Origin of the sequence: Paenibacillus daejeonensis DSM 15491 (assembly GCF_000378385.1) — a bacterium.
Classification (GTDB): Bacteria; Bacillota; Bacilli; order Paenibacillales; family Paenibacillaceae; genus Paenibacillus_D; species Paenibacillus_D daejeonensis.
The window spans coordinates 288,356-346,026 of the sequence record NZ_KB899664.1; the positions used below are offsets into that span (position 1 = coordinate 288,356).

Sequence of the window (57,671 nt, forward strand, 5' to 3'; positions counted from 1 at the left end):
ACAGTTACTGGTATGATTCAGGATAATGAGGGCAGCCCTTTGGAAGGTTACGAACTTTCAATTTTTAATGTTGATACTGAGCAGTTTTATCATGCTGAAACTTCCAATGGTCGTTTCGAAGTCTCTCTTCCTACCGGAAACTATAGTATTACAGGTGTATATCTGGTGAAAGATGATGTAGAATTGCTTGACTACAAGTGGATTGACCAGACGTTTGTAATAACAACAAATGGCAATAAAACGTTAAGTTTTACTGCCCATGATGCCAATCTTTTTATTGACATGATTTTTCCTGAAGATCTGGCTGAGCAAGAGTATTATTTATTATATATTAATCATTTGAGTGATCCTGACGTATCGTATTTCATATATACTGAGAAAACCCAAATCGCTAGATATGCAAAGAATGGTGAGTACAGTGTAGATTATTACTCGCCTGCATTGGGAGATATCTTTAATATTGGTACATTCACTGTCAATGGACAGGCTGAAGTTAGTATTCGTTTTCCATCATCCGTTCAGGGGCAGGTTCAGTTGGATGGCGAACCTCTTAGTAGTGGGCGATTTGTGTATAATGACCAACGGGAGGTTGAAAGGACTATCCCTATAGTGAACGGCAAGTTTGAGGCTCGCTTGGGAGATGGCGACTATACGCAAGTTAGAGTTGTGTTCACCAATACCTCTAATACTGAAGTCGTTATGCCTCTGGACGATTTCTCGGTCACTGCTGGTGTTCCTAGTCAAGCGTTGTCCTATAATCTGAACGGCCCTAGATTAATTGGTACGCTGGTAAATGAATTGGGAGAGCCTATCGATGGAGCTTTAATTCTTGCATCCGAGGTGCACCACGAGAGAGTGGATGTGGTTAATGGGAACTTTATTGTATATAATTTGCCCAATGGAGATTACAGAAGCATCCTTTACTCGGATGCTAAAGGAAATAGTTACCCAATAGATGGGGCTATCAATATTTATGGTGACGGGACGATAAATGCATCTCTAACTAAAAAGATAAATAAGCATGGTACAATTGAGATGAATGGATCTATATTGAATGATGCAGTTCTTATTATTCAACGTTACATTCCACCATCTAATTCTCCCGGTGCAGTGTCACCTGCACCAGTTGGAGGGGTAGCACAGGTTTATGTTGAGAACGGATCCTTTTCATTCTATTTGCCTTTTGGTGAATATGTTATTTATGAATACAAAAAAGATGATGAAATGTTTGAACTTAATAGCCCTGTCAAATTTTCGCACAATTCATTCAGTCCTTCGCAGCTAGATATTGAAATCAATGAACCAAACTTCGAGGGTATGCTATATGAGACGGACGGTGTAACCCCAATAAGATTAGGCCAACTTTTAGCCCAGAATGTGAATACGTCTGTAACTTACATTTCAAGAGTGGTAAATGGGAAGTATGTAAGTTATTTGCCAAACGGGTCTTATGAAATCACTTTGAACTTGCTAGATCGTCCATCACTTATTAAGGAAACAATACTAGTGGAGCAGGGGAAACTATTAAACAACCCTTTCGATAATTGGACATTACCTCCAACGATTCAGCTGACTTTATCTCTAACTGGTTACTGGGAATCGGGTGATTTCTTTGTAATTATGTCTCCAGGTAACTTTAGTGCTTCTGAATACTATGTTAGAAATGGAAAATTAGATATCCATATGAAGCCAGGCAGTTATACAATCATTGGTTACCGTGAATTTACATCCTTCCAAAGGCTGCAAACTAACATTACTTTTGAAGTTCCAGATACTACCGCCATTAGAATCCCTAGAGTTCTGGAATAAAATAGAGAAGCGCCCGACGTTACATCCCCGGATGTCTCGCCAGGCGCTTTTTGGTATGATGGAGGGAGCAACTGGGGTGCAGGGCGGGCCTCAGCCTGAACGGAGGGTGCGATATGTACTTGAAGAGTGTCACGCTATTGCGGGAGCAGGGGGCGGATAGCTCGGCTTATCCCTTCTCGATCCCGGCCATCCGAAGTCTCTCCACGCTTAACTTCCAATCCAATGTGACGTTTCTTGTTGGCGAGAATGGCTCGGGCAAGTCCACATTGCTCGAGGGGATAGCCTATCAGTGTGAGTTCAATACGGCGGGTGGCAGCCGCAACAATCTGTACGAGGTGGATGCGGCCCAGTCTGCGTTGGGCGAGGCGCTGCGGTTGTCCTGGTTACCGAAGATTTCGAATGGTTTTTTTCTGCGGGCGGAGACGTTCTACCATTTTGCCAGCCATATTGACCAGCATCCGGAGAGCTGGAGGCATTACGGAGGACGGTCGCTGCATGAACAATCCCATGGCGAGGCGTTTCTCTCTCTGTTCCAACACCGCTTCGGCAAGAAAGCGATCTACCTGCTCGATGAGCCGGAGGCTGCGCTGTCGCCAGCCCGGCAATTGGCATTCATGCGGGTCATTAAGGATCTGGAACGGGACGCGCAGTTCATCATTGCGACGCATTCCCCGATCTTGCTCGGCTATCCGGGGGCGCAGATTTTGGATTTCGATTCGCTGCCGGTTCGGGAGACGGACTATGAGCAGACCCTGCATTATGTGGTTACGCGGCGGTTTCTGGAAAATCGAAAATCGGTCCTGCATGAGCTGTTTAAAGACTGAGGGGGAGCGCGGATGAGTGAGGTTAATACGAACAAGTACTATGCCTTAAACGGAGAAGTGCGTATTCACTTTTATGATAGTGATACGGAATTATCATAAAAAGGCTGTCACCAAGGTCATGACCCTGGCGACAGCCTTTTTGCTTAGCATTGTCCGACCGCCGTATAGCCACCATAGGACTCCGCACGCTTATAACGGCGAGCCAAGCTAGTTATTCGAAGCCCTCGACAACAACCTTACCGATCGTGCTGCCGGACTCCAACAGGCGGTGAGCTTCCCGTAGATTGGTGGCATTGATGGGATGCAGCCGCTCTGTGAGGGTGCTGCGCAACGTACCGGCATCAATGCGTGAACCCATCTCCTCCAGGAGTCGGTGCTGCTCGATCATATCTGGCGTCCCGTAGCGGGAACGGGTGAACATGAGCTCCCAGACAAAGGTGGCGCTTTTGTTCATGAGCGCAGTTAGATTGACCGGCTCCTTCATCTCGACGATGGAGACAATCTTGCCTTGCGGAGCAATCGCCTCGGCCATGCTGTCCCAGTGGGCGGCCGTGGAATTACAGCAGAAGATATAATCTACCTGTGTATAACCCAGTGCCTCCAGCTGAGGTCCAAACTCCTCATGATGGTTAATGGTGTGAGCCGCGCCGTGGTTGAGAGCCCAATCGACAGACGAGCTGCGGGAGGCGGTGCCAATCACCGTCAGTCCAGCCTGCTGCGCCAGTTGGGCAGCGATAGAGCCTACACCACCGGCCGCGCCGATCAGGAGCAAGGTTCGGCCGTTGTTAACCTCGGGATCGGTCGAGACGCCCAGTCGGTCGAACAATCCTTCCCACGCCGTAATCGCGGTGAGTGGCAGTGCCGCTGCTTCCGCAAAATCCAGCGTGCGCGGCTTGGTACCGACGATCCGCTCGTCGACCAGCTGGTATTGACTGTTACTGCCCGGGCGAATAATGCTGCCCGCATAGTACACCTCGTCTCCAGGCTTGAACAAGGTGACACTCTCACCAACAGCAGTAACGACACCAGCAGCATCATAGCCCAGCACGCGGTAGTCGTCCTCTATTTTATCCTTGGGTGAGCGTACCTTGGTATCCACGGGATTGACGGAGACGGCTCTGACCTCGACTAACAGATCGTGACCCTCGGGAGAGGGGACAGGCAGCTCGATATCGACCAGACTCTCGGGATCTTCAATGGGCAGGTAACGCTTCAATCCGACAGCTTTCATCATCGTCATACTTATCCACTCCTTTAATTGGCTTGTTAGGTTATGGAGTAATTATACCAGCCGTGGAGAGCGAGGGCCAAATGCCGGCGCTCACACCCCAGTCAGCGGTCACACGAGAACAGAAAAGAGCATGTAGAAAAATTAAATTTACAACGTTGTTAAAAATAGATATAATTAAGTTCAAGAACAATTAAAATGACTTTACTTATCGTGTGTCTTGTTAAGAAGATAGAATTAACAACCTTGTTATTCCATGAGGAGGAAGTATAATGATAGCGGCTACAAAAGATGCAAAGAACCTAAATATCGCCTACATTGGTGGCGGCTCACGCGGCTGGGCCTGGGGCTTAATGAGCGATCTGGCGACAGAGAGTGAGTTAGGCGGTACGGTGAGGCTGTATGATATCAATAAGCAAGCGGCGGAGAATAATGCGAAGATCGGGGAAAGCCTGAAAGGTCGCGTAGACGTGGTCAGCAGCTGGAATTACGAGGCATCCGATTCACTGCAACAAGCGCTCACTGGTGCGGACTTCATCGTCATTTCCATCCTGCCAGGCACATTCGACGAAATGCACTCCGATGTGCATTTGCCTGAAGAATACGGGATTTATCAGTCAGTAGGGGACACGGCTGGACCGGGCGGTCTGGTGCGCGCGCTTCGCACGATTCCGATCTATGCCGAACTGGCGGAGCAGATTCGCGACTATGCGCCCGATGCATGGGTCATTAATTATACGAATCCAATGACGCTCTGCACGCGCACGCTGTACGAGGTGTTCCCGGGGATCAAGGCGATCGGCTGCTGTCATGAGGTGTTTGGCACGCAGAAGCTACTCACTCACGTCGTGGAAGAACTGCTGGGCGAGCCAGCGCCGGACCGCCGGGAGATCAAGGTAAATGTGCTTGGCATCAATCATTTCACTTGGCTCGATAAGGCTTCGTATAAGCAGCATGACCTTATTCCGTTGTACCGCGAGTTTGTGGATCGCCATTTTCAGGATGGCTTCGAGGCAAAGGGGACGGGCAACTGGCTGAATGACCATTTTGCATCCGCTCAGCGGGTGAAGTTCGATCTGTTTCGCAAATACGGCGTCATCGCCGCTGCTGGGGACCGACATCTGGCGGAGTTCATGCCGCATAGCTGGTACCTGAAGGACAAAGAGACGGTTCATTCATGGAAATTCGGTCTGACAACGGTAGATTGGCGGAAGAGCAACAAGGTGCGGCTGGAGGAACAGGGCAGCAAGCTGGCGAGCGGAGAAGAGGCATTCGAGCTCAAGCCGACCGGTGAGGAAGGCGTGGAGATGATCAAGGCGCTGCTCGGAATGACAGAGCTCGTGACCAATGTGAACATGCCGAATACCGGCCAGATGGACGATCTTCCGCTCGGCGCAGTGGTGGAAACCAATGCGGTGTTTGGCCGTGATGCTGTGCAGCCGATTCACGCCGGCAAGCTGCCGCCTGCTCTGCATGCGCATATCGCGCGCCATGTGTACAATCAGGAAGCGATCCTGCGTGCGGCGCTGGACAAAGACCGCAGCGAAGCGCTTCGCGCTTTCCAGAACGACCCGCTGGTGTCGTTGTCTCCAGATCAAGCAGAAGAGCTGTTTGACCGGATGTTGGCCAACACGAAGGCCTATCTCCCAGGCTGGGAATGATAAGAATCAGCTCAACGAAAAGAAGACTCCAAGTTCCGCTTGTGCGGTGCTTGGAGTCTTTTTCTGTTGTTCCGTCGAAGGCGGCTGCTTAAACCGCACTCTTGCGGATAATGAGCTCCGCATTCAGATAGACGGTCTTGACGAGTGTCCGTCCTTCGACGACCCGCTCCAGCAGCAGCGTCAGGGCCGTCTTGCACAGCTCTTCTACATCAATGTGAAAGGTGGTCAGCGGCGGAGAAACGTATTTGGACACGCTGATGTTATTGATACTGAGCACGCTAACCCGGGCGGGAATGGCGAGGCCTTTCTCGTTGAGCGCCTGCAAGCAGCCGACAGCGATCGGATCCGAAGCAACGAAGAAGGCTGTCGGGAGTTGGTCCCCCAGTTGGTCGATGGCGCGCATCATGAGCGTATAGCCGTCCTCCACGGAGAATTGCGGGCCAGTAAAGAGCGTCTCTTCCCTTAATAGTCCGCGTGGCTCCAGGTAAGCCCGGAACGTCTTCTCCCGCACATCCTGCTTGACCTCGCGGGTGTCAGGATCCAGATCAATGCCACCGACGAAACCAATGCTCGTATGACCCCGGTCCACGAAGAAATCCAGCGCCTTGCGCGTGATCCAGGCCAGGTCGGGCCGCACGGCATCGTAATGATCCGGGTCTGGGACCGTGTCCAGAAAAACCCCATGTGGCGTGAGTTCGCGCAGCCGTGCGAGTTCACCAGAAGAAAAGCGTCCGACGGCCAGAAACCCTTGGGTATCGGAAGGGATCGCTTCAATACCATCTGCAACCGTATAGCAATGGAGCTCGACATGATGCTGTTTGGCCTGGTCTTCCATTTCCAGCCGAATCGCTTGGAAGTACACGTCATGAAGCTCTTCCATCTCGGTTAGCCAGTGCAGGTAGGCAATTTTCTTCACCGGCGGCTGCAGCGTTTTTTTGCGGTATCCCAATTGTCCAGCAATCTCCAGAATCCGGTTCCGTGTCTCGGGAGTGACGGACAGCGTGGCATCCTGATTAAGGACGCGCGAGACGGTGGTCAGCGACACCTGTGCTTGTTCTGCGATTTGTTTGAGTGTTGCCATCTGTAGCCTCCCGTGCCTGTTCCTATCCGCTTATTCTACACCACTACCCCACATGAGGAAAAGAGCGCTCCGCTATCCGAAGCGCCCTTGGTCCTAACGTTCCGTGCGCAAGACAACCGAGCCATAGGGCGGTAGTACAAACGAGGTGTGCTGCTGCTCGCCGGTTGCCATATCGGTCAGCACAGCATCGTTGGCAAACTGCACCGGTTGCTCACGCTCCGTGAAGTTCATTGCGAACACATACTGCGTCTCCTCATCGCTACGGACTTGAATCGATACCCCGGCATCCGCCTCCACAGGAATGGCTGTCGTGATGGACAGCTCCTCGATCAGCTTGCCATAGAACGCATCATGGAAGCGCGCTTCGTGGCGTGCCGCCAGGTAATAGGACCGGCCAGAGCCATAGCTGTAAGCCGTGGCGGCCGCTTGCCCCTGATAGAAATCTGAGGAGAACGAGGCGATAGCCTCTGCGCCTTCCAGATGAATGAGCTCGCAGTAATCACGAGCCGCATAGACGTTCCCGTCGGCATCCACAAGCTCCCGTGTTTCCTCCGGATAGAGGGTGTCGATCTCCTCCGACCAGATGCCCAGCACCTCACGCAGTGGACCCGGGAACCCTCCAAGAAACGCCAGATCATTCTCATCGACCATACCGGAGGCATAGGTGGTAACAAAGCGTCCGCCTTGGCGAACATAATCCTCCACGCGCGTGCCGAAACCTTCGCGCAGCATATACAGCATCGGTGCAATGACGAGCTGGTACCCCTCCAGCGGCTTGTCCGGCGTGATGACGTCGACTGGAATATTCCGTTCCCAGAACACGCGGTAATGCTCCTGGCAGGTGCGGACATACTGCTTGCTGTCCTGGCCGAAGCCTTGTGCGTCTGCCAAGGCCCAGTCCGTTTCCCAGTCATAGAGAATGGCGACTTTGGCATCCACAGAGGTGCCTGTCACCGGCGCAAGCTGCTCCAACAAGCGCCCAACCTCGGCTACCTCGCGGAACACACGTGTGTCGGGATGGCCCGCATGATCAACCACGGCGCCGTGGAATTTCTCCGATGCGCCGCGGCCTTTGCGCCACTGGAAGTACAGGATCGAGTCCGATCCGTGCGCAATCGACTGTACGGAGGAGAGCTTGTGCATGCCTGGGCGCTTAGCCTTGTTGACCTCATGCCAATTCACCAGACTTGGGGTGCATTCCATGATCAGGAACGGGCGGCCGTCCTTCAGCCGACGGTATAGGTCATTGACAAAAGCCACGTCCTTGGCCAGCGATGCGGTCGACTCCCAGTTGTTATGCCACGCCGGGTAGGCATCCCAGCTGATGATATCGACATGCTTGGCGAAGGCCTCGTAATTGAGTCCGGTAAAGGGCCGCATGTCCGGATAGTTGCCCATAAAGTTGGTTGTCACCGGAATATCCGGCGTCAGCTCCCGCAGCGGTACAATCTCGGATTGGTAGAAGTCGATGGTCTGGTCGGTGACAAACCGTCTCCAGTCGAGATTGAGCCCGTGCACCTGATTCTCGCCGTGCGGCGCAGGCGATTCAATCTGGCTCCAGCTGCTGAAGCGATGGCTCCAGAAGCCCGTCCACCAGGCATGATTGAGCTTATCCAGACTATTGTCGTAGCGTACTTGAAGCCACTTGCGAAACGCATCCTGACACAGGTCGCAATGACAATCCCCGCCATACTCGTTGGAGATATGCCACATGATGAGGGCGGGGTGCTTGCCATAACGCTCAGCCAGCAATCGGTTGATCTGCTGGGTCTTCTTCCGGTATACCGGGGAGGTGAAGCAGTGGTTGTGCCGCAGGCCGTGCAGGTTGCGTACCCGGTTGGAGGAGACCCGCAGCACCTCGGGGTACTGTTCGCTCATCCAGGCAGGGCGGGCGCCGCTTGGTGTAGCCAAGATAATATGACCGCCGCGTGCAGCAGCCCGGTCCATCACCTCGTCCAGCCATTCGAATCGGTAGACGCCTTCCTCCGGCTCCAAGGCGCTCCAGCCGAAGATGTTCACGGACATCGTGTTGGTGTGCGCCAGCTTCATCAGCTCGTCATCCTCATCCAGAATGTGTGGATAGCCGAGCCACTGGTCAGGGTTATAGTCACCGCCATGCAGCATGCCAGTCATCGCAGGATGCACCGGCTCCCATCGTTTGGTCATGTTCCATCACCACTCCTCATTTATTGTGTTATTAGTCTCTTATTCCTTGCTCTCACGGTCCGGAGAGAATGCAGCCAGTGAAGGCAGGGCATTGCCCTTGAAATCGAACAGCCCCTGATTGGCCCACGGATTGCCGCCGTCCGCGACGTCGTTGCCATACCTCATGCCCTCCAGACTGGCCCAGCTCGTGCCTTGAACCGGTAGCCAGGCCGGCTCCCAATAGATGATTCCCAGTCCGCGTCCATCCGGGATACTGCGCACCGTATCGATGAGATCGGTAAGGAACTGGTACTGCCCCTCCACGGAAGCGGGATAGCCGCCTTTCTCAGCCAGCTCGCGATTAAAGATATAACTGCTGCCAGGAGGCGACTCCGTTGTAAAGCCATAGGCAGTCTCAACGACCAGTACATCCTTGTCATAGCGTTGGCTGATGTCCTCCAGATTGATGCGCAGATCGTCCATGCTGCCGTGCCAGAACGGGTAAAAGGAGAGGCCGATGATATCAAAATCTACCCCACGGCGGGTGATCTCGTCGAACCAAGCGCGGTAGAGCGGATTATGCGCGCCTTGTTCGAGATGTAATATCGTGCGGATCTTCTGTCCCGAATGGTCTCGCACGGCCTGCAAGCCAGCCTGAAGCAGTCCAGCAAGCCGGTCGTAAGCAGCTGAGTGCTCTGATGATTCCCATGTCTCAAAGCGCTGCTCCTCCGGAAGGTAGGCCGGTGTCTTGCCATCTGGCCAGAGCATCCCATTGGTGATCTCGTTGCCAATCTGTATATGATCAGGGAGCAGCCCATGAGCTGCAAAAGCTTCCAGCACTTCCGTCGTATAGCGGTATACTGCATCCTCCAAGGCGCTGCCGCTCAGATCCGCCCATGCCTTGGGCTTGGATTGCTTCTTCGGGTCCGTCCAGAAGTCACTGTAATGAAGATCTAAGAGCAGCTGCATCCCCTTGGCTTTGATACGGGCGGCCAGCTCCAGGGCATTATCCAGATCGTTGGTTCCGCCCAGGTAGGGTCTGCCCTGTACGTCATAGGGATTCACCCACAGTCTCACCCGGGCGTAATTGACGCCTTGCTCATGCAGGATGTCGAAGAGGTCCCGCTGTTCACCATTCAGATAATAGATGCCGCCCAGCCCTTCAACTTCCTTGGTCATCGATATATCTACGCCGCGAAGGGTATCGGCCAGCGGCAGGCCTTGGTTGCGTGTCATGGTCTCGCTCCCCTGTTCCATAGTTGTGTACGCGTTCTCATCACAAGAGAAGAATAGCACCCTTTCAGTAAAATTTCAAACAAAATATAGTAAAATATTTTACTTGTATTTATATTTCTAAATATCAAAAAAAGACGGCCGGAAATTCCGAACCGTCTGATTAAATATTATAAATTAGTTCATCAGGCATCAAGAAATCTGGGGACAACAGCGATCGGAAGATCGATCCGGGACCGTAGGCTTTCTATTTTAATTGCCAGATGAAGCGTCTCCCAGCTCTAACAGCACGGGACAATGATCACTGCCCAGCACGTGGCAGTCGATATCCGCGCGTATCACCAAGGGAGCCAGGCGCTCCGAGACGAGAAAATAGTCGATGCGCCAGCCGATATTCCGCTCGCGCACCTTGGGCATGTAAGACCACCAGCTGTAGGCATCCGTGCGGTCTGGATGCAGATGACGGAAGCTGTCGACGAAGCCGCTCGCCAGCAGCTCGGTCATCTTGCCGCGTTCTTCGGCTGTAAAGCCGGAATTGCCTTCATTCGACTTGGCGTTCTTCAGATCGATCGCCTGGTGAGCCACATTGAGGTCACCGCACACAATGACCGGCTTCAGCCGATCCAGCGCCGTCAGATAGGTGCGGAACCGGTCCTCCCAGATGAGTCGGTACTCCAACCGGGACAAGTCGCGCTTGGCGTTAGGTGTATAAACGTTGACCAGATAGAAGTCCTCAAACTCCAGCGTGAGCACCCGGCCCTCCGGCTCCTCATCGGTCTCCAGTCCATAGCGGACGGAGAGCGGCTTGAGCCGAGTGAAGACGGCGGTGCCGGAGTAGCCTTTTTTCTCGGCATAATTCCAGTACTGCTCATACCGACCGCCGTGATCGAGCTCGATCTGACCGGCCTGCAGCTTCGTCTCCTGCAAGCAGAAGATATCCGCGTTCATTTCCTCGAAGTAGTCGTTGAAGCCTTTATTGACGCAGGCCCGCAGGCCGTTCACGTTCCATGAGATTAACTTGAGTGTGCTCATTGCGTGTTGTGCTCCCTCCCGGATGTCATAGATAATATGGTTATTCTACCATACGGGCTGCCATAGGGGAGGAAGGGACTTTATAGGTGGGGCGGTGGCTTTAACGCTTACGTGGAGTGTGTCGATTCATAGCTGACTCCAAGTGGGAAAGTGCTAACGGCCACCAGAGCGCTTAATCGTAAAAGTGAATGGGACGTTTAAAAAGCTAACGGTCACAGACGCACTTATTTGCTCTAAAACTAGATTTTTCGGCTGAAAACGCGTGAATAACGGCGTTCCTGTCCGTTAGAATTATTAATGGGACGTTTAAGGCTTAATAGGTGCTGTAGTGGCCGTTACAGCAAAAATGCTTCCTGAGTGATGCGCGATAGCCGATACAGCATTAATCGATACTCTCATGTGGAGCGCTTAGTAGTCTAATTTTGAAGGGAGCGCGATTGTAACGTTTGTCACGAGGCCTTGGAAGCAAAAAAGTTCAAAAAGAGCCATAGAGCCGGGAGCATAGGGGGAGAGGCTTATGAGGCTGGGCATAAAACTATTCTTTATCTACTATTCCCGTAATTTAGTCTTGTTATGATAAAAAACAGGCCAACCGCCCGCTGGGCTGGTTGGCCTGTTCGCATATGTTGGCGATACCTCGGAGTTACAGGAACGGAGTCGTGTGATCCGAGACCTCCTTCACCGCTTTATAAATAAGATAAGGTACCATGCCGAAGCCGAATGCACCGAAGCTTAAGCCTTTTAGAAATGCGCGCCAGTTTGTTTTGGTTTCTTGTTTCATTGTCAATCGTCTCCTCTCAGATGTCCCATTCATGCGGGTCCGCATCGTGACAGCATAGGCAGCATGGCAAGCTGGTCTATGTTGAGAGATGGTGAAGATCCGTGTCTATAGGTGGAATGTGATAATTATATGAATTTTCTGAAAACTTGTCAATGATTATTTTCATCCTGGGTTGGCGAGATCTGACACTTCTTTGCCATAGAAGATGGCCCCATGCTAACGCATAAGACGCGCTCTTCTCTAGGAAGAACGCGTCTTTGCTTCAAGCGGCTATTAGGTTGGATTCACGACTAATTCTTCTTCATCCTTGTCGCTGTTGAAGGCGTCGCGGTCGAACTCGCCCTCGGACTTGGCAACGAGCAGGGAGGTGACCGTCGTACCTGTGGCATTAACTGCCGTACGGCCCATATCGATCAGCGCTTCAACACCAGCGACGATAGCCATACCTTCAAGCGGCAGGCCGAGTGCAGTCAGAACAACAGTCGTACTGATGGTTGCCGGGCCCGGTACGCCAGCTACGCCAATGGAGGAGATAATGCTAACGAGGACCAGGATAACATAGTCCGTAAAGCTCAGGGAGACGTTGAATACTTCAGCGGTGAACACCGCTACGATGGCCGGCCAGATTCCGCCGCAGCCATTGAAGTTGACGGACGCGCCGAGCGGTGCCACGAAGCTGGCAATACGCGGCGATACATGCAGACGCTTGGTGATGACCTCCAGGTTCACCGGCAGCGTCGCGTAGCTGCTGCGGGTGGTGAAGGCGACGACCAGCATCGGATAGATCTTCTTGAAGAATCGGATCGGATTCACTTTGGCTACCAGCAGCACAAGACCACCGAACACGAGTACAAAGTGCAGAATCAGAGCCACGTACGAAGTCACGATGACGCTGCCGAGCTCCTGGAGGGTCTCCCAGCCGTAACGGGAAGCGATGCCTGCAATGAGGGCAAATACCCCGTATGGCGTCAGGCGAATGACGAACTTCACAACCTGATGCAGGATCTGCGTCAGCGAAGCGATGAACTCACGTACAGGCTGCACAGCCTTGACATCCTTGGAGCCAACCTTGATGATGGCGACAGCCAGGAAGATGGCAAAGATGAGCAGTGGCACGACTTTGCCCTGCGCTGCCTCATTGAACGGGTTGGACGGCACCAGATCCAGAATGACCTGCGAGAAGGTCGGAATTTCGCGGGCCTGGAAGCCCTCCGGCACCTGCTGGTCGATTCCGGAGCCCGGGTTGAACAGCAGGGCAATGAACAGACCGATCAGAGCAGCGACACCTGTCGTTCCCAGGAACCAGGCGAAGGTCTTGAAACCGATCTTGCGCAGGTACTCCAGATTCGTCAGGGACGAGATACTGTTAAGAACGAGTACGAAGACGAGTGGAATAACGAGCATCCGAATCAAGCTGACATAAATGCTGCCGAAAGTACTGATGCCCTTCACTTCGACATCGAAATTCTGGATGACAATGCCGACCAGCAAGCCCAAGCCCAGGCCGATCATGACTCGGGAACCGAAGCTCACCCGGCGGCGAGCGAGATAAAATAAGAGTGCAAACACAACAATCGAAATAACGAAGCTTAGCCAATTCGTCTCAATGGCCAATAACAAACTGTTTCCTGCAGGCTGATCCATTTCTTCTTCCCCTTTATCATAGTAATCACATAGGAATGGTAAACTAAATGTATATAGATTCCCATTGGTTGTCAATGATTTCTTTTTCATAGATAGAAAAAGGAAGCTGATCCTCCCAACAACTGCCCTTTGACAGAAGCACAAATAAACCGTACGATTACTGCTGGTTCGACAAATTTCGCAGGTTCTGTCATCCTTTTTTAATTCTGTTACGTTACATATATAAAGACACACTTGTGTCATCGATTGTTCAGTAATTGTATAGGCCGTTACGATATACTAACTTCAATTCCTGTCGAAAAGAGGATCTGTTTCATGAAATTTACACATTGCCAACGACTCAGGCCGCTAGGACTGGTTTTCTTGCTTCTATGGGCCAGTGTAGGACTGACGGCTTGCTCTTGGCTTGGCGGTACAAAAACGGAGGAGCAAATTGCCGTAGTGCCTTCAACTGCAGCGTCCGTTGACCGTTATGCAGGAGAGCCCAGTGAACAGATCAATTATGTCTATACCACGATGCGGGAGCTGACGCTCACCTTTAATGGCCTGGGTGAACGAGCCCAAATGCTGCAGCTGCTGGATGAGCTGGATCGAGTGGATGTCAAGGCGACGTTTTTTGTACCTGGGATGAGAGTGGCGGAGGAGCCGGACCTTGCCAGGGAGATTGTGACCCGCGGGCACGAGATCGAGAATAATACACTGGAGCGCGCTGATCTGACGGAGATGGACTATGAACAGATTTACCACCAACTTCGGCTGACCAATGAAATCATTGAGAGAGAAACCGGGGTCCAGCCCCAGTACGTCCGGACCCGGTCCGGAAGCTATAATGATGATATCAGGCTTGCGAGCGCCCATCTTGGGCTGCAAGCTGTTATTACGTACAGCATTAATTTGCAAGGCTGGCATGGCGAAAAGGCATCGACCATCGGCGACTATGTAAAACGGCATATTACGCGGGGCGGTATTATCGCGCTGAGCACGGAGGATAATCCGGAGCTCATTGACTCCCTCGGGATGATTCTTGGGGCTGTCGATGAAGTGGGCTATTCGTTAGTTCCGCTCAGCCGGCTGATGGAGTATGAGCATAAGGGTAAGCCGCTGGAGGAAATTGAAGGCTATGATGCGGCCAAGATAAACCCGGATTACAAGGATGCAGAATACGAGCTTGTGTATAAGAGCGACCGGACCGACAAGCGCATTGCCCTGACGTTTGACGATTGGGGAACCGACTATACCGTCACCCGGACACTCGATATTTTGAAGGAACACGGTGTGAAATCCACCTTCTTCTTGCGTGCGAATGGCGTAGAAGCGAATCCGAATCTGGCGCGTGCCATCGTTGAGGACGGACATGAAGTGGCCAACCACACGTATAGTCATCCAGTCATTGTCGATCTTACACCTGAAGAGCTGCAAGAGGAGATTGTAAAATCACATCAGGTTATGACGGAGGCGATCCAGCAGCAGCCAGTGATGATGTTCCGGCCACCGACAGGTGCCTTTGATGATGAATCTGCCAGAATTGTCGCTGCTACAGGCTACCATACCATCGCCATGTACGACGTGACGACACTGGATTGGGATATTCAGAACGATGCGGAGCATATCGTCAAGGTTATTCTGGATCGTACGGAGAGCGGCAGTGTGATTCTGCTGCATATCCTGGATGGGCTGCATACCCTGGAGGCCCTATCGATTGCGATTGAAAAGCTTCGCAGCAGGGGATTTACGTTTGTATTAATGTCAGAGCTGTTGGGAGTTGACCAGAGAGATGAATGAAGCCTATCAGAGACTGCTGGAAGGGCAGGACAAGCTCGCCGTCATCGGGCTTGGTTATGTCGGTTTGCCGCTCGCGGTGGCATTTGGCCGCAAACTGCAGGTCATCGGCTACGATGTGGATGAACGCAAAATCGCAGCCTGCCTGCAGGGGCGAACGTCCATTGACGATGTCAGTGAATCTGAGCTCTCGGACTCCAACGTTATCTTTACCTCCGACGAGGCCGTCCTTGCGGATGCAAGCTTCTTCGTCATTGCTGTGCCCACGCCGCTCCAGCCGGACAAGGTTCCGGATCTGAGCTACGTGCGACATGCCAGCACGCTCGTTGGCCGCCACATGCGGCCAGGTGCCACCGTTGTATTCGAATCAACCGTTTATCCCGGCGTGACCGAAGAAATCGCCATGCCGATCCTGGAGGCCGAGTCAGGATTGCGCTGCGGAACGGACTTCCGAATCGGCTATTCGCCAGAGCGGATCAATCCCGGCGATATGGTACATCGTCTGGAGAATATTGTTAAGATTGTATCAGGTATGGACGAGGATACACTGGGACTGGTCGCGGCCGTCTACGAGTTAATTGTGGAGGCAGGCGTCTACAGAGCTGAAAGTATCAAGGTAGCCGAAGCTGCCAAAGTAATCGAGAATGCGCAGCGCGACATCAATATTGCCTTTATGAATGAATTATCCATGTTGTTTCATCAGTTGGACATTGATACACAGGCTGTTCTCCGGGCAGCAGGAACCAAATGGAACTTCATGCGATTTACACCCGGATTGGTTGGCGGACATTGCATTGGGATCGACCCGTACTATCTCACCTACAAGGCAGAAGGTCATGGGTACCGGTCACGAATCATTCTGGCTGGCCGACATATCAATGATGGGATGGGGACGTACATTGCCCAGCAGCTGATCAAACAGCTAGTGAAGCGCAAGGAAGACCTCTCCGCTGTACGTATTGGCATCTTCGGCATTACCTACAAGGAGGATTGCTCAGACATCCGCAACTCTCGGGTTCCGGATATTGTGCGCGAGCTAGCCGAATATGGGGTTACGACATTGGTAAGCGATCCGCTCGCTGATCCCCGCGAAGTGAGCAAGGAATATGGCATAACGTTAACTGCGCCAGAGGAGATGACAGGCCTGGGAGCTGTCGTCGTAGCCGTGCCTCATGCGCAGTATGCCGACATGGGACCGGCGGATTACGACCAGCTCTGCGAGGGCAGCCGGCTGCGAATAATGGTGGACATCAAGAGTTTGTATAACCGGACAATATTCGAGGAGCATGGGTATTCGTATTGGAGTCTGTAAGTGAGTTTTCCTTCGGAAAACTTAAGCTTATGCTTTCGAAGAGAGTTTTCCTTCGGAAAACTTAAAGTCTATGCTTCCGAAGTGAGTTTTCCTTCGGAAAACTTGTAGGAGGGTGAACATGAAGCGCAAGGACAAGCAACCCATCGAGGAGAAGCTGGCGGTCGTCCGCGGCGACCGGCGGGCGCTCTCGCGGGTGCCTGACCCGGAGCGGATTAGAGGCGGCAGTGAACGACGCGGTGGTCCCGATAGCAGCGATGACCCGGCGCTGTTCAGCATGCGGTTCGTCGCCGATTTCAACGTTCAAGTCGTGAACAAACGCCGCGGCCGCAAGAAGGCGCTGACAGGCAAGGCGGCGGACATTTCCACAACGGGCATGCTGGTAGAGCTGGGAGGCAGTGAGGAGTTGCAGGATCAATACCAGGTCGGCACCAAATGCCATTTGCGCTTCGAGATCCCGCCCGGTACGATGCCAGAGGGATTCGAATCCAGTGTCAAGGTGGACGCGGAGGTCGTCCGGCTCTTCCTGCACGAGGAAAACGGCACCTCCAGATGGATGGCAGGACTGATTTTCACCGAGCCTCTGACGAGCTACTTCAAGCGGCGGCGTTGGGGCTACTCCATTTACATGGCCAGCGGCATGCTATTCCTCGCGGTGTTGTTCATCATGCTGATGCGGACAGAGAGTATTCTCTATTTCAAATACAATTGGCTGCTCTATCTCTACAGCATCATTGCTGCAGTCTTCCTGCTCAGTCGTTACCTGTTCGGAGCTTTATACCGGGATGTTCCGATCGATCCCCATTATACACCGGGGGTATCCATCATTATCCCTTGTTTTAACGAGGAGAAGTGGATTCGGCGGACCATTCTCAGTTGCATCAACCAAGACTACCCGCTGGACAAGCTGGAGGTCATCGTCGTTGACGACCGCTCTACGGATAAATCTGTTGAAGAGATTGAAAAAGTAATCGCCATGATCCACAGGGAGGCCGAACGGTTCAAGGTAAAGGATAGGCTCTCTGTGCATGTGCTACCGGAGAATGGCGGCAAGCGGGTCGCTTTGGTCAAAGGTGTGGAGCTGGCCAAGCATCCGCTGGTTGTGTTCGTCGACTCGGATAGCTTTCTGGAGTTTTCCGCCATCCGCCATCTCGTCCAGCCCTTCAAAGACCCGCGCATGGGCGGTGTTGCCGGCCGAACAGATGTAGAGAACAAGTTCACTAATTCCGTCTCCAAGCTGCAGACGGTTCGGTATTACATTGCTTTTCGAATCATGAAGGCGGCGGAATCGTACTTTGACAGTGTGACCTGTCTCTCAGGACCACTTTCCTGCTATCGCAAGGAATTGGTGCTGCAGCACAAGGACGCCTGGCTAACCCAGACGTTTCTGGGACATCCGGCAACGTTCGGCGATGACCGGAGTATGACCAATTTCATTCTGCGCACGCATCGTACGGGCTATCAGGACAAGGCGATTTGTTCAACGATTGTCCCTTCCGACATGGGCGTGTTCCTGAAGCAGCAGATGCGCTGGAAGCGCTCCTGGCTGAGGGAGTCCTTGCGGGCCGGGGGATTCATCTGGCGCAAGGAGCCTTTCATGGCCTTGTTCTTCTACATCGGTATCATCGTTCCCATTGCGGCCCCGGTGATCGTCCTGCATAACCTGGTGTATGTACCCGTAGTGCATGGCATTTTTCCTGGCACTTTCCTGATGGGCCTGCTGTTGATGGCGCTTCTGATGAGCTTCGCCCATTTGCTGTTCCGGAGGAGCCGATTATGGGTGTTTGGTCTCGTCTTCTGCGTGTTCTATGAGCTGGTGTTGCTGTGGCAGATGCCGGTTGCGTGGGTGACGTTCTGGAAATCAACGTGGGGTACACGGGAGACACCGCAGGATGTGGAGGCCAAGGAACGCAAGAAGCGCAAGCGTGACCGTAAACGGGGCAACTCTGAGATCCCCCTGTAAGCTCTGATTCGTGGGATGGCACGCCCTAAAATGCGTCATTTTGTAACATTAAGTGGCAGCTGCATGGCTGAACTATGCAAGGGAGGAGTACGGTAAGGTGGATCAGACATTTGACTATCGCAAAAAAAATGCCCGTAAACGGGTACGCACTGTCCTGCAGGTGCTGATCCTGCTCATCCTGGGTTACCTGGTTATCCATGCGGTATTCGATATCAAGACCTATCGGGAGCCCGATAAGGCGCAATGGACTAGTGACAGAGGCTTTATTGCCCTGTCGTATTTCGGTGTCAGTCGCTCCGGATCGTCGACCCTGATTGCAAAGCCGCGGCTGGAGCAGCATCTGCAGGCGCTGTATGACCACGGCTATACGACAATTGCCCAAAAGGACATTTTGGATTATTACAACAACGGCAAGCCTCTGCCGGAACGGGGATTGTTCCTCTCATTCGGGGACGGCCGCAACGATTCCAGTCTGTTCGCCCAACCGATGATGGAGTCTTTTAACTTCAAATCCACGATGTTTTCCTATGCCAATAAGATGGACGGCAAGGACTCCAAATTCCTCAAGCCCAAAGAGCTGCTTAAGATGACACGCAAGGGCTATTGGGAGCTCGGCAGTAATGGCTATCGCCTGACGTATATCAACATTTACGATGAGGATGGTCGTTTCGTAGGCATGCGCGACGAAGGGGACTTCGCAGAGATTGATTGGGCACGTGATTACACCCACTATCTGATGGACTTCCTGCGGGATGCGGACGGTATTCCAATCGAGGACCGGACGGAAATGGATGAGCGGCTGACCCATGACTACGAGGCGATGGAAAGCATCTATACGAATACGCTTGGCGATGTGCCACGAACGTATATGATTATGCATGCCAACACACTGTACAACGGTATGAATAGCCTGGTGGAGGAAGTGAATACGCGCCATATCCCTCGTCTCTTTGATATGCACTTTAACCGGGAAGGGGATGCCCTTAACGGACCGGATGGTCAGCTGCAGGATCTCACGCGGCTGCAGCCGGCTCCCTACTGGTACACCAATCATTTGTTGATGAAGCTTGGTTTGGATACAGGGGATGAGATGCATTTTATTATTGGCGACACAGATCGTGCCGCGGAATGGGAGCTGCTAGGCGGCGCAGCTGAATACATCGGCAGCCGGATTGCGCTCACGTCGACGCCGGGCGGAACAGGACGTATCCACCTGAAGGATAAGGATACAACGGGAGATCTGCTGCTGAAAACACGCCTCTCCGGCAATGTGGTCGGCCACCAATCCGTCTACCTCCGCTACGACCGGACGCGCGCAGCCTATGTCCAATTGACACTAGCGGACAATGTGCTTCTCGTCACCGCCAAGAAGCCGGGCGAAGAAGCTCAGACGCTCTGGACGCATGAGTTTCCAGGACTGGAGAAGAATCGGGCCTACCCGCCTGGCATGCAGCAGCAACGTCAGCTTGAAGCCTCCATTCAGGATGGAAAGCTAGCCGTAAGCATGGACGGAAGCGTACTAATAGAAGGACTGGAACTGGGCGAGGCAGCGGATCGTGGCAGCGTGATGCTGGAGGCAGAGGCGAGCCCGCTTAACAAGAAGGACACGATCTATGACGCGGTCTTCGACAACCTGCAGCTCCTGTCGCTACAGGCGGATGGCACGCCAGGAGCACATGTATATGATAACCGCAGAAGCGGGCTGGAGCAGGCTTTGCATGTGATTCGGAGCACGGTCAACCGGACAGTGGACTGGGCCATTGAGACATTCTGATCGTGAATGCTTCCGAAGCGAGTTTTCCTTCGGAAAACTTAAGCCTATGCTTCCGAAGTGAGTTTTCCTTCGGAAAACTTTTAGGAGGGTGCAGATGAAACGACGTCGGTACCGCCAATGGCTGGCGGCAGTGGCAGTGCTTGGTCTGTTGGTCGGTGGCTGGCTATTGACCCGTGACATGGATGAGGCTGACGGGCCTGTCTACGAGTCCTCGCCGCAGCCCCTCGAGCTGACTGCCTGGTTGCCGGAGTGGCAATGGGAAACGGCGCTGGCCGATGCGGATCAACTGGGAGGGCGCCTAGCCCAGCTGTATGCGTTCGGCATTTATTTTGATAGCGAGGATCAGCTGCTCATTAGCGATTCGTTTACTATGGCATGGGAGGCGCTGGCCACAACCTACGAGAGTCGTCGGGACGACCTGAAACTGACCTTTGTCAATGATCGGATTCTTGCGGATGGCACATCCGTGCAGAAGGAATCGGCGCTTGTGGACCGTCTGGTCGCTACATCCGAGAGCCGCCAGCGTCATATTGCCGAAATCGTGGAGCTGGTTGACAGACTGGATGCTGGCGGCGCGGAGATCGATTACGAACGAATCGCACCTGAAACGTGGGAGCCGCTGCTGTTGTTTATTGGTGACTTGCATACTGCGCTGCAGGAGAAAGGCAAGTCACTCCGTGTCGTGCTGGAGCCTCGTGCGCCGCTCGATGACCATCGTCTGCCGGAGGGTCCGCAATATGTGATGATGGCCTATAACCTGCATGGATCTCACAACGGTCCCGGTCCCAAAGCGGACGAGGCCATGATTCGGCGACTGGCTTCAGTCATCAAGGGGGTGGCAGGCGAGCCGGTACTGGCCCTTGCGACTGGAGGATTCCAATGGAAACCGGACGGAGCCGTGACGGCGCTGAACGAGCAGGAGGCGCATGCTTTGGCTGAGGCGCATGGCCAGGAACCGCAACGGGATGTCGCCAGTGCTGCGCTGTCGTTTACTTACACAAGTGCAGATGGCACCTATACGGTCTGGTACGCCGATGGGGAGACCTTCCTCCGGTGGATCGAATGGACGCGCGCGGAAGGCATCGACCGAATTGCCTTGTGGCGAATGGGCGGCTTGCGGCCGGACACGCTCCATCAGTTGCAGCATCATTAGAACGGACAAGAAGTCCTGTTTTCATGATCCACTGATTAAGCGTTTCCGGGGCCGGGTAATGGTAGGTTCAAAGGAGGTAGATTATACGATGAAATTTCAAGAAAATTTGTCGCGTTTGAAAGAACGAACCTACTCCCCCGAGCAAAATCTTTTGACTGTCTACTTAAATACGGAGCCCGAACGGAAGCAGCAAACGTCGTGGAAGCTTCATCTGAAAAATGGCATGAGCCGGTTGACCGAATACGCCCGTGCCGAAGGTGCCTCAGATCAGGAAAAGCAGCTCTCCAAGCTGCACAAGCTGTTGGAATCCACCATCGAAAATCATCGTGGCGACCTCAAGCGGGGCATCGTCCTGGTGGTGTGCCCGGAGGAAGGCGTCCTGTTCCTGGAGAAGCTCCAGGTTCCCTCACCCAACGCCTTCTATTGGCAAAGCGAGCCCGAGCTCGAGGAGCTGGAAACGATGTTCCGCCAATATCCAGCTGCTGGCATTGTGCTGGTGGGCAGCGACAGCGTTACGGTTGTCGATACGATGCTGGGTGAGGTGGAGCGGGAGTGGAACTACGCCTGGGACAGCGAGAGCGAGGATTGGAAGCAATATCAAGGGATTGCTGCTTCCAGCCGCACCGCTTCCAGCGCCACGCACAAGGAACAATTCGGCAAGCGTGTCGATGCGAACCGGCAGCGCTGGCTGAAGCGACTCAGTCCCATTCTCGAGCGCCACAAGAAGCGCAACAGCTGGCAGGAAATTGTGCTGGCTGGCGAATCCGGCCTGACCAATGACCTGGCCAAGGAGCTCAATGGCAACAAGCCGCGCATTCTCTCCAAGAACCTGAATGGCATGACGCCCAATCAGGTACTGCAGGAGGTCTACGCGTAAGCTGCAGAAGTCATATGGCATCTCCTCTGTCCCGCAAGGGATCGGGGGAGATGTTTTTGCATGCCATTGCAGCAAGAAGAGGCTTTCCATTCCGGGCCGGGTTGATTATACTGGGCTTGTACGCATACATACTTTTAGATAAGGCGGTGTCTTCAACAATGGCCAACAATAGCATACTGAGCGGAGGCGGCTTTCATCATCTCGCCATTCGTGTAGCCGATTTTGAAGCGTCTATCCGATTCTACGAGGCGCTGGGCTTCAAGGAGAAAATTCGGTGGGGCGAAGGGGACAAGCGCGGCATTCTGCTTGATTCCGGCGACGGCAACTATATGGAGATTTTCGCAGGCGGCAGCAGTGATCCCAAGCCGGAAGGCTCGTTCCTGCATGTAGCTTTCCGCACCAACGATATCGATGCAGCAATCGAAGTCGCTCGCGCGGCAGGCGCTGAGGTCACAGAGGAGCCGAAGGATCTCATTATCTGCCCCGACCCGCGAACGCCAGTACGGATCGCCTTCTTCAAGGGTCCGGACGGCGAGCTCATCGAACTGTTCCAGAGCACAGGCGAGAACCCGCTGTAACTGGCAAAAGGGCTGTTCAGACGATCAGTGCAAACTGATCGCTGAATGGCCCTTTTTTGCGTTGCAGCGTCGTGAGGAGGGGGTGTTAGGGGCGAGTCCGCTTGGTGCTCCAAGTAAAGATTCTTTCGTTGCAGTTCGGTGGGAGAGGTCTGTGTGCGGCTCTAAGTAAAGATTCTTTCGTTACAGCTCGGTGGGAGGGCCTGCGTGCGGCTCTAAGTAAAGTTTCTTTCGTTGCAGCGTCGTGGGAGGGTCTGCATGCTGCTCTAAGTAAAGATTCTTTCGTTGCAGCGACGTGGGAGGGTCTGTGTGCTGCTCCAAGTAAAGATTCTTTCGTTGCAGCGTCGTGGGATGGGTCTGTGTGCGGCTCTAAGTAAAGATTGGTTCGTTGCAGCGTCGTGGGAGGGTCTGTGTGCGGCTCTAAGTAAAGATTGTTTCGTTGCAGCTCGGTGGGAGGGGTCCGTGTGCGGCTCTAAGTAAAGTTTCTTTCGTTGCAGCGTCGTGGGAGGGGTCCGTGTGCGGCTCTAAGTAAAGTTTCTTTCGTTGCAGCGTCGTGGGAGGGTCTGCATGCTGCTCTAAGTAAAGATTCTTTCGTTGCAGCTCGGTGGGAGCGTCTGTTTGCGGCTCTAAGTAAACTTTCTATACTTACAGGTACCGTCGAAGCGGTTAAAGGTGATTCTAAGTAAAGTTTCTATACTTACAACCCCGTCGCAGCCGTATTTAGTCACCTCTAAGTAAAATTTTTTGCGCTACAGCTCGGAGGCACGGCGATTAGGACGCATACTGGGAGGCTAACGGGGAACAGCGGCTGCGAGGACGTGTCCTTGAGGCGGGGAGTGTGGACATAGAGTGAACATAGAACGGACATAGAGTGTGGAAAGTCGCCACCGGCCATCATCCAATCCACCAGTCGCCACCTGTCTTCCTCACCAGCTACTCTTAACCCGCCAGTTCACACCACACATCCCACACCACACCTCCCTCCTTCTTCACCCGCTATCTCCACCCGCCGGTCCACACCACACATCCTGCACACTACATCCCACTCTCCACTCGCCACTCCCAACAGCGGCCCGCACTCAGCGGGCCAGCTGTGCTTCGAGCCAGTCATAGGCGGGCTCGCCGTGAATCTCGTGGCCGCCGTCGAAGAAGTCGGCGGCTGGCACCGTCTCTGCACCGGCAGCGGCATAGAGGGTCTCCAGGCGCGCGAATGCCTTGCGGGCGGCAGCGGCTGGAAATACACGGTCCTCCTCGCCGACCTCCAGGAAAATTGGGCGGGGCGCGACGAGTCCGAGCAGGTCGGGCATCTCGGCCAGCTGCAGCACGCCTGGGATATAGTTGTCCAGGCAATGCTGGCGCGTGAGGATGCTGCCCTCAAAGGTGCTCGCATAGCCGCTGATGACCGCACAGCGAATCCGATCATCCAGTGCAGCCGTAAACCCGCAGACCAAACCGCCGCCCGAAATTCCCATCGTGCCAATCCGCGTAGGGTCGACGTCCGGACGGGTTTGTAGATAGTCAAGGACGCGCCGCATTTCGTGGATGCGCCAGCCCGCAATCGTCTGGCCCAGCAGCATGAGTTGGGCAGACAGCCGGAAGCAGGAGCTCTGTCCGGGCTCGCCCGCGAGGTCCTCCGCCAGCCGCCGGTCGCCGAAACCCAGCAGCTCCGGGGCTACGACGAGAAAGCCGCGCCGTGCGAGGTCGGAGGCGAAGTCCTTATGCAGGCCAGGCATACCCGCACGTTCACTGCCGTCAGGCATCAGGCCGACAATCTCCCGGCTGCCATAGCCGTGGCCGTGGACCGCCAGCATGGCGGGCATGGGCGAGCGCAGCGGCGTTGCAGGAGTTAGTACATATACGGGCATCCGGACGCCGGTCCGGGTTGTCAGCTCAATCCGTTCACGCACATATCCCTCGCATTCCTGACGCTCCAGCAGCTGGGGATTTAATTCCGAGTCCGTGTCCGGCAGCTCGCCCAGCAGGGCTTCAAAGCTTGTCCGCAGCTCTTGTTGCCATTCGGGCACCGGCTGGCCGGGTACGTAGGCAAGCTTGCCCGCATACTCCTTCGTCCATTGTTCCAGCAAGACATCAGTTGAATAAGCGTTTGTCATTGCTTTTACTCCTCCTCTACGTTCAGTTGCCCTCAATACCCCTCAGGATGCCAGCCGCCTAGTATGTGAATCACACGATACGCTGCGACATCTTCTCCGGTCAGCTGACGTGACCACGGGGCGCGGCGCACGGTCTTGTCCGAATTGCGTTCACTGTCCGCAGTACTAACGCTCGGTTCTATGGACGAAGAGGTTGCCGCATCATCCGCTGGGTTGCTTGCCGCGACTTCCTGGTCTCCCTTAAGTCCTGAAGCATCACCCAAGAGACTTGGCCCATTCCGCGCGTGCCCCTTCATTTCCGCACTGTCCACAAGCCCACATGACTCATTATCCAAACTTTCCGTTAGCTCCGCGCCACTAGCCAGCTTGCTTGTCCCGCCAGGCTGGCTCTTCACCAGCCCCGCCGCCGCCGCACCTGCACCAGTACTGCCATATTCCTCAAAACGGCTAGTGGACTCACGGTCTGGCTCGCCCCAGTTGTGCCAGCCTTCAGGTGTGATGCTCTCATCCATTGTGGTGCGGATGAAGGCGACATGCGCATAATCACGCCAGGGACGCCCGAGATAGACATCGGCCACACCGGGAGCGCTCGTAATGGTACAGTTGAGGAACACGAACCCGAATGCAGTATCCTGAGGCGTCGACGCTGCGGTAATATAGCCCCTTGATCGTTTGTTGTGCAGCTGGCAGCGCTCGAAGACGGCTGTCGCGCCTCCGAAGATGTAGTCGACATCGCCTTCGATATAGCAATCCTCGTAGTATTGTCGGCCCTGACCCGCGTAGAGCGTGTCCTGGTCACCTAGCAGCCGGACCCTCCGGAACACGGCATCCCTGGCGTCAACCATCGCAGCCACCGCCTGGCCGGTACCCGGACCGGAGTCATTGACGATCGTAACATTCTCGGCGGTAAAAGAAGACGATCGCACAGTCAACGTGCCGCTGCGAAAAGTCCCGAGCGGTTCGCCATTGCTCCCAAGTGTATGCGCATTATCGCTCCAGGCGATAACCGTCGTCTGCCGGTCTTCACCCAGCAGCAGAATCGGCGGCGCACCTGCAGGAATTGTTATTTTCTCCCGATACATCCCGGGTCTTAAGCGCAGTGTCACCGGTGATGTCTGTCCCGCAGGAATCGCGTCAATTGCGGCCTGGAGCGAGACATAGTCGGCGGTGAAATCACGGGATATGGTGATCAGCATGGCGAACCTCCTTCAGATTCTTATATAATACACTTAAATAAATGTTCAGGACAGGAGATGACCCCATGCCCGAATGGCCCGACGAATATCCCAAATACGAAGTGGATGGTGGTCAGCTCAGCATTCAGCATCTGCAGGTGCAGGGCCAGACCGTGATGCCCCGGCCACACAGCCACCATACGGGGGAGCTGTATTATCTGCATGATGGCGAACGGATCTATTTTGTGGATGATCAGGTCATTACGCTGCGCAAAGGTGAGCTGATGCTCATCCCGCCAGGGGAGACGCACTCGACTGCGAGCTCTACCGGGTTCGCGCGAACGCTCCTCAATTATGATGTCCGCTGGCTGCCGCCGGAGCTGGCAGGCGATGAGCTGCTCCCCGAAGGGCGGAGGTTCCGACTCTACCAGCTGTCGCTGAAAGAGCAGGAGGAGACCGAGCGGCTGTTGCACCGGATGCTCGAAGAATGTCGCAATGGCAAAGCCCACTATGAGCTAAGTGTCCGAGCCTTGTTCACCGAGCTGCTGATTCTGCTGCTCCGCGCAGAGCGGCAGGAGCTCCCCCGCGAGGCTGCTCATCCGCTGCATGACAAGGTCAATGAGATTGCAGCCTACCTGGCCAGTCATTTCCGTCAGCCGCTCACACTGGAAGACACGGCCCGCCGGTTCTACATCAGCAGTTCCTACCTGAGCCGGACGTTCTACCGTCTGACGGGTTTCCACTTCCGCGAATACATCATTCATCTACGAATCCGGGAAGCCAAACGGCGGCTGAGCTCGATGCGTGAGAGCATTCAGGAGGTGGCGGGGGCAGCAGGGTTCGAATATCTGTCTCATTTCAATAAGACGTTCAAAAAAGCAACCGGCCTGACACCGCTCCAATATCGCAAGCAGGCGAAACGAGAAGACAGGTAGCCGCTTATCCCTGCGGTATCCCGTCCCCGGTGACGCCGGTGCACCGGTGCAGGCGGATATCTCCGGCGGCCTCGCCGTGCAGCGCTAGCCGGTCTAGCCGCACGTCCGTCGCATGCCGGCAGATGATGCCCTGCCGGGCCCGGGCGGTCAGGCCGTCAATCCGGATGTCCTTCAGCGGCTGCTCGGGCAGTCCGTTTAGCAGCAGCGCCGTCTCAGCGTCCTGGATGAGTACATCATGGATCGCAATGTTGCGGCATTGCGGCGTCCCCTCATCGACTGCGACGGGGGCATCATCTGAGCCCGCAGACCCCTCCGTACCGGCGTAGAACATATGGAAGGAAATACCCTCATAGACGATGTTGCTCATCCGCACCCGCCGGATCGAGATATCCTCAATGATGCCGCCGCGCCCGCGCGCGCTTTTGAACCGGAGTCCGATGTCTGTCCCGATGAAGGTGCAGTCGGATACGCGAACAGCCCGCACGTCACCGGACATCTCGCTGCCGATGACGAAGCCGCCATGGCCATGGTATACCGTGCAATCCCGAATCGTAATATATTCGCAGGGCAGGCCCGCAAGCCGGCCTGCTTCGTCCTTGCCGGATTTCAGGCAGATGGCGTCATCACCGACATCAAAGGCGCAGTGCGTCACCAGTGCATGACGGCAGGAGTCCAGGTCCAGACCGTCACCGTTCTGGGAGTACCATGGATTGCGGACCTGGATGTGACGGATCGTCACTTGATCACAGGCCTGCAAATGCAGACACCAGGCAGGCGAGTTCTGGAAGGTCGGCCCTTCTAGCAGGATCCGGCTGCAGCTGCGGAACCGCAGCAGCGATGGACGCAGGTACGCGCGGACCGGCTCATAAGCCTCGCAGTCCTCCACGCCAGCCCCGCGCAGCTCCTGCAGCCGGCGCTCGCCATGAAGCCCCTCCTCGGAAGGCCACCACAGCTCGCCATCCGGGGAGAGCGCCCCGCCGGAAGCAAGCAGCTTCTCCCAGGCGGCTGCAGTGAGCTTGGCGCGCTTGACGGGGCGCCAAGCCTGGCCGTTGCCGTCGAAGATGCCTTCGCCGGTGATCGCAATGTCCGTGGCGCCTTCAGCCTCGAGCGGCGCCTGGCAGCGGGGGCCCGGCTGCCCTTCGTAATGTGAGGGCAAGATCGGGTAGACGGCCGGGTCCGGCTCGAACAGGACGAGCGCGCCCGCCGCCGCATGCAGCCGCACATGACTGCGGAGCCGTAGCGGGCCTGTACGCCAGATGCCTGGGGGAATCAGAACACAGCCTCCACCTTCGGCCGAGCAGCGGTCAATGGCCTGCTGCAGGATGACCGTATTATCTGTCAATCCGTCCCCCAGAGCGCCAAGCTCGGCAATGGACAAGGTATCGCCTGGCGTGCGCGGCAGAACAGGAAGCGGGTAACCATGCCCATTCACCATACTCTCCGCATACCGGCTGTTGATGTCGTACTTCTGAGACGCACTCATTGGCTCACCTCCCCGTTCTGATTGTCCAGCCCCTCATAGGAGAACCAGTCAAATTCGGCTCGGCTTCCGCTTGCTTCATCTGCTGTCACCGCATAGAGTCCCAGATACGCGCCAGTGAAGCCTCCGGCCAGATCGGTGCTCAGCAGGCGCCCGTCGGCATGCTCGTGCAGCGGCGTCCAGTCGGCAGCGTCGTCGGTGCGGTAGTAGAATCCGTACTCCTGCCCGGCTGCTTCCACTTGCAGCTGCAGACGCTCGCCCTGAACAGCCGCTTGAGCCAGCAGTTGCTCTTCGCCGTCTTGCCTCGCGGTGAGCCGCAGCTCAGCGCCACTCTCGGTATATGCGTACTCCATACGGAAGTGATAATCCTGGTTATGCAGCAGGACCAGACCTGCAGCGTCGCCCGGGGCTTGCGGCCTGTACACCATTTCAGTCGCAGCCCGAAAATGCATATGCTGCTGCCTGCGACAGAGGAGTGCAGGATTGTCTATCTCCCTCAGCTTCACCTGCTTGGCCCGCAGCGTGAGATAGCCCGGCCGCTCCCGCAGCGACCAGAAATCTCCGCGGGGCGTACGCAGGAAGTTCCAGCTCAGGGCGAGCTGCTCCCCGTCGAAGTCATCGCGTACCGGATCGGCAGGCCAGCGCTGCTCCGGCAGGTCAGGAGCAGCGCCGATTTCGTCCAGCTTGCCTTTGCCTGGATTGACGACCGGCCACTCCTCCTCCCAGCCGACCGGGGTCAGGAACGTCTCGCGGCCAAGATTACGATAGTGGCCTCCATAAGGCCGGGAGGCCAGACACATGATCCACCAGTCCCCGTGCTGCGTCTGCACGAGATCAGCATGACCGGCATTGACCACCGGATAGGAGCGGCCCAGATGCCGATGGGTCAGAATCGGGTTGCCCTTGTACCCTTCATAGGGACCGGTAACCTCGCGGCTCCGCGCGACAGTAACGGCGTGCGTATGTCCGGTGCCACCTTCGGCGATCAGCAGATAATACCAGTCACCGATCCGGTACAGGTGAGGACTCTCCTGGGCGTGAGCAACCTGCAGGGCGCCGCTCCAGATGCTGGTCTTGGGGCCGATTAGCTTGCCCCTGACAAGGTCCAGTTCCTGCAGCCAGATGTCCATGTCTTTGGCGTGGCGCTGGCCGTGAGGCGGTACGCGGTTGCCCGTATAGTAGACCTTGCCATTGTCATCGAACAACAGGGAAGGATCGATGCCTGGCGCATCGTCCAGCCATATCGGATCGGACCAGGGACCCGCCGGATCCGTAGCCGTTACATAGAAATTATGACACGCGACCTCATTATCCACGAAGGTAGTAATCATATAGAAAACGCCTTCATGATAGCGGATCGTAGGTGCCCAGATCCCGCGTGAAGGGTTGGCTCTATCCAGGTTCAACTGTGAAGGGCGATCCAGCACATGACCGAGCTGACGCCAGTTCACCAGATCGCGGCTGTGGAAGATCGGAACACCAGGGAAAAATTCAAAGGTCGAGGTGACCAGATAGTAATCATCTTCGACACGAATAACCGACGGATCGGGATAGAAGCCCGGCAGCACCGGGTTGGTAAACGTACGCATGCAAAACACCTCCGGTATGGGTTACCCTCAGTATAGTTCACGATAAAGTGTAAATCCTGTCGATTTCATGCTCATTTTCCCTGAAAATTATATATTCATGCTCATCTCACTATGTAGATTAAAATCCTTGGTCCGGTGATGCCAGGAGCCATTGATTGCACAGCTCCTCGCATGTCCTGGGAGGACGAGGAAGTCGTTTTTGCTTGTTTCTGGAATAAGGGTTTCGTTCTATATAAAACTAGCGTAAATACAATTGTAAGATTACAATAGATATGAAATCTCGCCCGGTCCGCATGAGCTGCTAGCCGGGCTATCGTAGGTATGATGGATAACTTCGACATATGTATTCCCAGACACATTAGACTACACAGAATAGGTGGGAACGATGAGCATAAAGCTAAAACTATGGTTGAGCATGGCAATCGTTGTAATACTATCGGCTGTCTATGCCGGGTCGGCAGCGATCTACATGCAAGGAACTCCGAGGCTCCTCTCCATTGGAATAAGTGGGGCTGCAATCCTAGCGGCGGGTTTCTTGACTTACCGCATACAAGTTCATTTTACGCATGGGGTTTCTCGACTTGCCTTCATTGCCAGAGATATGGAGAACGGCACCGCAGGCGCTTCCGGCGTCGCTTTTTCAGAACGCGACGAATTTAGTAGGGTGGCCGATTCGTTCCACGAGCTTGCTGGTGATTTTCGTGAACGTACCGAGCAGGAGCGCGTGCTGCGACTGGAAGCCGAAGAGCAAGCCTGGATCAATAAACAGGTGACCGAAATGGCGATTCTGCTCCAAGGCTCGGTCCAGGTGGATAAGGCTGCGGGCGTTTTCATGAGCAGGCTGGCGTCCGTTCTCCACACCAGCTACGGGGTGCTGTATACGAGAAGACAGGACGAGCTGCATTTTGCTGCAGGGTATGCTTGTGATGAAGCGGATGCCAAGCGTAAGCCGATCTCGATCGGCACTGGGCTCGTCGGCCAATGTGCCAGAGACGGGAAGCCGATAACCGTAGATCCCCTGCCGGAGGATTACATTAAGGTACAATCCGGTCTGGGAGACGCAAGGCCCTCGCATCTTCTATTGATTCCCATCCTTTATGAGGATGAAGCTATAGCTGTAATGGAGCTGGCCTCTTTCCGTGAACTTGGGGATAAAGAACGTCAACTGATCGATATTGTCAGCCATAATCTAGGTATTCTGCTCAACACGCTCGCGGATATCGCCAGAATTGATGCCCTCTTACGAGAAACACAAACGCAGCGGGAAGAGCTAGAGGCGCAGACGGAAGAGCTGCAAGCCCAGATGGAAGAACTGGAGGCGCAGGCAGACGAGCTCTCCATGCAATCTGAGCAGCTGGCCTCCTCGAATGAGCATCTGCGTGTCGAGGTGGAGTTGACGGTTAAGCAAAAAGCCGAGATCGAGCAGCAAGCCGGCGAGTTGAAGGCGCAGGCCGAAGAGCTTCGATTGGCGGTTGAGGAGATGGCAAGGCAAAAAGAGGAGATTGAATCTCAGGCGGAAGAGCTACGGGTATCTAATGAACAGCTGGCCTCGGAATATGAACTGACAGCCAAACAAAAGGAAGAAATTGAACAGCAGGCCAATGATTTGAGAGAACAGGCCGAAGAAATTATGGCTTCAAATGAAAGTCTGAAGCTCCAATTTGATATTACCTCCCAGCAGAAGGAAGAACTCTTGACGCAATCGGCCGAGCTGCAGGCTCAGCACGAAGAGCTGGCGGCACAAGCGGAAGAGCTGCAGACCCAGTCCGAGGAGCTGTCAGCATCGAACCGCAATTTGCTGGAGCAGATGGAGCTCACGGAACGGCAGAAACAAGAGATTAAAGAGCAAGCGGACGAAATTTATATGGCCGCTCAGCATAAATCGGAATTTTTGGCCAATGTCTCGCATGAGCTGCGGACGCCATTGAACAGTCTGTTGATCCTTTCTCAAATTCTGGCAGAGAACAAGGAAGGCAATCTGAAGACGAAGCAGCTCGAATACGTCCATACGATCTTCTCCGCAGGCAAGGATTTGCTGCAGCTGATCGACGAAATACTGGACCTTGCCAAGCTGGAAACGGGTAAGATGCAATCGGTTGTGGAGTCTACGGGGATTCGGGAGGTTGCCGACCATCTATTCCGGAATTTTGAACTTCAGACCCAGAAGAAAGAGCTGGGCTTTGATATTCGGATCGATAAAAGTTTGCCTGAATATATCATGACCGACGGGCACCGGCTCCGCCAGGTCCTGCGTAACTTATTGTCCAACGCACTCAAATTTACGGAACAGGGTAGTGTGTCGCTTGATATCCGAAAAGGAGGAGCGGGTATCCTTCCAGCCATCACCACTAGCTCGGAGGAGATCATCTTTGCTGTATCGGATACCGGAATCGGAATTTCTGCTACGAAGTTCGAGGACATCTTCGAAGCCTTCCAGCAGGCGGATGGCACGACGAGCCGCAAGTACGGCGGAACGGGGCTGGGCCTCACAATCAGCCGCGAGCTTGCCGGCCTGCTGGGTGGCAGAATTCAGCTCGAATCTACCGAAGGCAAAGGCAGTACCTTCTATCTGATCCTGCCTGCAGTCCGGGCAGAGTCGGCTCCGCAACCGGAGAGTGAGACATTGTCCATCGCTGCCGCAGCCGAGCATTCGGCCAAGGAAAAAGCGTCCTTTAGGGAATCGTTTGTACCGGATATATCCATCTCAAATCCCAAGCTGCTGCAATATTCAGAGATGGAGGACGACCGGTATCAACTGCAGCCAGAGGATACGGTTCTTCTCATTATCGAAGATGATCAGGAGTTTGCATCGATCTTACTCACGCTTGCCCGTAAGCGGGGCTTCAAGGCGATCGTCGCCTTTCAGGGCGACCAAGGTTTGGCGCTTGCTCATGCCTACAAGCCGCATGCCATCCTACTGGATACGGATTTGCCGGTGCTTGACGGCTGGTCGATTATTACGCGGCTCAAGAGCCGGCCGGAGCTTAGGCATATCCCGGTTTATGTCATCTCGACGGAGGAGACGAACGCCTCGACCTTGTCGATCGGCGCCTTATCCTTCTGGAAGAAACCGAGTGATCATGAGGAACTGGAGACCGCATTCCTGCAGATCGAATCCTATATTCGGCGCCAGACGAAGAGCCTCCTGATCGTCGAGGATAATCCAGATTTGCGCAAGAGTCTGGTGGCATTTATCGATCATCCGGATGTGCGCATTACGGCGGTTGCCACCGGCAGGGAAGCACTGGAGCAGTTGTCGCTGCAGCATTTTGACTGCATGGTGCTGGATCTGGGCCTCTCGGATATTTCGGGCTTCGATCTGTTGGAGCAAGTCAAGACCAACCGCAGGCTGCAGACGCTTCCCGTGATTATTTATACGGGCAAAGAACTGGGCAAGCAGGACGAACAGCGGCTCAAGCATTACGCGGAGAGCATCGTCATTAAGGATGTGCGCTCCATGGAGAGACTCTATGACGAGACGGCGCTGTACCTGCATCGCAAGACGTCCGACCTGCCGCCAGACAAGCAGCAGCTCATCGAGAGACTGCACAATCCGGAGGCGGCCTTCGAAGGGCGGCGTATCCTGCTGGTAGATGATGACATGCGTAATATATTCGCGCTTTCGAGCGTGCTGGAAGGCTATAACATGGATATTCGATTCGCCCAGAATGGCCGGGAAGCACTAAGTCTGCTGCAGCAGGAGCAGGACATCGAACTGGTCTTCATGGACATTATGATGCCCGAGATGGACGGGTATGAGACGATGCGGGCCATCCGGCAGATGCCTGAGTACGACCATCTGATTATCATTGCGCTGACCGCACGCGCGATGGAGGAGGATCGTGTCAACTGTCTGGCAGCTGGCGCATCCGACTATATTCCGAAACCCATCAACACCACACAGCTTGTGACGATGCTGAAGGGCTGGCTGATCAAATAAACGGACGCCACGTGGCAGAAAGGGATCTTATGAACTATCCGGTAAAAATCCTGATGGTGGACGACCGCCCGGACGAATTCACTTCGGTTCAGGCGGTTCTCTCCAATACCCCATATGAACTGCTCGGTGCGTCCTCTGGCATGATGGCGCTGAAGATGCTGCTAGAAAATGAAGTGGCACTGATCATTATGGATGTGCTCATGCCTGATATGAACGGTTTCGAAACAGCAGAACGCATCAAAATGCGCAAGAAGTCGCAGGACATCCCGATTATTTTTCTAACCTCCCTCACCTCGGAGCTAGAGGACTATATGATGGCCTACTCGGCTGGCGCGATCGATTATTTGACCAAGCCATTTCATCCGGATATTTTACGCAGCAAAATTGAAGGCTTTGTCCAGCTGTACAAGGCTCGCAAAGCGCTTCATCTGAAGACAATCCAGCTGGAAGCCCGCACCTATGAGCTGGAGGAAGCCAACCGCAACTTGACCCAAATGAAGGAAACCGCCGAGATCGCCTCCCAGATCAAGAGCAGTTTTCTGGCGATGATGAGCCACGAGATCCGAACACCGCTCAACGGGATTCTGGCGATGTCGGACATGCTGCTGGATTCAGACCTGCAGCCGGAAGATCGGGATACGGCTGAGATCATCCGTACGAGCGGACTCGGACTCCTATCGGTCATTAATCATATTCTGGATTACAGTAAGCTGGAGGCGGGTAAAATGGAGCTTGATTACATCCCGTTCAGCTTGGAGCAATGCCTCAAGGAAACCGCGGATTTGTTCCGGGCACTCGCCCGAGAGCGCGGATTAAGTCTGGAGACGTACCTCGATCCTGCCATACCAGAGATGATCGTCGGCGATCCGAACCGACTTCGCCAAGTGCTGAATAACCTGATCGGCAACGCGATCAAATTCACCGAATCGGGCGGAGTGAAGGTGTATGTGAATAAGCGCAGTGAGGCCGGGGAGGTACTGCAGCTGGAGTTTGTCATCGAAGACACCGGCATTGGTATCCCATCCGATAAAATGGGACATCTGTTCCAGCCATTCACTCAAATTGATGCCGCAAGCAACCATAAGCTTGGTGGTACTGGCCTGGGACTGTCTATATGCAAGACAGTAGTCGAGTTAATGGGTGGGACCATCTATGCATCGTCCAATACAGGGGACGGAACGATGTTTATTTTCACCATTATGACAACATGCTACGTTGATACCTCTCTGGATCATCCGGTCGAGGGATAGCAGGTCATCATGGGCGCCACGTGGACACCTTCTCGTTAAGCGAGAGGGTGTCTTTCATGTGCCTGGCATGCTCTAGCAGCTTTTATGCTCATTTTCGCCCAAAATTATATATCCATGCTCAATAATAGGAGTGGAAAGGCTTGGTACGGTGACGCCGGGAGGGAATCGGTGTATAGTGGTAAGCAGAGAAGGAGGGGCCTTGGCGATGCATCGTAGTAAGCGATTACAAATTCGGTTTTTTCTCAGCCTGACGCTCATTTCCGTCTGTTGTATTCTTGTGTTGGCTACCGTGCTGTTTTTTTGGTTTCGGGACAAGACGATTACTAATGTGAGTCAGGCCAATGAGGCGGTGCTGTTAGGGACGGAGAACACCTTTACCCGGTATAAGGAGATTGTCGAGAACTACACTATGGATTTCTATGGGAATCCTAATATACATGCGTTGATGTTGAGCGGTGATAACGATTGGAGCGATCAGCTGTACAGCGTGCTAAGCCAGGTGAGGGGAGCGCTGAAGGTGAATCCCTACATGGATGGCGTCTATATTTTTGGCCGCTCAGAGCCGGTAGCGATTTTCGAAAATAATGCACTCGATCCAGAGGCCAAAACGCAGCTATTCGATCGGATCCGCGAAAGTCGTCTTCAGGCATCTCCGTTTCTGTGGGAGACGACTCTGAACAATGGGCAGCCGAAGACCCTACTGACTGTATTCTACAATGACCGTGCCTTCGACAGCAGCGTGTACGATGGCGGGGTAGCGATTACGATAGACCTGGCCAAGCTGCAGAAGCTCTTGTTCTCCAGCAGTACCGACGGCGCGGCGCGCTACGCGGTCCTGAGTGAGGCCGCGGGTGTGCTGATGCAAAGCGATCTGATGGCTGACACCTTCAATGAACAGGCGCTACTCGCGGAGATTACGGCTTCCCCAGACGAACGGGGGTCGCTGGTCTGGCAAGGGAGCGGAGAGAAGCAACTAATTTCATATGTGCATGTGGAGGATCAGGGCTTCTGGTATGTCTCTGCTACGCCCTATCAGGACAGCATCCGTGACATCGCGGGAGCACGCAACCTGATGACCGGGGTGAGTCTGCTGCTGATGCTGGCTGCAGCGCTCGGAGCAGGGCTGGTATCGAGACGGCTGTACCGCCCGCTGGGTCGGTTGTTTGGCGATATCTCAGCGCTGGCAGAGGACAGCCGGACTGGCGGACGGAGCGTCGGGCTGGAGGAGGCGGGAGCCGAGCTGCAGCGGATTGCGACCCGCATGCGCGATCTCAAGGAAGAGAATCATGACAGCGCGCTGATCCGCTGGCTGGTGGCCTCGCCCGAGAGCGGTGTGGATCACCGGCCGTTGCCTCCGGCATTCGCAGAGGGACTCAGTGACGGGCGGGCTTTCTGTGTCGCAGTGCTCTCGCTGCCGGATGGCAAGGACGAGCAGGGGCAGCACGAGCAGCGGGCGTCGGTCATCCGCTTGCTGGAGGGGGCATTTGCAGGCGTTGCGGATTGCAAAGCTTACCGACCGCACAATGGCATTACGGTGCTGATTGTCTCTGAGGAAACCGAGGGCGGGTTTGGCGACGATGCCCGCTTCCGGGAACGGTGGACGGCGTATGCCCGAGGCACTCTGGCGGAGCAAGGCATCACGCTTGGTGTGAGCCGCCAGGCGAGTGCGTGGCATGAGCTCAAGCGCAGCTACGATGAAGCAATGGACAGCTTGCTGTATGTGAAGCTGCAGGAGCGGGCATCGCTCGTCTTCTCCGACGATACGATCCATCTCAACAATAGCGATGTGCCGGAGACGGCTGTGGAGCCGGTGTTGACCGCGGTCCGGCAGCCGGAGCGGGAGCTGGTGGGACGAGCTGTGGAGCGGCTGCTTGATGTGGCATGCAACTACAGGCTGGAGCCTGCGACGATTGCGCTCTCGCGGCTTGCGGCCGAGCTCAAGCGAATGGCGGAGCGGGCCATTGCCGAAGGGCAGCCCGCCCACGCGGATTTTCTGGATGTCTACCAGCATATCTGGCGAATCCGGACCTATCCGGAGCTTCATGCCTGGCTGGTCGGCTTGGCGGAGACGGCTCAGGAGCGGATCAGCAGCATTAATGCGATGCAGTCGCGGGATCTAGCCGATCGTGCCATTGCGTACGTACAGCAGCATTTTGCCGATCCGTCGCTGGCGCTCGGTGGCCTGGCGGACAAGCTGGCGATCAGCCCCGCGTACCTGAGCCGTTTGATTACCGAGACCGTAGGCAGCAGCTTCCCGGACTATGTGAACCAGCAGCGGCTGGAGCGGGCGCAGAGCCTGCTCGTCTCCGAGCTGGAGCTGGACATCCGGACCATAGCGGAGCAGGTTGGCTACAACAGCAGCACGTATTTTACAACCCAGTTCAAAAAACGCTATGGCATTACGCCTTCCAAATGGCGCCTTAACCATATTCATCAGCGCAGCGGTGAGTAATGAGGCAGCAGCAACGAAAGAGACCCGGAGCCTCCGGGTCTCTTTGTCATGCCAATTAGGCTTATGGCGTAATAATCTGCCGCAGCACCGCATAGATGCGCTCCCCCATTCGCATGAAGCCAAGGCTGTTGGGATGACAGCCGTCGGTTGTGCATTCCTCGCGTCCCAACGCACCGAAGAAGCTCTGACCATCAATGAAATGCACGTTGCGGTCGCCGCTTCGCATGGCGCTCATATACGTCTCGTTCACAATGGCACGGCGGCGGTTGCTATCCTCAGGGTTGCGGTCGGCATCTGGACGCGTCAGCATCAGAATCGGCACGGATGGATGTGCCTTGCGGACGATAGTGAAGAAGGGCTGATGCGTCTGCTCCAAATGCTCTGGTGAAGGCGCATTATGATCGTAGTCGTAGACAAAAGCACTCATCGCCGGGTGGGCCGCAATAAAATTGGCAAAGGCCGTCTCGCCACGCGCGCATCCGGAAAACCCGTAATTGAAATAGTCGGCATCCAGCCAGCGCGATACGATGCTGGTGTACGCCGCTCCTGGACGGTCAGCGCAGCCGCCCTCTGTAATCGAGGAGCCATAGTATACGATAGGTGTCGGGATCGCTAGCGGAGGCGCCACTTCCACCTTCGCATCGTCCTCCACTGCAATCTCCAGATGGGACAAGTGCTCGTTGCGCGGCAGGTTGATGGTTACCGTCTCCATTGCGGGACGTTTGTCGATGGTGCCTTCAATGACCGTATCCTTGAAGCCGTAGTCGGTTGGCGCGATATAGCCGGCAAAGCGTGAATTGGCCCCGGAGCCGGTATACACATCCAGACCGGCAGATGCCGGCAGCGCCATGCACCGGTCGACTTCCTCCGTTTTGAGGGAGTAGCGGATGATGATCTTGGAAGCATTGGTCTGAAACCGCACTCTGGCACCGACATTACGTCTGCCGAGAAATTCATATTGGGGCAGCTGTTGAAGTACATCAAGCGGCAGCCGCCAGTATTCCTTCTGATCTGGCCGGATATGATGCAATCCATGGATCGTGAGCGGTTCCTCGTAGCATGAATAGGTTTTCATAACTTCCTCCTGTAGGACGGATTGGACTAAGCATCGCGATTATTGTACTGCTGATTTTCGGAGATGTCTATCGGTTCGCTCTATTTTCTTGATCAGGGTGTTTAACGTCTGTAACCCGCGCCACGCCTGGATTCTTCTCCTCTTCCTCGCACAAAAGTGAAGCCATTTCAGTTTTTTTAAAGCGCTTTAAAAGGACTGATTTAAGGATTTTTCGATATTTGTGATAGCGCTATCATTGGGGGCGGGGATATAGTGTGATCTATAAAAGCGCTTACGTCGCCAAGACCGAGGGATCGCCAGAGGGGTGATCACGGGGGGCTGACGAAGCCGTAGACAGGAGTGAAGATGATGCAGGATGGAGCGGTGAAGGCGCAGGATGTTCCTCACACAGCTACGCACACAAGCAGGCGTCGAACAGGCAAAGGATGGTCTGGCTTCCGCAAGGACAGCCCGCTGCTGCTGCTGGCTCTGCCGGGGCTGCTGGTACTTATCTTATTCGCGTACTTGCCCATGAGCGGCCTGATTCTGGTGTTCAAGGAGTACAACTATAACGGCGGCATCTTCGGCAGCCCCTGGGCCGGATGGTCCAACTTCGAGTTCTTCTTCTCTAGTATGGACAACGCGATTCGCGCCACCCGCAACACCGTCATGCTGAATGTCTTGTATATGCTGACGGGCACGTTTTTCTCGGTGGCGATCGCCGTAATTCTGAATGAGCTGCGGGGCAAAATGTTTATCCGGATTACGCAGAGTGTGATGTTCTTTCCTTATTTTATCTCATGGATCGTTATCGGTGCAGTGCTGTTCTCGCTGCTGGACTTCGATAAAGGCATCGCCAACAAGCTGCTAACGGCTGTCGGCGCGGGCCCGATCGATTGGTATGCCAGCCCCTGGCTGTTCGTCGTCGTGCTGGTACTCGCGAACATCTGGAAGAGTGCCGGCTATGGAGCGATCATTTACTACGCAGTGCTCCAGGGCATCGACCCGGCCTACTATGAAGCAGGGCGAATCGATGGCGCTTCGCGGATGCAGCTAATTATGCGAATTACGATCCCTATGCTGATACCTTCCATCATCCTGCTCACGCTGCTCGGCATCGGCGGCATGCTCAAGGGCGATCTCAGTATGATCATGGGTGTGACGTTCCTTAACCCACTCCTGCTGCCGACCACGGACATTATCGATGTCTACGTGTACCGGACAGCGATCCGTTCGGGAGAATTCGGCTTTGCTTCTGCCATTACCCTGTATCAATCGATCTTTGGCTTCGTCCTCGTGCTCGTTGCCAACAAGCTGGCCGGCTGGTATGACCGGGACAGCAAACTATTCTAGGAGGGACGCCGACTATGGCTACTCATGATCAACGCGGGCTCATCGCAGTCTTCTATGGCAGCATTGTCTTCTTCTCTCTCATCTGCCTATTCCCTTTTGTGCTGGCAGTCTCCGGGTCGCTATCCACTGAATCGCGACTTGCTGCCGAAGGCTATTCGCTGTTGCCGCGCGGGTTTACGCTGGATACGTACCGCTTCATGTTCGCCTCCAAGGCGACGCAGATTTTCCAGGCCTATGGCGTGTCGCTGTTCGTTACCGTTGTCGGTACGATCTCCGCCGTCCTGGTTACGACCGCTTATGCGTATGTCATTACCGTGCGCAGCTTCCGTTACCGCAACTGGTTTGCCTTTATCGCCTATTTCACCATGCTGTTCAGTGGCGGTACGCTGCCCTGGTACATCCTGGCGACCAAATACTATCATCTGGATGACAAGCTGGTTGGACTCTTTGTCCCCTATCTGCTCAATGTGTTCCTGATGTACCTGCAAGCTAACTACTTCCGCAGTATCCCGCATGAAGTTACGGAATCCGCCCAGATGGACGGAGCCGGGCACATGCGTATCTTCTTCAGCATCATGCTGCCGCTCGGGCGGGTAGGACTAGTCACGATTTCATTGTTCTACGCGCTGCAATTCTGGAATGATTTCTATCTGCCGCTGCTGCTGGTCTCGGACCAGAACTTGTACACCATTCAGTACATGATGTACAGCATGATGGCCAATATTCAATACCTCGCATCCGGCGCCAATACGCAGATTTCGGGTGTTGTCATCGCACCGCCGCTGGAATCGGCCAAGATGGCGATGACGTGTCTGACCGTGCTGCCAATCGCCATCCTCTATCCGTTTCTGCAGCGCTATTTTGTCAAAGGAATCATCGTCGGTTCAGTCAAGGGTTAGTGATCTTGTTGTCACTGGGAGTTTGCTCCGAAGCCAATGGGCAGTATGATAGGTACAGGAGCACTTCTCATTGCACATATAGCATACCAACAACCATTTGGAGGGGTACACATGAACAAGAGAAAGCTATGGATCGTCATGCTCCTGGCGGCGGCAATGCTGGTTTCCGCCTGCAGCAACGGCAACAACGGCAACCCGGGGGGCGCCACGAATGGCACGGCTGCAGGGGAGACAGGCAGTGGGGGAACGGATGTTGGTCTGGCTCCCGCCAAGCTGAAAATCGTGCTATACGGCGAAGAATCAGCAAGAATGCGGAAGCTCTCCAAGAGTGAGTTCGCCACCATTGTTAAAGATGAAATCAATGCCGAGGTCGAGTTTCAATTCCTGCCTTGGACCGAATACGGCGGCGGCAAGACGGACCTGATGCTCTCTACTGGCGAAGATTTTGCAACCTATACAGATACGAACTATATGGTGAAGTCGGTTTCAAAGGGTCTGTATGCTGATCTCTCGTCGTACATCGAAACAGCGGCGGCGGACCTGAGCCAACATGTGGATGAAGCGTCGTTCAAGGCCTTCCAGCTGCAAGGCAAGCAGTATGCGATTCCGGTCGGCAACAAGCCGAATTCGGCGGAATTCTATAGTGTACTCGTGAGGCAGGATTTGCTGGAGGAAGTCGGCATGGACAGCATCGGCTCGCTTGAAGAGCTGGAGACGTTCTATGACAAGGTTCACGAAGCCCAACCACAGTTGGTTGGTTACGCCGGTGTCGATGCGCGCCGCATGCTCTCCTACGTCTATACCGACAAGAACCTGTATTGGCAAAATGAGTTCCTGGCACTGGATGAGTCTGTGGAAGGTGACGAAGTCATCAGCTGGTTCGAGAGCGAGGAGTTCAAGGCATACGCAGCGCTGATGCGGGGCTGGTACACCAAGGGGATTATTCCGAAGTATGCGGCGACCAATACGCCACAGCTGCAATCGGACTGGAATTCCGGCAAGGCGATGTTCTGGGCAGGTACGGCTGCACGTCCGTTCGAGGGTGCGGCAGCTATTACCGAAGCGGTGCCAACCGCGAAGCTGACCAACTATTTCTTGGGCAAAGACCGTCCGCAGATCAGCAGAGGCACGTACAGTACAGCGTTTTTCGTCTCGGCTAATGCCAAGGATCCAGAGCGGTATGTGATGTTCTTCAATCTGCTGCAAAAAAATCAGGAGCTCTATGACTTGTTCGCCTACGGTCTGGAAGGCACGGACTATACGCTGGATGCCAATGGACGTCTGACCCGTCTGAGCAGCGACGAGCTGATCCCGGACTGGCTCATGATGAATAAGAACTTCATGCGCTTCTCGGAGGATGTTCCGGACGATTTCATCGATCAGTACAAGGCTTGGGATGATGACGCGATTATTTCCAAAGGGGCCGGCTTCAACTTTGACAATGGCCCGGTCAAGAACGAAGAGACCAAGATTAACGGGGTCCTCACGGAGTTCCTGGCGCCCATCGCTAGCGGCTTCCTCGACTACGACGAGAATTTCCCCCGGGCCCTCGAGAAGCTGAAGGCCGCCGGCATCGATGCCTATGTCGCCGAGTACCAGAAGCAATTCTCCGCTTGGTATGCGGAGCAGAATTAGGCGCGGGTCAGCTTAACCAGAGGCAAAAAGTTACTTGGATGGCGCCGTGTGAAGCGTACCTACACACCAGGGGTAAAAAGTTACTTGGATGAGGTCGTATGGCGCGGATCCGCCCAACCAAGGGTAAAAGGTTACTTGGATGGGGCTGTATTGTGTGGATCCACCCAACCAGAGGTAAAAAGTTACTTGGATGGGGCTGTATAGGCGCGGATCCGCCCAATCAGGTGCACAATGTTACTTAAATTGCGTCACCAGCCGCGGATCCGCCCAACCAGGTGCACAATGTTACTTAAATTGCGTCGACGGCTGCGGATTCGCTCAATCAGGTGCACAATGTTACTTAAATTGCGTCGCCAGCCGCGGATTCGCTCAACCAGGTGCACAATGTTACTTAAATTGCGTCGTCAGCCGCGAATCCGCCCAACCAGGTGCACAATGTTACTTAAATTGCGTCGCCAGTCGCGGATCCGCTCAATCAGGTGCACAATGTTACTTAAAATGCGTCGTTAGCCGCGTATCCGCGCAACCAGGTGCATAATGTTACTTAAATTGCGTCGCCAGTCGCGGATCCGCTCAATCAGGTGCACAATGTTACTTAAATTGCACCACCAGCCGTGGGATGCGCGCGACCAGCTGCTGCAGGACAAAGCCAAGCCTTGTTAGTCAACAAGGTTTGGCTTTTTTGCAACAAAAGATCCAATATTGCCCATCATTTTGTGTTATGGTAAGAGAGAGAAAGGCAGGTGAACGGATGCATCAATTGCGCGTGACGATTTTGGAAGTGTTCCAAAGTATCGTGTATTTGATTGTCGGCCTAGTTGCCCTTGGTGCGGTTCAGAGGGCTCTTCTTCCGGAGCCTAAGCATTTCGCTTTAGTGCTCTTATTTTTGGCAGCAGGTCTAATGCTGATGGTTGTCTTTCATCGACAGGTCATCGCCCATCGTTCAAGAAGGCTGAGCGCTGCCCAAAGAAATAGACTCCTTCTAACTTCTGTCCTATTTATTATCTCCATTCCGATGGTGAATGCGTTTATCTGACAAGGCATCGTCTAAATCGAAGGACACCATCTCGTTATCAACCGAGAAGGTGTCCTTTTTGTAGAAGTATTTGCAGCCAGTGCAGCGACTAGCTTGGCTGATGCAAAAGCTTTTACATTCAGCTTCAAACCGACGCACGATCGACAGCCAGCTTGCGGTGCTCCCGGGGGGCGGCGCCCATTACTTTTTTGAACATTCGGGAGAATAGCAGCTGATCAGGGTAGCCTACCGATTGGGCAATCTCGCCAATGGAGAGCGTCGTGTTCTTCATCAGCTCCGCCGCCCGCTCCATCCGGTAGCGGATAAGATAGTTCTGCGGTGTCACGCCGACAATTTCCTTGAACAGCTTGGACATATACTTGCGGTTGAGGTTCAGCTCGCTCGCTAGGTCTTCAATATTAATGCTATGCGAATAATTCATTTCAATGAAGTTCACCGCTTGGTGGATGTAGTGCTCTTTCACATTGATTGCATATTCCTCCGGGGTTTTGGGGCCGACTGTATCTATGATTAGGCCCAAGAACTCATAGAGCCCACTGAGCAGCTTAATGTCACGGCTGTTCTCGGAGTGCCCGGCTGCCAGCATTCCAGCAAAACAGTTCGCAATCTCAACCTCGGCTGCTCCGGCACAGTCGAATACTGGCTGGCTCCGCGACAGGCCGGCCCGCTTCAGATACGTCTCGGCATGCATGCCATTGAAAGCCACCCAGGAGTAAGACCATGGATCGTCCGCATCGGCTTGGTAGGTGCAAGAGGTATCGGGGCAGATCAGGAAACCGCCGCCTTGTTTTATTTCGTAGGTCCGACCGTCACAGATGAAGGTGCCTTTGCCGGAGCTTACGTAATGAATTTTGTAGTGGTCTTTCACGCCGGGGCCCCAGCTGTGGCCGGGCTGACAGTTCTCCGCCCCGCAGTAGTACAGCTTCAGGTCCATATTGATGGCCCGTGGCAAGAATTGAAATGTAAACGGTTCGTTCACCATCGTCGTGGCTCCTCTGCTCCGCGGCTTACGCGGGGATAGCTCCAGTATAGCACAGCGGAAGGCGGGGCTGTGTATTGACAGATCCGGAATGACGATCTATATTAATAGTCAACAAGTTGACTAAATGGTTCGCGATAGTAGAAAGGGGAAGTCATGGATTCGAACAGTAATGTTCGCCGCGAGATCATCCTGCAGACGTACCGGGCCTCGCTGCTGCTGGACAAAGTCGGCCGTGAGCTGGCAGCAGAGCAAGGGCTAACAAGCAAGCAGCAGTGGTTCATTCTGGGCATGCTGTACCATGAGGGGGAGCAAGCGCTGCGGGATCTCACCCGTAATATGCTGGTCTCCAAGCAAAATATGACGGGGATGGTGCAGCGGTTGCGACAGGGTGGCTATGTGGCTACGTCCGAGGACAAGATGGACAAGCGAATTACCCTGGTTTCTATTACGGATAGGGGTAGGGAGGCTTATGAGGCGCTGGTCAGCAGCAGCCGGGAGCGCAACCGTGACACGTTTGCGGATTTTGATGCTGGAGAATTGCAGGAATTAAGGCGGTTAATGGATAAGCTTGTGGGACATCTTATGGAAAAGAACGGCATGTCATCATCCAGTAGAGAAGAGGAAGAAGAAGAGCATGGTCATTAATCAAGCACATACCAAATGGATCGTATTGGGGCTGCTGCTGGGCCTATTCATGGCAGCGCTGGACCAGACGATCGTCTCCACCGCCATGCCGACAATTGTCGGCGAGTTTGGCGCGTATAACAAGCTTGTGTGGGTATTCTCGGCCTATATGATCGCGAGCGTTATTGCGACACCGATCTTCGGGAAGCTGTCGGACATGTACGGCCGCAAACGGTTTTTCATGCTGGGCCTGGCCGTCTTCTTGCTCGGCTCCATCTTATGTGGCATGGCGGGCAATATGACAGAGCTCATTCTGTTCCGTGCGCTACAGGGCATTGGCGGCGGGGCGATTATGCCGCTTTGTTTTGCTGTTATCTTCGATATCTTCCCACCGGAGAAGCGGGGCAAGATGAACGGGTTGTTCGGTGCCGTCTTTGGACTCTCCAGCGTCTTCGGGCCGCTGGTAGGCGCGTATTTTACGGACTACATCAGCTGGCGCTGGATCTTCTACATCAATGTGCCGATCGGAATCGTCTCCGTTGTGCTGCTGCTGGTCTTCTTCCGTGAGGTGGGCGATAAGCGCAAGCAGTCGATTGACTGGGGCGGGGCCATGCTGCTGGCTGCGACTATTCTATGCCTAATGTTTGCCCTGGAAATGGGTGGACGGGAGTACGCTTGGGATTCCTGGCAGATCCTTGGACTGTTCGGGGCGTTTGTTGTCAGTCTGGCGCTATTCCTGTTTGTGGAGACGCGCGTGAACAATCCCATCGTGTCCCTGCATCTGTTCCGCAACAAAGTGTTTACGGCGAGCCAATTCTCCAGTTTTCTGTATGGGGCCATTATGATCTCGGGAGCGACGTATATCCCGATCTTCGTTACCGGCGTCTACGGGGGTACAGCCAGTGATGCAGGCCAGACGCTGACGCCCATGATGCTGGGTGTTGTGACCTCCAGTATGCTGGGCGGGCGGTTCGTCGGCAAATTTACTTATCGGAATATTATGCTCGTCTCCGTAACCATTCTGTTGATCTCTCTTTCCTTACTTGGAACGATCAGCATTGATACGGCTCGCTGGGTCGTCACCATCTATATGGTCTGTGTCGGGCTCGGCATCGGTGTCTCGTTCGTCGTCTTCAATCTGGCTACGCTGCATGGTGTGAGTCCGCAGCACAAAGGGGCCGCCACCTCGATGATCGTCTTCTTCCGGACGATCGGTTCGGCACTGGGCGTGACGATCTTCGGCGTCATCCAGATCAATCGCTACCAGAACAATGTGGCAGCCGTGCTGGAGGACCCGGCGCAGCAAGCACAGTTCAGCGATCCCCAAGTGTTGCTGCAGAGCGGTGTCCGCGAGGCGCTGCCGCAAGAATTGCAGCAGCAGCTGGTAGCCGGCTTGGCTAATTCGGTGGCTCACGTCTTCCAATTAAGTATTGCGCTAGCTGCGGTGGCTCTGCTGCTGATCTTAATGCTTGGCAAGGCCAACGTCGAGCCCCTGGGCGGGGAGCGTCCAGCCCCGAGCTTCGAGTAGCATTTCTGCTAGTGATTGAACACGACTTCGTCGTCATCTGATGCACAAGAAGCCTCCATCCCCTGCATACGCAGTGGGACGGGGGCTTTTCAGACTCGCGGATTGACAACGGATTACTTGGCCGGTACATCACGGCTCTCCATCTGCTCAATCCGGCGAGGATAGGAGATGTTGACGCCATGGAGTCGAAGCTCATCCAACAGCAGCTTGCGCATGACATTGCAAGCCGTCCAATAGTGATCGTCTTTGACCAGACAAGTTACGGCATATTTGGCGCCCAGTGCATTGTTCTCGACATCGGTGATGCCGTACAGCACGGGTGGCTCGATCACCTTGCCTTTATCGTCCAGCATGAAGATATGCGGCATTTCGCCAACCATCTGCTCGGAGACGGCGTGCACGGCTTTTTCGATCTCCGCATGATCCGTCTCATAAGGTACGGTCACATTGACGATCGCGCGCATCTTCTCCCGGTTGAAGTTCTGGCTCAGATAGATGGCCGAGTTCTGAATGACCACCACATGCTGGGCCCAGGTGCGGATCTTGGTGGCGCGCAATCCGACATCGACCACAGTACCATTAATCTCTCCATTGTTGATCGACACATAGTCGCCTACCGAGAACTGGTCCTCGAAAATAATAAAGAATCCGGTAATGAAGTCCTTGACCAACGTCTGGGCACCGAAGCCGATGGCTAGACCCAGCACCCCGGCACTGGCGATGATTGGACCTACCTGGATGTTCAAATTGCTTAGGATCATCAGGATGGAAATGATAAAGAGCACATAGCGGCTAAAAGACAGCAGCAGCGATTCCAGCGTGTCCCGCTGCTTGGGCGGCAGCTTGGCGATTCGGAACACGCGCAGGATGACGACACGCCGCAGCTTCAACGCCACCCATGTTAGAAGGATAATGATTAGAATGACGACAGAGCGGCTCACCAAGAACTGGCCGGCATCAATCCAGAAATCCGCACTCAAAAAGTCGAGGTTAAGGAATTGGGTGACGGCATCTTCCGTATCGGATGGAGTAGGTGTTCCGTCATCGTTATCCGGAGTACCTCCGTTATTGTTTTCCATGAGTTTCCTCCTTTGTCGTTCGGTTGATACAGTTTCCAAAGTATCCGGTCATTGTAGCAAAAGTTGCCTTGTGGAGGTACCCAAATCCGGACATTTCATACGAATAGACAATAAAAAAGGGTCTATCGGCGCATAAAATGAGCGTAGCGCAAGTGGGAGACTTCGATTAAAATGGGGAGACATTGTTAGCGTCTACATGACCTGGAGAGGAAGAGGCAAGTGAGTGAGAAACGGCGATTTCAAACCTCGCTGAAGCAATATTACGACCTGCTGCGACGCTACTTGCTACCACAGCGGAAGACGCTGATCGGACTGACTATTCTGCTCCTGATGACCATTGCTTTGCAACTGGTCAATCCGCAGATTATCCGGTATTTCATTGATCATGCCCAGAGCGGTGGCGCTATGACATCGCTAATCTATGCAGCATTGGTGTTCATCGGTTTCTCGTTATTCCATCAGCTCATCTCGGTCATTGCCACCTATGTGAGTGAAAATGTCGGCTGGCGGACGACCAATACGATGCGCAGTGATCTGGCTTCGCATGTACTGTCCCTCGATATGTCTTTTCACAAGGAGCATACCTCAGGGGCCATCATCGAGCGGGTTGATGGCGATGTGAACGCCCTGGCCAATTTTTTCTCCAGCTTCATTATCCATCTCGCGGGCAATCTGCTGCTTATGATCGGCATTATCGTTCTGCTGTTCCGTGAGAACTGGATGATTGGCCTGGCCATGACCATCTTTGTGCTGGGCGCGCTCTATCTGATCCAGTGGATTCGCAAGTTTGCGGTACCTGTGTGGGCAGAGTGGCGGCAAGTGAATGCGGAGATGTACGGGTTTCTGGGCGAGCAGTTGGAGGGGACGGAGGATATCCGGGCCAATGGGGCGGCAGGCTTCGTGATGAACCGGTTCTTCCGGCTGATCCATCGGATGCTGCCGATTCGGGTGCGAGCGTTCCTGGGGTTCGCGGCGATGTGGAATACGACGATTCTCGTCTTTGCGCTGGGCAATGCGATGGCGTTCGGCATTAGCGCTTACTTGTACACCAGTGGTTCAATTACGCTTGGGACAGTCTACCTGATCTTTCATTATACAGAGCTTCTCTCCAAGCCGATCGAGAAGATTCGTACCCAGTTTGAGGATTTGCAAAAAGCTGATGCCAGTATCGTCCGCATTCGCGAGCTCTTCGAGACGAAGTCGCGTATTGTAGACGGCCCAGGTGCCAAGCTGCCTGACGGTCCACTTTCCCTTACTTTTGATGAGGTGGGCTTCGGGTATGAGGAGGATAAGCGTACACTGAAACAGCTGAGCTTTCAGTTGAAACCAGGCGAAGTGCTGGGTCTGCTGGGCCGGACAGGCAGCGGCAAGTCAACGATTGCCAGATTGTTGATGCGTTTCTACGATCCACAGGAAGGGTCGGTGGAGCTGGGCGGGGTGGATATCCGGCTGTGCAAGCTGGGCGAGCTGCGCAAGAAGGTGGCGCTCGTGACGCAAAATATTGAGATTGTTCAGGGGAATGTGCGGGACAACCTGACCTTCTATGACCGCTCGGTACCGGATGAGCGTATGGTGGAGGTACTGCGGGAGTTGGGCCTTGGTCGGTGGTATGATACTTTGCCGAGTGGACTAGACACACCGCTCGACTCGGGCGGCGGAAGTCTGTCGGCGGGTGAGGCGCAGTTGCTGGCCTTTGCCCGGGTATTCTTGACGGATCCCGGTCTGGTCATTCTGGATGAAGCGTCCTCGCGGCTTGATCCCTATACGGAGCACTACATTGAGCGTGCGGTCAGCCGCTTGCTGGAGGAGCGCACGTGTATTATGATTGCCCACCGGCTCAACACGGTCCAGCGGGCCGACCGCATCCTGATTCTCGAAGACGGCGAGCTTATTGAAGATGGCGAGCGACAGCAGCTTGCTGCCGATCCGAATTCGCGGTTCAGCCGGATGCTGGCAACGGGGATGGAGGAGGTGCTGGCATGAAGACATCCACTTTCTTATGGCGATTAATCCGGTATGAGCCAGGCCGCTATAGCCTCAATGCGCTCATGTGGACGCTGATTTCGCTAGCCCCCGTCATACCAGGGCTGCTTACCAAAGAATTCTTCGATTTCCTGGACGGGCAGGCGTCGTTAGGTATCGGCATCGGGGGGCTGATCGCTCTGTTGGTGGGTGCGGCACTGGCCCGGGTGATGCTCATCTTCATGGGCTTCATTACGGATGTTCATTACCGTTTCCGCATGGGCATGCTGCTGCGGCGCAATCTCTTGGAGCATATTCTCAAGGAGCCGGGCGCCCGAGCCATCCCGGTCTCGCCCGGCGAAGCGATTAGCCATTTCCGCGATGATGTCGATCAGACGGAGGAAGCGGTGAGCTGGTCTGTGGATGTGCTGGGGATGCTGGTCTTCGCCGGGGTATCAGCTTATATTCTGCTCCGCATCGACGCCCAGATCACGATGCTGGTGTTCCTGCCGCTGGTGGTTGTCGTGACGGCCGCTCAGCTGGCGACCTCACGTCTGCAGCGTTACCGGGCGGCGAGCCGGGAGGCGACCTCGCAGGTGACGGGAGCGATCAGCGAGATGTTCGGTAATGTGCAGGCCATTCAGGTTGCAGGTGCCGAAGCAAGGGTTATCGAGCGGTTCCGGAATCTGAGCGACCGGCGGCGCAAGACGATGCTGAAGGACCGGCTCATGACCGAAGCGCTGGATTCGGTGTTCTCCAACACCGTCCATATCGGCACCGGTCTGATCCTGCTGCTGGCGGCTTACAAGATGCGGGCTGGCACATTTAGTATCGGAGATTTTGCCCTATTCGTGTACTATTTGAACTTCGTGACGCAGTTCATCACCAATGTCGGCCGCTTCCTTACGTACTTCAAGCAGATGGAGGTTGCGCTGCGACGGTTGACCTCCCTGCTGCAGGGCGCTCCGGCGTGGGTCCTGACGCTGTTCAAGCCGCTCTATCTGGGCAAGCGGGAGACGCCGCCTGCTCGGGCAGGGGCTGGTGTCGGGCAAGGAAAGAGCACACCGTCTGGGAGTGGAGAACAGGTTGCCCGGTCAGCAGGAGAGTTCGGGTCAGCAAGCGGACAGCAGGCTCGTCGAACGACGGAAGCTGCGGACCAGGCCGAGGCGGGGAGCCCCGCTGCAATAGCGACCGGGATGCGCGGGGCCCGACAGGCTGAACCGGAACCTCTGAGCCATTCTGCTGAGGGCAGTCAGACAGAGCTGGGGCCGCTACGCCAGCTTACTGCTACTGGGCTGACGTACCGCTATCCCGAGACAGGCCGAGGAATTGAGAACATCAGCCTGGAGCTGGAGCGCGGTTCATTCACTGTCATCACAGGAATGGTAGGCGCGGGCAAAACAACGCTGGTCCGGGCCGTGCTGGGACTGCTGCCGCTAGAAGCGGGCGAGATTCGCTGGAACGGCGTCCTTGTGGAGGACCCCGGCAGCTTCTTCATGCCGCCGCGCAGTGCCTACGCCTCGCAGGTGCCAAGGCTCTATAGCGACACGCTGAACAACAACATTATGCTCGGTGAAGAGGATGTCGGCGGGAGGCTTCAAGCCGCCGTGCACACCGCCGTGCTGGAGCGGGATATTGGGCAGCTGGAGCAGGGGCTGCAGACGACCATTGGTCCGCGTGGCGTCAAGTTGTCGGGTGGTCAGGCACAGCGTACGGCGGCGGCCCGGATGCTGGCCAGGCAAGCTGAGCTGTATGTATTCGATGATGTGTCCAGTGCGCTCGACGTCGAGACGGAGCGTCAGCTATGGGAGCGGTTGTTCCGGGAACGGCGGGAAGCTACATGCCTCGTCGTCTCGCATCGCCGCGTGGCCCTATCCCATGCCAGCCACATTATCGTCATGAAGGATGGCTTCATCGAATCGCAAGGGACCGCAGAGGCGCTGCTCCAGCAGAGCGAGTTGTTCCGCCAGATCTGGCAAGGGGACGCGCACGAGGGTTGAGCTTCGGATGCGGAACGAAGAACTTCACTCCGTCCACACAGCATCTTCCAACGAAGATGATGTCTTACCTTGAGTGATCAAGCAACATCCGCATGGCCTTTGCTCTAACGGCCACCACAGCGCTATTTGTCCCCGATTCGGAGGTTTGAAATTCTAACGGCCACCAGAGCAGTTATTCTGGCAGATTCACATGATAAGCTCCATTTTTCAAGCAAATAGCTGCTTACGTGGCCGTTAGCCGAGCAAAGACCGAATATGAGGGAGAATAAGCGGCTATATGTCCGTTAGCAGCAAAGAACCGTCAGGTCCTGGACCTCACGGTTCTTTGCTGTTGCGACAGGTGGAAGGGGAGGGGCTAAATAAGATTACACCCATTCACATCCCTCTCCGCCATTATCTTTTCTGAAAGTCGATCTCCAGGAAGCGCTCCACCTCAGTCAACCAACGTTCTTGTACGAAGGCGGTATGCTGCGGGTGGTCGTTGTAGGCATCGTACTCCTCTTGGTTAGCGAACTCCATGGAAAAGCCATAGTCGTAATCGTTCTTCGCACTTACCTGGTTGAAGACGTTGAAATTCTTCACGACGGGAATCGAAGTCAGGATGGATTCACCGTCCTTCAGGAAGGCGGCTTCCTCGGCAGAGCCCTTGGCATGCTTCAAGTTAAAAATGACCATGTGTTGAATAGCGATTGTTCTCTCCTCCATTCTTAACGCTAGTCCTGTACCTCCCTATTGTATAAAACTGGAGGAGACCTGTCATCCCTGAATGTTGTTACGCGCGGCAGGAAGCCAAGGTAACGACCGGGTCCAAATCAATTTCGAAGGCACGCCCCCACGTAAAGGCTGGATTATCCGTAGCAAGTGAAGCGTCACGGTACTCTGACAAATGCCATTGCCCGCCAGTGATCTGCCGGATCGCGCGAGCCGGATCCTCGCCCCCTGCCAGGAAGGCGGTCTGACCCTTCAACGTATCCAGATGCTGCTGCATGAGCTCGCGCAGCAGCACCGTCAGTTCCTCATAGTCGTCCGGTGTGTTGAACAGGAGCATGAGTTGGTCGGCTGTCACGTTGCTGTATGGCGTCCGGCTGCGGGAGACCTGGCGAATCTCCGCAATCGCCAAGACTTTGTAGTAGTAATCCTTTAGGAATCGCTTGAACAGCAAGGAGCCGTGGGCATTCATCGCTTTCTCCAGAGCTTCGTTGTCGTCAAGTCCGGTCAAACCAGCGATCCGTGTTTCGCCCATGCCAAGCACCATGCCGATTGTGTTACCGGCTGTGTTCCAGGAACTGTAGCCGAGGATGCGTCCGGTCCATGGGCTGGCGAGCAGGGCAGAGGTCACCTCGGGATGAGCCACGAACCCTGTAAAGTCCATCAGAACGGTTAACTGCTGTGCTTCGCCATTGGCCTCCATTCTCTCAATCGCAAGAGCCGCTTGATCAGCTGCGGTAATCGCCAGCACCTCGATTGCGGGAGGCTCGTTCCCATCGACATAACGTCCACCGATCATATCGATATGACGCAGCATGTTGTCGTGCACACTCATATACTCATAGGTGTTGATCAGCTCCGAGCCATGGGGACCATAGTAGCGAACGGCATACGTCGTTGCAGGTCCATTGCCGATCAGGCGGGCAGCCATCCGGCCGACCAACGAGTGGCCTAATCCATCGGCATCGGGCAAGATGATGGCCCGTTCGGGATTTTGCCCGCCGGTACCATTCAGACAAGCATTGATTCGTCCTTCCACCCAGGCAATCTCATTGGCTTGGGCCCCCTCAGTGTAGGCATCATCCACGCCAATGGCCAAGAAATCAATACTGCCTTGAGCTGCGAGCTCCTCCAGTACATACCGGGTGGTCCGGAGCTTGTGGCGCCGCGTGCGGTAATACGCTGCCTTGTCAAAATGCTCGGTATCACCAAACGACGTACCGTCCGGGCGCAAGTCGTAGCTGTCCAGGATCATCTCGAATGATTCTGCAGGTAGCCGGGGCTGGCTCATCAGTTGACGCGATTCCTCGTAGGCTTCGAAGGTCAGTCCGTCCGCAAACGTTGTTGTCGCGAGTCGCATCAGGGTATCTAGGACAAATACGGGCTTCTGAGGATGGGCTTGCTTCACGATGCGAATGACATCCAGCAGATGACGCCTCGCCCGTGCCTCTGCCGATTCGGTCCACTCTTCCTCACGCAGCTGCCGGCTGCCGATCAGACCGCCGTATACCAACATATCGATCGACAAGATAAAACCATCTACACGCCCGGCATGGCTCAGGATAAACTTGCGGATCCGCTCAGGCTTGCCATAGACGGGATCGCTCGTTCCAACCACTAGGTCGCCTTCCGTTTCAATACGGGTATCCAGTAGATTAGCCGTGTCTTCAGCCGGGGGCACAATGATATCAAGACCAGCCGCCCGGCCCAGCGTGATGACGTCGGCGAGATTGGCGGGACGGTCGTCCAGTGGGACATACAATACTTTTTTCATTATTATTCCTCCCTTGGTTCGTTAAGGTGTCTTCACTAACTAGGTAAACTTGAGCACCCAATTACAACCTCGAAATTTAAATTTTTTAGAAAAAAGGTTGGCTTTGCCTCCTACCAGTTGTTCGTGCTATAATGACCAAAACAAGAACACGTGTTCCTATTAAAACAAAAAGTGGAACTTGAAAGGAGTGGGATTTATGCAATCGTTAAGGGATTATGAAGGGGAATTGAAGCGTCTTGCGTGGCGTCTTCAGTATCAGGAGAAGCGTCGCGCTCGCAGGGAACGCGGGTATTATGAAGAAATGAACCTGCCCTCGTACCGGATGGAGGATGAAGCGCTCACAAGGCTGCAATGCGGCGAACTCGTCGCCAGTCTGTCCTCATCCTCAGGCCGACAGGTGATCACGGGTTTGTACTTCAGAGACCGGACCGAGTCGCAATTGGCTCGTGAGATGAATGTATCCCAACAGGCGGTGAATAAATGGAAACACAACATGCTGAGGCAGCTCTCACGGAAGATCAATTCCGGGAGCTGAAGAAGAAAGCGGCAGAAGGCGACGAGGCAGCTGCTATGGCGATTCTGCGTCACTTCGAGCCTTTTATGCAGCAGTACTGTGTCTGGATTGGTATGCCCCGGGAGGATGCAATGCAGAGTATGAGACTAGCTATGTTGGAATGGATCAAAGGACAGGGCAGCGACTAGGAAAGTTCAGAACATTCAGCTATCCGTGCAAATGGCGGTTGTAAGTCGGCTAGAGCTGTGGTAAGCTAGACATCAATTTACAATGAACGGAGGGTTACGTGTGATAGACCATATCCGATTGAGATCTTTGAGCGCAGCGCTGTAATGCGTGCCCAAGGCTCTGCCCGTGTGCAGAGGACTCAGGATAGGTCTGTCCATTTCCGCTACTCTAGTATACGCTGCGGTCCGTCTTAGGACTGAGCAGTTGACTTGGAGTGATCGGAAATGCGTAACCGTATAGGCAATCGGTCTCAGGAGAGAGCTCCAACCTGCGCACTTCTGTGCACTCAGTTGATGCCCCGTCACCTGGTTCAGCAGCAGAGACCGAGCCGGCGTTTGCTGCCGCAGCCTATCCTATTGTCCTCTTAGCACAGGTATCTGCCTGTGTTTTTATTTTGTTTACCTGAGAGGATGATAAATAGATGAGAGAACGATTGCAAGCTTACCTATTGGCTGTAGAGGTCCAGGAGCGGCCGAACTTTGCGAGTGAAATGGAAGAACTGAGAGGGCTCGCAGAGGCCTGTGATATTGATGTTATAGAAGTCTGGACGCAAAAGCTGGACTACCCGCACCGCACGCACTACTTGGGGGCAGGAAAATTGAAGGAGGTTGCATCATCCCTGGCAGCCACCGGGGGTGAGATAGCTGTCATTGCTAACGATGAACTGACGCCATCCCAAATCCGGACGCTAGAGGCAGAGTTGGAATGCCGCGTTTTGGACCGGACGATGCTTATTCTGGAGCTGTTCGCCTCACGGGCTCGAACGAGGGAAGCACAGTTGCAAGTAAGAATTGCAGAGCTGCAGTACCGGCTGCCACGCCTGGCGGGACTGCGGGAATCGTTAGGTCGCCAGGGCGGAGGCAGCGGACTGATTAACCGGGGCTCCGGGGAAACCAAGCTGGAGCTGGACCGGCGCAAAATTTTGGCGCAGATCGACAGCATGCAGAGTGAGCTGGAGAAGCTGGTGCACCGCCGGCAGGTACAGCGCAAGCAGCGGCAGAAGCGCGGCGTCCCGGTTGTGGCGCTAGTGGGCTACACCAACGCAGGCAAATCCAGTCTGCTCAATGCGCTGTTGCGCAGGTACCAACCGGAATCCGATAAGCAGGTGATGGCTAAAGATATGTTGTTCGCGACGCTGGAGACCTCCGTTCGGAGAATCGAGCTGCCGGACCGCCAGCATTTTCTGATCACAGATACTGTCGGCTTCGTTAGCCGGCTGCCGCATCATCTGGTCAAGGCGTTCCGTTCCACCCTGGAGGAGCTGACAGAGGCGGATCTGCTAATCCACGTTGTGGATTATGCCAACCCAGAGCATGAGCAGCAGGTCGAGGTAACGAGGGCTACCTTGCGCGAGCTGGGGGCGGAGCATATCCCGGTCGTCTACGCCTACAACAAGGCCGATCAAGCAGGGACGACCTATCCGCAGATTGAAGAAGATACGATATACCTCTCCGCTCGGCAGGGTCAAGGTATCGAGGAATTGGTCGACATGATCCGGGAACGTGTACTGGAGCCTTATATGGCTTGTGATATTACGATTCCTTATGAGGATGGCGGGATCGTTTCTTATTTTAACGAGCATGCTCTGGTGCACGAAACCCGGTATGAACCGGAGGGCACGCGGCTGAAGCTATCCTGTGCCCCGGCAGATTATGAGCGCTACCGTGACCGGTTCACGGTGCATTGACCCCATTACCCGTACAGAATTCCTGTGCGGGTTTTTCTTTGTTCTCTGCCGAGCATCAGAAGAAATAAATACCAAATAAGTAAAGCCAAATCCCACAAAAGCCGATATAGTAAAGAAGAACTAATCTTCTAATGCGTGTTCTAAAAGGTCGGTGTTCAGCACCTCGTGATCAACGGCGAACTTTTTGAACAACCTCTAGTGAAACGGACCCGTCGTGGGACCGTATAGATAGATCCAAAGGATTATAATGGTAATCTTCTTGGAGCATCCAGCGAAAGGAAAGATGAAACTTGAAGAGCTTACGGGTGGGGTTGGCAGTATGGGTGCTGTGCGCAATAGTGTTGGGGCTGATTGGGGGCGGAGTAGCGCAGGCCTCGGGTCTGCCGGACAACCTGGGGCCCCTACAGGACCGGGCAGGATTTTTCACAGCGGAGCAAAAGGCGGAGATTAAGCAGGACATCGCGAGTAAGGAGAACCTTGGTTTCTACGTACTGACGGTGGGCAGCCTGAATGGACGGGATGCCGCGGAGTATGCGACAGCCATATATGAGCATTGGGGCCTGGAGGAGCGAGACGTTCTGTTCCTCATTGCCCAACAAGAGCGAATTGTCGAAGTGCGTTTCAACAATGATCAGCTCAAAGCAGCGATGGATAACCAACTGCCAGCTGACTATGACGATGACGGCAACACGACAGAACCCAAAATTAATGAAATTCTGGACGTCCATTTTGTCCCTTTTGCAAGAGAAGGGAATTTCAAAGAAGCACTAACGCAAACATTTCTTATTCTGGACCCACTAAAAGTGGA

General features: G+C 54.6%; 42 protein-coding genes (2 of these 42 running past the window's edge). 26 read left to right on the plus strand and 16 right to left on the minus strand.

Annotation, left to right across the window (positions count from 1 at the left end):
- Positions 1–1,809, plus strand: partial view of an S-layer homology domain-containing protein gene (locus F556_RS36405; protein WP_020618418.1) — the 3' portion only. It extends 1,530 nt beyond the left edge of the window; only the last 1,809 of its 3,339 coding nucleotides appear in the window; its start codon lies beyond the left edge, outside the window; its stop codon occupies positions 1,807–1,809.
- Between the two features lie 113 nt (positions 1,810–1,922).
- A complete protein-coding gene (locus F556_RS0118200; RefSeq protein WP_020618419.1) occupies positions 1,923–2,633 on the plus strand; it encodes an AAA family ATPase in 711 nt (236 codons plus the stop codon).
- 211 nt (positions 2,634–2,844) lie between these two features.
- On the opposite strand, the gene F556_RS0118205 is transcribed toward F556_RS0118200, so the two are convergent.
- Complete coding sequence (locus F556_RS0118205) at positions 2,845–3,873, minus strand: zinc-binding alcohol dehydrogenase family protein (RefSeq protein ID WP_020618420.1); 1,029 nt, start codon at positions 3,871–3,873, stop codon at positions 2,845–2,847.
- Between the two features lie 260 nt (positions 3,874–4,133).
- Between F556_RS0118205 and F556_RS0118210 the strand changes: the two genes are divergently transcribed.
- Complete coding sequence (locus tag F556_RS0118210; RefSeq protein WP_020618421.1) at positions 4,134–5,522, plus strand: family 4 glycosyl hydrolase; 1,389 nt, start codon at positions 4,134–4,136, stop codon at positions 5,520–5,522.
- Positions 5,523–5,610: 88 nt separating this feature from the next.
- Here the strand turns inward: F556_RS0118210 and F556_RS0118215 are convergent, their stop codons facing one another.
- The 6 genes from F556_RS0118215 to F556_RS0118240 form a co-directional block, all read right to left on the minus strand.
- On the minus strand, positions 5,611–6,603 hold the full coding sequence (locus tag F556_RS0118215) for a LacI family DNA-binding transcriptional regulator (protein ID WP_020618422.1): 993 nt from the start codon (positions 6,601–6,603) through the stop codon (positions 5,611–5,613).
- Between the two features lie 93 nt (positions 6,604–6,696).
- Positions 6,697–8,769: a beta-galactosidase gene (locus F556_RS0118220; RefSeq protein ID WP_020618423.1), complete on the minus strand. Its 2,073-nt coding sequence runs from the start codon at positions 8,767–8,769 to the stop codon at positions 6,697–6,699.
- Between the two features lie 39 nt (positions 8,770–8,808).
- On the minus strand, positions 8,809–9,984 hold the full coding sequence (locus tag F556_RS0118225; RefSeq protein ID WP_020618424.1) for a glycoside hydrolase family 53 protein: 1,176 nt from the start codon (positions 9,982–9,984) through the stop codon (positions 8,809–8,811).
- Between the two features lie 249 nt (positions 9,985–10,233).
- Positions 10,234–11,013, minus strand: coding sequence for an exodeoxyribonuclease III (locus F556_RS0118230; RefSeq protein WP_020618425.1), 780 nt, complete (start codon positions 11,011–11,013; stop codon positions 10,234–10,236).
- Between the two features lie 643 nt (positions 11,014–11,656).
- Positions 11,657–11,794 carry a hypothetical protein gene (locus tag F556_RS37845; RefSeq protein ID WP_020618426.1) on the minus strand — a complete coding sequence of 46 codons (138 nt, stop codon included), beginning with the start codon at positions 11,792–11,794 and terminating at the stop codon, positions 11,657–11,659.
- Between the two features lie 273 nt (positions 11,795–12,067).
- Positions 12,068–13,438, minus strand: coding sequence for a dicarboxylate/amino acid:cation symporter (locus tag F556_RS0118240; protein ID WP_020618427.1), 1,371 nt, complete (start codon positions 13,436–13,438; stop codon positions 12,068–12,070).
- A gap of 315 nt (positions 13,439–13,753) precedes the next feature.
- Here F556_RS0118240 and F556_RS0118245 point away from each other — a divergent pair, with 315 nt between their 5' ends.
- The 7 genes from F556_RS0118245 to F556_RS0118275 all read left to right on the plus strand — a co-directional run bounded on the left by F556_RS0118245 (position 13,754) and on the right by F556_RS0118275 (position 22,871).
- On the plus strand, positions 13,754–15,220 hold the full coding sequence (locus F556_RS0118245; protein ID WP_020618428.1) for a polysaccharide deacetylase family protein: 1,467 nt from the start codon (positions 13,754–13,756) through the stop codon (positions 15,218–15,220).
- Positions 15,213–16,529, plus strand: a complete 1,317-nt coding sequence (locus tag F556_RS0118250) for a nucleotide sugar dehydrogenase (RefSeq protein ID WP_020618429.1) — start codon at positions 15,213–15,215, stop codon at positions 16,527–16,529. Before F556_RS0118245 ends, F556_RS0118250 begins: the two co-directional genes overlap by 8 nt.
- 118 nt (positions 16,530–16,647) lie before the next feature.
- On the plus strand, positions 16,648–18,489 hold the full coding sequence (locus F556_RS0118255; RefSeq protein WP_020618430.1) for a glycosyltransferase family 2 protein: 1,842 nt from the start codon (positions 16,648–16,650) through the stop codon (positions 18,487–18,489).
- Positions 18,490–18,541: 52 nt separating this feature from the next.
- Positions 18,542–20,263, plus strand: coding sequence for a polysaccharide deacetylase family protein (locus F556_RS0118260; protein WP_245583087.1), 1,722 nt, complete (start codon positions 18,542–18,544; stop codon positions 20,261–20,263).
- Positions 20,264–20,357: 94 nt separating this feature from the next.
- Entirely contained in the window at positions 20,358–21,416 is a 1,059-nt protein-coding gene (locus tag F556_RS0118265) for a glycoside hydrolase family 18 protein (protein WP_020618432.1), read from the plus strand.
- Between the two features lie 88 nt (positions 21,417–21,504).
- A complete protein-coding gene (locus F556_RS0118270) occupies positions 21,505–22,293 on the plus strand; it encodes a VLRF1 family aeRF1-type release factor (protein ID WP_020618433.1) in 789 nt (262 codons plus the stop codon).
- A gap of 158 nt (positions 22,294–22,451) precedes the next feature.
- The gene (locus tag F556_RS0118275) at positions 22,452–22,871 is read left to right on the plus strand and encodes a VOC family protein (RefSeq protein WP_026297366.1); all 420 of its coding nucleotides are present in this window, start codon (positions 22,452–22,454) and stop codon (positions 22,869–22,871) included.
- Positions 22,872–23,947: 1,076 nt separating this feature from the next.
- On the opposite strand, the gene F556_RS0118285 is transcribed toward F556_RS0118275, so the two are convergent.
- Positions 23,948–24,979, minus strand: coding sequence for a dienelactone hydrolase family protein (locus F556_RS0118285; RefSeq protein WP_020618436.1), 1,032 nt, complete (start codon positions 24,977–24,979; stop codon positions 23,948–23,950).
- Between the two features lie 32 nt (positions 24,980–25,011).
- Entirely contained in the window at positions 25,012–26,175 is a 1,164-nt protein-coding gene (locus F556_RS34445; protein ID WP_020618437.1) for a pectinesterase family protein, read from the minus strand.
- Between the two features lie 65 nt (positions 26,176–26,240).
- Here F556_RS34445 and F556_RS0118295 point away from each other — a divergent pair, with 65 nt between their 5' ends.
- On the plus strand, positions 26,241–27,089 hold the full coding sequence (locus F556_RS0118295; protein WP_020618438.1) for a helix-turn-helix domain-containing protein: 849 nt from the start codon (positions 26,241–26,243) through the stop codon (positions 27,087–27,089).
- Positions 27,090–27,093: 4 nt separating this feature from the next.
- Here F556_RS0118295 and F556_RS0118300 read toward each other — a convergent pair whose 3' ends face one another.
- Both F556_RS0118300 and F556_RS0118305 read right to left on the minus strand, forming a co-directional pair.
- Positions 27,094–28,572 (minus strand): glycoside hydrolase family 28 protein, encoded by a 1,479-nt coding sequence (locus F556_RS0118300; protein ID WP_020618439.1) that lies wholly within the window; start codon positions 28,570–28,572, stop codon positions 27,094–27,096.
- On the minus strand, positions 28,569–30,158 hold the full coding sequence (locus F556_RS0118305) for a glycoside hydrolase family 43 protein (RefSeq protein ID WP_020618440.1): 1,590 nt from the start codon (positions 30,156–30,158) through the stop codon (positions 28,569–28,571). Before F556_RS0118305 ends, F556_RS0118300 begins: the two co-directional genes overlap by 4 nt.
- 601 nt (positions 30,159–30,759) lie before the next feature.
- Between F556_RS0118305 and F556_RS0118310 the strand changes: the two genes are divergently transcribed.
- From F556_RS0118310 to F556_RS0118320, 3 genes are all read left to right on the plus strand, one after another.
- Positions 30,760–34,098 carry a response regulator gene (locus F556_RS0118310; RefSeq protein ID WP_020618441.1) on the plus strand — a complete coding sequence of 1,113 codons (3,339 nt, stop codon included), beginning with the start codon at positions 30,760–30,762 and terminating at the stop codon, positions 34,096–34,098.
- A gap of 29 nt (positions 34,099–34,127) precedes the next feature.
- Positions 34,128–35,348: an ATP-binding response regulator gene (locus F556_RS0118315; RefSeq protein WP_020618442.1), complete on the plus strand. Its 1,221-nt coding sequence runs from the start codon at positions 34,128–34,130 to the stop codon at positions 35,346–35,348.
- A 205-nt stretch (positions 35,349–35,553) separates the two neighbouring features.
- A complete protein-coding gene (locus F556_RS0118320; protein WP_020618443.1) occupies positions 35,554–37,800 on the plus strand; it encodes a helix-turn-helix domain-containing protein in 2,247 nt (748 codons plus the stop codon).
- 61 nt (positions 37,801–37,861) lie between these two features.
- On the opposite strand, the gene F556_RS0118325 is transcribed toward F556_RS0118320, so the two are convergent.
- Positions 37,862–38,875 carry an SGNH/GDSL hydrolase family protein gene (locus F556_RS0118325; RefSeq protein ID WP_020618444.1) on the minus strand — a complete coding sequence of 338 codons (1,014 nt, stop codon included), beginning with the start codon at positions 38,873–38,875 and terminating at the stop codon, positions 37,862–37,864.
- Between the two features lie 345 nt (positions 38,876–39,220).
- Between F556_RS0118325 and F556_RS0118330 the strand changes: the two genes are divergently transcribed.
- The 4 genes from F556_RS0118330 to F556_RS0118345 all read left to right on the plus strand — a co-directional run bounded on the left by F556_RS0118330 (position 39,221) and on the right by F556_RS0118345 (position 43,777).
- Positions 39,221–40,207, plus strand: coding sequence for an ABC transporter permease (locus tag F556_RS0118330; RefSeq protein WP_083938044.1), 987 nt, complete (start codon positions 39,221–39,223; stop codon positions 40,205–40,207).
- 14 nt (positions 40,208–40,221) lie between these two features.
- The gene (locus tag F556_RS0118335) at positions 40,222–41,106 is read left to right on the plus strand and encodes a carbohydrate ABC transporter permease (protein WP_020618446.1); all 885 of its coding nucleotides are present in this window, start codon (positions 40,222–40,224) and stop codon (positions 41,104–41,106) included.
- Positions 41,107–41,217: 111 nt separating this feature from the next.
- Positions 41,218–42,741 carry an ABC transporter substrate-binding protein gene (locus F556_RS0118340; protein ID WP_020618447.1) on the plus strand — a complete coding sequence of 508 codons (1,524 nt, stop codon included), beginning with the start codon at positions 41,218–41,220 and terminating at the stop codon, positions 42,739–42,741.
- A gap of 721 nt (positions 42,742–43,462) precedes the next feature.
- Positions 43,463–43,777, plus strand: coding sequence for a hypothetical protein (locus F556_RS0118345; protein ID WP_211222609.1), 315 nt, complete (start codon positions 43,463–43,465; stop codon positions 43,775–43,777).
- A gap of 124 nt (positions 43,778–43,901) precedes the next feature.
- Here the strand turns inward: F556_RS0118345 and F556_RS0118350 are convergent, their stop codons facing one another.
- Positions 43,902–44,759 carry an AraC family transcriptional regulator gene (locus tag F556_RS0118350; protein ID WP_020618449.1) on the minus strand — a complete coding sequence of 286 codons (858 nt, stop codon included), beginning with the start codon at positions 44,757–44,759 and terminating at the stop codon, positions 43,902–43,904.
- A 153-nt stretch (positions 44,760–44,912) separates the two neighbouring features.
- Here F556_RS0118350 and F556_RS0118355 point away from each other — a divergent pair, with 153 nt between their 5' ends.
- Positions 44,913–45,404: a MarR family winged helix-turn-helix transcriptional regulator gene (locus tag F556_RS0118355; RefSeq protein WP_020618450.1), complete on the plus strand. Its 492-nt coding sequence runs from the start codon at positions 44,913–44,915 to the stop codon at positions 45,402–45,404.
- Positions 45,394–46,911 (plus strand): MDR family MFS transporter, encoded by a 1,518-nt coding sequence (locus F556_RS0118360; protein WP_020618451.1) that lies wholly within the window; start codon positions 45,394–45,396, stop codon positions 46,909–46,911. The genes F556_RS0118355 and F556_RS0118360 overlap by 11 nt, the downstream gene beginning before the upstream one ends.
- Before the next feature lie 113 nt (positions 46,912–47,024).
- On the opposite strand, the gene F556_RS0118365 is transcribed toward F556_RS0118360, so the two are convergent.
- Positions 47,025–47,990: a mechanosensitive ion channel family protein gene (locus F556_RS0118365; RefSeq protein ID WP_020618452.1), complete on the minus strand. Its 966-nt coding sequence runs from the start codon at positions 47,988–47,990 to the stop codon at positions 47,025–47,027.
- Positions 47,991–48,209: 219 nt separating this feature from the next.
- Here F556_RS0118365 and F556_RS0118370 point away from each other — a divergent pair, with 219 nt between their 5' ends.
- Together F556_RS0118370 and F556_RS0118375 are read left to right on the plus strand one after the other, a co-directional pair.
- Positions 48,210–49,973 carry an ABC transporter ATP-binding protein gene (locus F556_RS0118370; RefSeq protein WP_020618453.1) on the plus strand — a complete coding sequence of 588 codons (1,764 nt, stop codon included), beginning with the start codon at positions 48,210–48,212 and terminating at the stop codon, positions 49,971–49,973.
- Complete coding sequence (locus tag F556_RS0118375) at positions 49,970–51,952, plus strand: ABC transporter ATP-binding protein (protein WP_020618454.1); 1,983 nt, start codon at positions 49,970–49,972, stop codon at positions 51,950–51,952. Before F556_RS0118370 ends, F556_RS0118375 begins: the two co-directional genes overlap by 4 nt.
- Before the next feature lie 393 nt (positions 51,953–52,345).
- Here the strand turns inward: F556_RS0118375 and F556_RS0118380 are convergent, their stop codons facing one another.
- Together F556_RS0118380 and F556_RS0118385 are read right to left on the minus strand one after the other, a co-directional pair.
- Positions 52,346–52,627, minus strand: coding sequence for a Dabb family protein (locus F556_RS0118380; protein WP_020618455.1), 282 nt, complete (start codon positions 52,625–52,627; stop codon positions 52,346–52,348).
- A gap of 97 nt (positions 52,628–52,724) precedes the next feature.
- Positions 52,725–54,434 (minus strand): DUF4127 family protein, encoded by a 1,710-nt coding sequence (locus F556_RS0118385; RefSeq protein WP_020618456.1) that lies wholly within the window; start codon positions 54,432–54,434, stop codon positions 52,725–52,727.
- A 196-nt stretch (positions 54,435–54,630) separates the two neighbouring features.
- Between F556_RS0118385 and F556_RS37850 the strand changes: the two genes are divergently transcribed.
- The 4 genes from F556_RS37850 to F556_RS0118400 form a co-directional block, all read left to right on the plus strand.
- Positions 54,631–54,969, plus strand: coding sequence for a sigma-70 family RNA polymerase sigma factor (locus F556_RS37850; RefSeq protein WP_157272811.1), 339 nt, complete (start codon positions 54,631–54,633; stop codon positions 54,967–54,969).
- Positions 54,915–55,136 (plus strand): helix-turn-helix domain-containing protein, encoded by a 222-nt coding sequence (locus F556_RS0118390; protein WP_020618457.1) that lies wholly within the window; start codon positions 54,915–54,917, stop codon positions 55,134–55,136. Before F556_RS37850 ends, F556_RS0118390 begins: the two co-directional genes overlap by 55 nt.
- Positions 55,137–55,597: 461 nt before the next feature.
- The gene (hflX, locus tag F556_RS0118395; RefSeq protein WP_020618458.1) at positions 55,598–56,863 is read left to right on the plus strand and encodes a GTPase HflX; all 1,266 of its coding nucleotides are present in this window, start codon (positions 55,598–55,600) and stop codon (positions 56,861–56,863) included.
- A gap of 290 nt (positions 56,864–57,153) precedes the next feature.
- Positions 57,154–57,671, plus strand: partial view of a TPM domain-containing protein gene (locus F556_RS0118400; protein WP_020618459.1) — the 5' end (the start) only. Its footprint extends 2,005 nt past the window's final position; only the first 518 of its 2,523 coding nucleotides appear in the window; its start codon is at positions 57,154–57,156; the stop codon falls past the right edge of the window.

Coding starts and splice junctions, on each gene's coding strand:
- F556_RS34445 (WP_020618437.1), bottom strand. CDS start 26,175: ATGCTGATCACCATATCCCGTGATTTCACCGCCGACTATGTCTCGCTC.
- F556_RS0118305 (WP_020618440.1), bottom strand. CDS start 30,158: ATGCGTACGTTTACCAACCCGGTGCTGCCGGGCTTCTATCCCGATCCG.
- F556_RS0118310 (WP_020618441.1), top strand. CDS start 30,760: ATGGAGAACGGCACCGCAGGCGCTTCCGGCGTCGCTTTTTCAGAACGC.
- F556_RS0118255 (WP_020618430.1), top strand. CDS start 16,648: ATGAAGCGCAAGGACAAGCAACCCATCGAGGAGAAGCTGGCGGTCGTC.
- F556_RS0118275 (WP_026297366.1), top strand. CDS start 22,452: ATGGCCAACAATAGCATACTGAGCGGAGGCGGCTTTCATCATCTCGCC.
- F556_RS0118285 (WP_020618436.1), bottom strand. CDS start 24,979: ATGACAAACGCTTATTCAACTGATGTCTTGCTGGAACAATGGACGAAG.
- F556_RS0118345 (WP_211222609.1), top strand. CDS start 43,463: ATGGTAAGAGAGAGAAAGGCAGGTGAACGGATGCATCAATTGCGCGTG.
- F556_RS0118215 (WP_020618422.1), bottom strand. CDS start 6,603: ATGGCAACACTCAAACAAATCGCAGAACAAGCACAGGTGTCGCTGACC.
- F556_RS0118320 (WP_020618443.1), top strand. CDS start 35,554: ATGCATCGTAGTAAGCGATTACAAATTCGGTTTTTTCTCAGCCTGACG.
- hflX (WP_020618458.1), top strand. CDS start 55,598: ATGAGAGAACGATTGCAAGCTTACCTATTGGCTGTAGAGGTCCAGGAG.
- F556_RS0118300 (WP_020618439.1), bottom strand. CDS start 28,572: ATGAGTGCGTCTCAGAAGTACGACATCAACAGCCGGTATGCGGAGAGT.
- F556_RS0118365 (WP_020618452.1), bottom strand. CDS start 47,990: ATGGAAAACAATAACGGAGGTACTCCGGATAACGATGACGGAACACCT.
- F556_RS0118350 (WP_020618449.1), bottom strand. CDS start 44,759: ATGGTGAACGAACCGTTTACATTTCAATTCTTGCCACGGGCCATCAAT.
- F556_RS0118340 (WP_020618447.1), top strand. CDS start 41,218: ATGAACAAGAGAAAGCTATGGATCGTCATGCTCCTGGCGGCGGCAATG.
- F556_RS0118385 (WP_020618456.1), bottom strand. CDS start 54,434: ATGAAAAAAGTATTGTATGTCCCACTGGACGACCGTCCCGCCAATCTC.
- F556_RS0118390 (WP_020618457.1), top strand. CDS start 54,915: ATGGAAACACAACATGCTGAGGCAGCTCTCACGGAAGATCAATTCCGG.
- F556_RS0118225 (WP_020618424.1), bottom strand. CDS start 9,984: ATGACACGCAACCAAGGCCTGCCGCTGGCCGATACCCTTCGCGGCGTA.
- F556_RS0118335 (WP_020618446.1), top strand. CDS start 40,222: ATGGCTACTCATGATCAACGCGGGCTCATCGCAGTCTTCTATGGCAGC.
- F556_RS0118230 (WP_020618425.1), bottom strand. CDS start 11,013: ATGAGCACACTCAAGTTAATCTCATGGAACGTGAACGGCCTGCGGGCC.
- F556_RS0118355 (WP_020618450.1), top strand. CDS start 44,913: ATGGATTCGAACAGTAATGTTCGCCGCGAGATCATCCTGCAGACGTAC.
- F556_RS0118245 (WP_020618428.1), top strand. CDS start 13,754: ATGAAATTTACACATTGCCAACGACTCAGGCCGCTAGGACTGGTTTTC.
- F556_RS0118360 (WP_020618451.1), top strand. CDS start 45,394: ATGGTCATTAATCAAGCACATACCAAATGGATCGTATTGGGGCTGCTG.
- F556_RS0118265 (WP_020618432.1), top strand. CDS start 20,358: ATGAAACGACGTCGGTACCGCCAATGGCTGGCGGCAGTGGCAGTGCTT.
- F556_RS0118240 (WP_020618427.1), bottom strand. CDS start 13,438: ATGGATCAGCCTGCAGGAAACAGTTTGTTATTGGCCATTGAGACGAAT.
- F556_RS0118200 (WP_020618419.1), top strand. CDS start 1,923: ATGTACTTGAAGAGTGTCACGCTATTGCGGGAGCAGGGGGCGGATAGC.
- F556_RS0118220 (WP_020618423.1), bottom strand. CDS start 8,769: ATGACCAAACGATGGGAGCCGGTGCATCCTGCGATGACTGGCATGCTG.
- F556_RS0118270 (WP_020618433.1), top strand. CDS start 21,505: ATGAAATTTCAAGAAAATTTGTCGCGTTTGAAAGAACGAACCTACTCC.
- F556_RS0118205 (WP_020618420.1), bottom strand. CDS start 3,873: ATGACGATGATGAAAGCTGTCGGATTGAAGCGTTACCTGCCCATTGAA.
- F556_RS37845 (WP_020618426.1), bottom strand. CDS start 11,794: ATGAAACAAGAAACCAAAACAAACTGGCGCGCATTTCTAAAAGGCTTA.
- F556_RS37850 (WP_157272811.1), top strand. CDS start 54,631: ATGCAATCGTTAAGGGATTATGAAGGGGAATTGAAGCGTCTTGCGTGG.
- F556_RS0118250 (WP_020618429.1), top strand. CDS start 15,213: ATGAATGAAGCCTATCAGAGACTGCTGGAAGGGCAGGACAAGCTCGCC.
- F556_RS0118380 (WP_020618455.1), bottom strand. CDS start 52,627: ATGGTCATTTTTAACTTGAAGCATGCCAAGGGCTCTGCCGAGGAAGCC.
- F556_RS0118210 (WP_020618421.1), top strand. CDS start 4,134: ATGATAGCGGCTACAAAAGATGCAAAGAACCTAAATATCGCCTACATT.
- F556_RS0118375 (WP_020618454.1), top strand. CDS start 49,970: ATGAAGACATCCACTTTCTTATGGCGATTAATCCGGTATGAGCCAGGC.
- F556_RS0118325 (WP_020618444.1), bottom strand. CDS start 38,875: ATGAAAACCTATTCATGCTACGAGGAACCGCTCACGATCCATGGATTG.
- F556_RS0118330 (WP_083938044.1), top strand. CDS start 39,221: ATGATGCAGGATGGAGCGGTGAAGGCGCAGGATGTTCCTCACACAGCT.
- F556_RS0118315 (WP_020618442.1), top strand. CDS start 34,128: ATGAACTATCCGGTAAAAATCCTGATGGTGGACGACCGCCCGGACGAA.
- F556_RS0118295 (WP_020618438.1), top strand. CDS start 26,241: ATGCCCGAATGGCCCGACGAATATCCCAAATACGAAGTGGATGGTGGT.